General features: G+C 67.6%; 41 protein-coding genes (2 of these 41 cut by a window edge). 29 read left to right on the top strand and 12 right to left on the bottom strand.

All coding sequences use genetic code 11. From position 1 onward, the window contains the following. Positions 1 to 1,227: the 5' portion of a copper resistance CopC/CopD family protein gene (locus ACWF4Z_RS14085; protein WP_452243415.1), read on the bottom strand. It extends 372 nt beyond the left edge of the window; the window shows 1,227 of its 1,599 coding nt (coding positions 1-1,227); its start codon is at positions 1,225 to 1,227; the stop codon falls past the left edge of the window. Positions 1,228 to 1,496: 269 nt separating this feature from the next. Here ACWF4Z_RS14085 and ACWF4Z_RS14080 point away from each other — a divergent pair, with 269 nt between their 5' ends. From ACWF4Z_RS14080 to ACWF4Z_RS14060, 5 genes are read left to right on the top strand one after another with little or no spacing between them, the layout of a single operon-like run. Beyond that, positions 1,497 to 6,698, top strand: a complete 5,202-nt coding sequence (locus tag ACWF4Z_RS14080) for a hypothetical protein (RefSeq protein WP_452243414.1) — start codon at positions 1,497 to 1,499, stop codon at positions 6,696 to 6,698. Continuing rightward, positions 6,695 to 8,011, top strand: a complete 1,317-nt coding sequence (locus ACWF4Z_RS14075) for a multicopper oxidase domain-containing protein (RefSeq protein WP_452243413.1) — start codon at positions 6,695 to 6,697, stop codon at positions 8,009 to 8,011. Before ACWF4Z_RS14080 ends, ACWF4Z_RS14075 begins: the two co-directional genes overlap by 4 nt. A gap of 13 nt (positions 8,012 to 8,024) precedes the next feature. Then, positions 8,025 to 10,019, top strand: a complete 1,995-nt coding sequence (locus tag ACWF4Z_RS14070; RefSeq protein WP_452243412.1) for a multicopper oxidase domain-containing protein — start codon at positions 8,025 to 8,027, stop codon at positions 10,017 to 10,019. A 29-nt stretch (positions 10,020 to 10,048) separates the two neighbouring features. Continuing rightward, a complete protein-coding gene (locus tag ACWF4Z_RS14065) occupies positions 10,049 to 11,020 on the top strand; it encodes a multicopper oxidase domain-containing protein (RefSeq protein ID WP_452243411.1) in 972 nt (323 codons plus the stop codon). Beyond that, positions 11,017 to 11,508 (top strand): hypothetical protein, encoded by a 492-nt coding sequence (locus ACWF4Z_RS14060; RefSeq protein ID WP_452243410.1) that lies wholly within the window; start codon positions 11,017 to 11,019, stop codon positions 11,506 to 11,508. Before ACWF4Z_RS14065 ends, ACWF4Z_RS14060 begins: the two co-directional genes overlap by 4 nt. Positions 11,509 to 11,511: 3 nt before the next feature. Here the strand turns inward: ACWF4Z_RS14060 and ACWF4Z_RS14055 are convergent, their stop codons facing one another. Both ACWF4Z_RS14055 and ACWF4Z_RS14050 read right to left on the bottom strand, forming a co-directional pair. After that, positions 11,512 to 12,606, bottom strand: a complete 1,095-nt coding sequence (locus tag ACWF4Z_RS14055; protein ID WP_452243409.1) for a sensor histidine kinase — start codon at positions 12,604 to 12,606, stop codon at positions 11,512 to 11,514. Continuing rightward, positions 12,578 to 13,252 carry a response regulator transcription factor gene (locus ACWF4Z_RS14050; RefSeq protein WP_452243408.1) on the bottom strand — a complete coding sequence of 225 codons (675 nt, stop codon included), beginning with the start codon at positions 13,250 to 13,252 and terminating at the stop codon, positions 12,578 to 12,580. The genes ACWF4Z_RS14055 and ACWF4Z_RS14050 overlap by 29 nt, the downstream gene beginning before the upstream one ends. Before the next feature lie 108 nt (positions 13,253 to 13,360). On the opposite strand from ACWF4Z_RS14050, the gene ACWF4Z_RS14045 reads away from it, so the two are divergent. The 6 genes from ACWF4Z_RS14045 to ACWF4Z_RS14020 all read left to right on the top strand — a co-directional run bounded on the left by ACWF4Z_RS14045 (position 13,361) and on the right by ACWF4Z_RS14020 (position 26,613). Beyond that, on the top strand, positions 13,361 to 14,860 hold the full coding sequence (locus tag ACWF4Z_RS14045; RefSeq protein ID WP_452243407.1) for a ferredoxin reductase family protein: 1,500 nt from the start codon (positions 13,361 to 13,363) through the stop codon (positions 14,858 to 14,860). A 166-nt stretch (positions 14,861 to 15,026) separates the two neighbouring features. Then, entirely contained in the window at positions 15,027 to 20,393 is a 5,367-nt protein-coding gene (locus tag ACWF4Z_RS14040; protein WP_452243406.1) for a hypothetical protein, read from the top strand. Positions 20,394 to 20,470: 77 nt separating this feature from the next. After that, the gene (locus tag ACWF4Z_RS14035) at positions 20,471 to 21,730 is read left to right on the top strand and encodes a multicopper oxidase domain-containing protein (RefSeq protein ID WP_452243405.1); all 1,260 of its coding nucleotides are present in this window, start codon (positions 20,471 to 20,473) and stop codon (positions 21,728 to 21,730) included. 16 nt (positions 21,731 to 21,746) lie between these two features. Next, positions 21,747 to 23,036 (top strand): multicopper oxidase domain-containing protein, encoded by a 1,290-nt coding sequence (locus ACWF4Z_RS14030; protein ID WP_452243404.1) that lies wholly within the window; start codon positions 21,747 to 21,749, stop codon positions 23,034 to 23,036. Positions 23,037 to 23,047: 11 nt separating this feature from the next. Continuing rightward, positions 23,048 to 26,083: a multicopper oxidase domain-containing protein gene (locus ACWF4Z_RS14025; protein ID WP_452243403.1), complete on the top strand. Its 3,036-nt coding sequence runs from the start codon at positions 23,048 to 23,050 to the stop codon at positions 26,081 to 26,083. A 62-nt stretch (positions 26,084 to 26,145) separates the two neighbouring features. Next, positions 26,146 to 26,613, top strand: a complete 468-nt coding sequence (locus tag ACWF4Z_RS14020) for a hypothetical protein (RefSeq protein WP_452243402.1) — start codon at positions 26,146 to 26,148, stop codon at positions 26,611 to 26,613. A gap of 8 nt (positions 26,614 to 26,621) precedes the next feature. Here ACWF4Z_RS14020 and ACWF4Z_RS14015 read toward each other — a convergent pair whose 3' ends face one another. Both ACWF4Z_RS14015 and ACWF4Z_RS14010 read right to left on the bottom strand, forming a co-directional pair. Next, positions 26,622 to 27,743, bottom strand: a complete 1,122-nt coding sequence (locus ACWF4Z_RS14015; protein ID WP_452243401.1) for a sensor histidine kinase — start codon at positions 27,741 to 27,743, stop codon at positions 26,622 to 26,624. Then, positions 27,715 to 28,380, bottom strand: coding sequence for a response regulator transcription factor (locus ACWF4Z_RS14010; protein WP_452243400.1), 666 nt, complete (start codon positions 28,378 to 28,380; stop codon positions 27,715 to 27,717). The genes ACWF4Z_RS14015 and ACWF4Z_RS14010 overlap by 29 nt, the downstream gene beginning before the upstream one ends. Before the next feature lie 288 nt (positions 28,381 to 28,668). On the opposite strand from ACWF4Z_RS14010, the gene ACWF4Z_RS14005 reads away from it, so the two are divergent. Together ACWF4Z_RS14005 and ACWF4Z_RS14000 are read left to right on the top strand one after the other, a co-directional pair. Continuing rightward, positions 28,669 to 30,450: a copper resistance CopC/CopD family protein gene (locus ACWF4Z_RS14005; protein WP_452243399.1), complete on the top strand. Its 1,782-nt coding sequence runs from the start codon at positions 28,669 to 28,671 to the stop codon at positions 30,448 to 30,450. Continuing rightward, positions 30,447 to 30,839: a cupredoxin domain-containing protein gene (locus ACWF4Z_RS14000; protein ID WP_452243398.1), complete on the top strand. Its 393-nt coding sequence runs from the start codon at positions 30,447 to 30,449 to the stop codon at positions 30,837 to 30,839. Before ACWF4Z_RS14005 ends, ACWF4Z_RS14000 begins: the two co-directional genes overlap by 4 nt. 870 nt (positions 30,840 to 31,709) lie before the next feature. Here the strand turns inward: ACWF4Z_RS14000 and ACWF4Z_RS13995 are convergent. Together ACWF4Z_RS13995 and ACWF4Z_RS13990 are read right to left on the bottom strand one after the other, a co-directional pair. Further along, the gene (locus tag ACWF4Z_RS13995) at positions 31,710 to 32,390 is read right to left on the bottom strand and encodes a hypothetical protein (protein ID WP_452243397.1); all 681 of its coding nucleotides are present in this window, start codon (positions 32,388 to 32,390) and stop codon (positions 31,710 to 31,712) included. 65 nt (positions 32,391 to 32,455) lie between these two features. After that, the gene (locus ACWF4Z_RS13990) at positions 32,456 to 32,947 is read right to left on the bottom strand and encodes a group II truncated hemoglobin (protein ID WP_452243396.1); all 492 of its coding nucleotides are present in this window, start codon (positions 32,945 to 32,947) and stop codon (positions 32,456 to 32,458) included. A 351-nt stretch (positions 32,948 to 33,298) separates the two neighbouring features. On the opposite strand from ACWF4Z_RS13990, the gene ACWF4Z_RS13985 reads away from it, so the two are divergent. From ACWF4Z_RS13985 to ACWF4Z_RS13975, 3 genes are all read left to right on the top strand, one after another. Beyond that, the gene (locus ACWF4Z_RS13985) at positions 33,299 to 35,023 is read left to right on the top strand and encodes a hypothetical protein (RefSeq protein ID WP_452243395.1); all 1,725 of its coding nucleotides are present in this window, start codon (positions 33,299 to 33,301) and stop codon (positions 35,021 to 35,023) included. Positions 35,024 to 35,418: 395 nt separating this feature from the next. Next, positions 35,419 to 37,140, top strand: coding sequence for a hypothetical protein (locus ACWF4Z_RS13980; RefSeq protein WP_452243394.1), 1,722 nt, complete (start codon positions 35,419 to 35,421; stop codon positions 37,138 to 37,140). 161 nt (positions 37,141 to 37,301) lie between these two features. Then, positions 37,302 to 38,744: a hypothetical protein gene (locus ACWF4Z_RS13975; protein ID WP_452243393.1), complete on the top strand. Its 1,443-nt coding sequence runs from the start codon at positions 37,302 to 37,304 to the stop codon at positions 38,742 to 38,744. A 12-nt stretch (positions 38,745 to 38,756) separates the two neighbouring features. On the opposite strand, the gene ACWF4Z_RS13970 is transcribed toward ACWF4Z_RS13975, so the two are convergent. The 3 genes from ACWF4Z_RS13970 to ACWF4Z_RS13960 form a co-directional block, all read right to left on the bottom strand. Next, positions 38,757 to 41,546 carry a helix-turn-helix transcriptional regulator gene (locus ACWF4Z_RS13970; RefSeq protein ID WP_452243392.1) on the bottom strand — a complete coding sequence of 930 codons (2,790 nt, stop codon included), beginning with the start codon at positions 41,544 to 41,546 and terminating at the stop codon, positions 38,757 to 38,759. An 89-nt stretch (positions 41,547 to 41,635) separates the two neighbouring features. After that, positions 41,636 to 42,028, bottom strand: coding sequence for a PAAR domain-containing protein (locus ACWF4Z_RS13965; RefSeq protein WP_452243391.1), 393 nt, complete (start codon positions 42,026 to 42,028; stop codon positions 41,636 to 41,638). After that, positions 42,000 to 42,647 carry a Pvc16 family protein gene (locus ACWF4Z_RS13960; protein ID WP_452243390.1) on the bottom strand — a complete coding sequence of 216 codons (648 nt, stop codon included), beginning with the start codon at positions 42,645 to 42,647 and terminating at the stop codon, positions 42,000 to 42,002. The genes ACWF4Z_RS13965 and ACWF4Z_RS13960 overlap by 29 nt, the downstream gene beginning before the upstream one ends. Positions 42,648 to 42,752: 105 nt before the next feature. Here ACWF4Z_RS13960 and ACWF4Z_RS13955 point away from each other — a divergent pair, with 105 nt between their 5' ends. Genes ACWF4Z_RS13955 through ACWF4Z_RS13935 form a run of 5 tightly spaced genes read left to right on the top strand, consistent with a single transcriptional unit; the run spans position 42,753 to position 45,938 of the window. Further along, entirely contained in the window at positions 42,753 to 44,363 is a 1,611-nt protein-coding gene (locus ACWF4Z_RS13955; protein WP_452243389.1) for a phage tail sheath family protein, read from the top strand. After that, entirely contained in the window at positions 44,360 to 44,839 is a 480-nt protein-coding gene (locus tag ACWF4Z_RS13950; RefSeq protein WP_452243388.1) for a phage tail protein, read from the top strand. The genes ACWF4Z_RS13955 and ACWF4Z_RS13950 overlap by 4 nt, the downstream gene beginning before the upstream one ends. 27 nt (positions 44,840 to 44,866) lie before the next feature. Next, positions 44,867 to 45,346, top strand: coding sequence for a hypothetical protein (locus ACWF4Z_RS13945; protein WP_452243387.1), 480 nt, complete (start codon positions 44,867 to 44,869; stop codon positions 45,344 to 45,346). Positions 45,347 to 45,348: 2 nt separating this feature from the next. Beyond that, positions 45,349 to 45,750, top strand: coding sequence for a hypothetical protein (locus tag ACWF4Z_RS13940; protein WP_452243386.1), 402 nt, complete (start codon positions 45,349 to 45,351; stop codon positions 45,748 to 45,750). Beyond that, positions 45,747 to 45,938 carry a DUF6760 family protein gene (locus tag ACWF4Z_RS13935; RefSeq protein WP_452243604.1) on the top strand — a complete coding sequence of 64 codons (192 nt, stop codon included), beginning with the start codon at positions 45,747 to 45,749 and terminating at the stop codon, positions 45,936 to 45,938. Before ACWF4Z_RS13940 ends, ACWF4Z_RS13935 begins: the two co-directional genes overlap by 4 nt. Positions 45,939 to 47,090: 1,152 nt before the next feature. Here the strand turns inward: ACWF4Z_RS13935 and ACWF4Z_RS13930 are convergent. Next, the gene (locus tag ACWF4Z_RS13930) at positions 47,091 to 47,339 is read right to left on the bottom strand and encodes a hypothetical protein (RefSeq protein ID WP_452243385.1); all 249 of its coding nucleotides are present in this window, start codon (positions 47,337 to 47,339) and stop codon (positions 47,091 to 47,093) included. Between the two features lie 246 nt (positions 47,340 to 47,585). On the opposite strand from ACWF4Z_RS13930, the gene ACWF4Z_RS13925 reads away from it, so the two are divergent. The 8 genes from ACWF4Z_RS13925 to ACWF4Z_RS13890 are packed head-to-tail and all read left to right on the top strand — an operon-like array spanning position 47,586 to position 56,121. Then, positions 47,586 to 48,374 carry an eCIS core domain-containing protein gene (locus ACWF4Z_RS13925; protein WP_452243384.1) on the top strand — a complete coding sequence of 263 codons (789 nt, stop codon included), beginning with the start codon at positions 47,586 to 47,588 and terminating at the stop codon, positions 48,372 to 48,374. A gap of 12 nt (positions 48,375 to 48,386) precedes the next feature. Beyond that, a complete protein-coding gene (locus ACWF4Z_RS13920; protein ID WP_452243383.1) occupies positions 48,387 to 48,872 on the top strand; it encodes a phage tail protein in 486 nt (161 codons plus the stop codon). Next, a complete protein-coding gene (locus ACWF4Z_RS13915) occupies positions 48,869 to 50,047 on the top strand; it encodes a phage tail protein (protein WP_452243382.1) in 1,179 nt (392 codons plus the stop codon). The genes ACWF4Z_RS13920 and ACWF4Z_RS13915 overlap by 4 nt, the downstream gene beginning before the upstream one ends. Beyond that, the gene (locus ACWF4Z_RS13910) at positions 50,044 to 51,909 is read left to right on the top strand and encodes a VgrG-related protein (protein WP_452243381.1); all 1,866 of its coding nucleotides are present in this window, start codon (positions 50,044 to 50,046) and stop codon (positions 51,907 to 51,909) included. The genes ACWF4Z_RS13915 and ACWF4Z_RS13910 overlap by 4 nt, the downstream gene beginning before the upstream one ends. Before the next feature lie 14 nt (positions 51,910 to 51,923). Beyond that, positions 51,924 to 52,337: a GPW/gp25 family protein gene (locus ACWF4Z_RS13905; RefSeq protein ID WP_452243380.1), complete on the top strand. Its 414-nt coding sequence runs from the start codon at positions 51,924 to 51,926 to the stop codon at positions 52,335 to 52,337. Next, on the top strand, positions 52,337 to 54,283 hold the full coding sequence (locus ACWF4Z_RS13900) for a putative baseplate assembly protein (RefSeq protein ID WP_452243379.1): 1,947 nt from the start codon (positions 52,337 to 52,339) through the stop codon (positions 54,281 to 54,283). Before ACWF4Z_RS13905 ends, ACWF4Z_RS13900 begins: the two co-directional genes overlap by 1 nt. Beyond that, on the top strand, positions 54,283 to 55,578 hold the full coding sequence (locus ACWF4Z_RS13895; protein ID WP_452243378.1) for a zinc ribbon domain-containing protein: 1,296 nt from the start codon (positions 54,283 to 54,285) through the stop codon (positions 55,576 to 55,578). The genes ACWF4Z_RS13900 and ACWF4Z_RS13895 overlap by 1 nt, the downstream gene beginning before the upstream one ends. Before the next feature lie 18 nt (positions 55,579 to 55,596). Next, entirely contained in the window at positions 55,597 to 56,121 is a 525-nt protein-coding gene (locus tag ACWF4Z_RS13890) for a phage tail protein I (RefSeq protein ID WP_452243377.1), read from the top strand. A 4-nt stretch (positions 56,122 to 56,125) separates the two neighbouring features. Here ACWF4Z_RS13890 and ACWF4Z_RS13885 read toward each other — a convergent pair whose 3' ends face one another. Next, positions 56,126 to 57,671: the 3' portion of a choice-of-anchor D domain-containing protein gene (locus ACWF4Z_RS13885; protein WP_452243376.1), read on the bottom strand. The gene runs 965 nt beyond the window's last position; only the last 1,546 of its 2,511 coding nucleotides appear in the window; its start codon lies beyond the right edge, outside the window — the gene reads right to left on this strand; the stop codon is at positions 56,126 to 56,128.

Here is a 57,671-nt window from a genome sequence, read left to right as displayed (position 1 = left end):
TGTCGCCGATACCGTGACTACCAGGTCCGCCACGAAGCCGCTGCGGGTGACCTCCGGGGCGACGGCGGACGGCGTACTCACCGGAGGCGCCTGCCCGACGAGTGCGGCCACAGCCACCAGCAGGAGCGCACCGACGGCCGCCTCACCCGCGATCGTTGCTCGCGGCACAGAGCGTCTGCGCAGCCGCCAGGCATTGAGCAACCCCAGCAGACCCATCGCCACCAGCAGGCCGCTCTTCAGCAGAAGGAAGCGCCCGTACGGTGCGGCCAGGATGCTTCGAGGGGTGGCCACCTCGACACCGGCGCCGTAAAGCCCTGACACCACGACGATCAGAACGCTTCCGGCTGCCAAGACGGAGAACGGACCTCGGCAGCTCTTCACCAACTCGGCACGCGGTCCGCGCCAGAAGACGACGAGCAGCGCGGGAACCGCCCCCAGCCAGAGCAGCCCGGCGAAGGCGTGGACCGCATCGGCGATCAGCGCGAAGAGCCGACCGGACGGCAGCGCCGCCGCGTGACTGCCCAGAGCCTCGAGCCACATGAGTACGCCGAGAGGTACCAGGAGCATCGCCGCCACGACCCACTCCGCGAGCACGAGCCACACCAGGGCGCACAGCACGGCCAGGGTCAGCAGCCGGAGCCCGGAGTGATGTATGCCCATGGCAACGACTGTGCAGGCGAGCGCAGCGATCAGCAGTCGGCGGCGTGCGGCCAGTGCGGTCGGATCCGACGGCGTGCGAAGGACGAAGATCACGATCGCCAGTGGCCCGACCACGCCCGCGAGCGCAAGCAACCAGATCCACCGTTGTACCAGTCCTCCGGAACCACCGGAGGTAGCTGTCGGCAACGACATCCCGGGGCGTCCGATCGAGAAGGTGACCGTCCCGGTCGAGGTGTGCCCGTCACGAGCCGACACGGCCTCCCACAGCAGGCCGTAGGAACCACGAGCCAGGCTGGGCAGCTCCATGGCGATCACCCGCGGATCGCCGGAACCTCGCACCAGTTGGGTTTCCGGCACAGTGCCACCGTGCTCGTCGACGAGTCGCGCAGTACTGCGGGATGCCGCGATATCCCCGCTGAACCAGAGCTGGGCCAGGCCCGGAGACTCGGCGAGTACGGCCCCGTCGGCCGGATCCGCGCGCACCAGTTCGGTGTGGGCAGCGGCGACCGCCGGCAGCCCGCAGAGGATCAGCACGCCGGCGAGTGTCAGCAGACAGCGGCGCCACACGGCTCCCCCTCCTGTCGGTTGCCGGGACAGCGCACCGACATCTGACGATAGGAACCGTGGCCGGCGCCCGACCCGATTCATGACACGACGGTCATTTCATGACCGGACCGTCATCCCCCGCGCGCATGCAGATGACCGCCGGATGACCTGCGGATGACAGAGCCGTCATGCGGCCCGCCGGATCCACCGGACGGCCAGATGATCACCCACAGATGTCCAGGCACCAGGCGGTGGCCTGCCCAGGTCGTGCCGCCGGGAGGGTGGTTCCGATGTCCGCTTCGACCAGCCGTCACGGTCGCTCGTTCCGGATGGTTCACCGAACACGTGCGGTGGTGGCCAGGGTCGCAGTGCTCGGGCTGATCGCGGCCAGCCTCTCCGGGCTGGCGCTGACCCGGACCGCACCGAACGCACAAGCCGCTGCCGCATGTCCCGCGGCCGGTTGCTCGGTCACCATCGACGCGCGCGACTTCCCGACCGGCACGCCACTGGCGAACTTCAACTACATCGTCAACCTGGACAACACCAAGCTGCCGAACGATCCGAAGGCGCTGAACACCGAGAGCAACAGCCCCATCGTTCGCGAAGGCGACCAGACCCGGAACACGGTGACCCTGCCGGCCGGACGGTACCTGATCTCGGTCCGGGCCCTGGATCACAAGATGTGGGGCAAGTACATCAACCTGCCCGCCGACGCGGCGGCGGACGGCACTTTGACCGCCCGCGTCGACCTGACCGTCCAGAGCGACGCGCATCCGCTACCACTGGGCAAGATCCGGGTGTTCGTGTTCCAGGACAACGCCTGGACGAACGGTGCACCGGACACCGAGGAAGGCGGCCTGAGCGGCTTCCAGGTCGGTCTCGAGGAGCAGACGCACAGTGCCGTCACGGTCGACTACAACAACCAGCCGCTCTGTGGTGGCCTGTGCCTGACCAACGGCGACGGTTTCAACCAGATCGACAATCTCGGGCCGGCGACGTACTACATCGACGTCCATCCCCCGGACCGGCCGTGCAACAGCGACCCGAACAGCCGGTGGTACCAGACCACCACGATCGACGGTGGTCTCCAGTTGCTCGCACCGACGGAAGAAGGTGCCGATGGCACGGGGTCGCCCGGCGAGCAGTTGTGGGAGCCGCCGACGGCACGGACCGCCTACTGGTTCGGCTTCGTCTGCGCACCGCAACCGTTCGCGACCGCGGGCACGGGCGAGATCACCGGTACGGCGCGCAACTGGCAGGGCTGGGCCCCGTTCGACCAGTTGACCCTCGGCGAGCCGGTCGCGAACCCGTTCGTGGCCCTGAGCGACAGCACCACCGACACCACCGTGTACATCGGCCAGGGCGACGGTGACGGCAACTTCGACATCCAGAACGTCCCGGCCGGCAGCTACAACCTGTCCATCTGGGACGAGCAGCTGAACTACATCATGCGCATCCTGCCGATCACCGTGACCGCCGGTGGGACGGCCGTCGTCGAGGATCCTGATCCGGTGCGTCCGGACGAGCACGGTGTCGGGGTGTCCCGCTGGTTCGGATGGCTGGACGGCCATGTCTACAAGGATCTGAACGGCAACCAGGTCAGGGATCCCGGCGAGCCGGGGATCGCGAACACCGACATGGACCAGCGCTGGCGCGACGGCTCGATCAAGGAGTCCACCTTCACCGATGCCACCGGCTACTACCAGTACCCGACCGCGGAGGGCGGCCCGCTCGGCCGCTGGATCGTCAACGAGCAGGGCTTCGCGCGCTTCGGGGTCAGTGGCGCGGCCCAGCACGACGAGTGGGACTCGAGCGTGGTGACGCCGATCCCGACCGACCTGGGTGGCGCGCTGCTCACCAACCAACTGCTGACCGAGGGCCATCGCGCCACCGTCGACTGGGGCAAGACCGACTACCCGGCGGGTACGCCGGGACAGATCGTCGGCATCACCTACTTCTCCACCACCCGGAACGAGTTCGACGCCCGCTTCCAGGCGCACGAGGACTACGAGCCGGCCATCCCCGACGTCACCGTCTACCTGGAGACGCGCGGTCCGGACGGACTGCCGAACACGGCCGACGACGTGGTGGTGAACAAATACGTGACCGATCACTGGGTCCAGCCCAGTGGTACGCCGCCGCCCGCCGATCCGGCGACGTACGCGCCGGGATGTTCGGTCCGGGACGCGACCGGCGCGGACATCAGTGCCCAGCTGAATCCCGACATCGGGCCGAACTGTCTGGAGGTCCCGATCACCGGTGCACAGACCAAGGACGGTGCCTTCGACGGCGGGTATGCGTTTGCGGACTACTGCCCGAACGGTTACGACCTGACGGCCGACAACGGCACCTGCACCGGCAACACCCAGCCGGTCGCGCTGACCGCCGGTACCTACATCACCCACGTGGTGATGCCGACGGACAGCACCGACGCGCGCGCGTGCAACCCGGTCGGCGCAGCGCAGCAGGTCAGCCACGCCAAGGGTTCGCTGCCGGGCGACGGCAGCGGTTGCCTCTACCGCCCGGTCCGCGAAGAAGACGTGAACGTTGACCTCGGCAACCACTTCACCCCGGCGATCCCGCCGCCGCCGTGCACCGGTGACGACCACGTGATCGACCAGTCGACATTGGTGGTCCGGAGCAACTACTTCGGCGTACCCGGTGCGCACGCACCGCTGTGTGACAAGCGACTGGTCGTCCTGCAGAACAGCCAGAACGCCAACGCCGACTTCAACCTGATGACCAACTTCCGCACCGACCCCAACGGCGCGGACGCGACCGACACCCGCACGGGTGACGTCGCCGAGCCCGGGCGTCTGGCCGGCCAGGTCTTCAACGACATCTACTTCGAGCGTGACCCGCAATCACCGTGGTACGGCGAACCGCGGCCGATCGGCAACATCCCGGTCGGTATCTACGCCCGGGTCGACACCGCGGGCCCCGGCGGGAACGTGAACCTGCCGTACGACGCCAACAACTGGCGCCTCCTCACCACAGTCACGACCAGCCCGGACGGATCCTTCGAGGCCCTGGTCCCGTCGACCGAGACACTCAACTGCCCGATTCCGCAGGGACCGTGCCCAGGCATGTACCTGGTCAAGGTCGACGACCCGGGCTCGAAGACCGCGCCGAACCCCGGCTACAACCCGAACTTGCTGACGGCAACGACTCCGGCCGAGGCGTGGCCGGGTCTGACCACGCAGCTCGATTTGCCGCTGGACCCGATCTCGGGCACCGGCTGTGAGGACCCCGCCGTACCGGCGCGGCCCGAGCTGCTGCAGGTCGACACCCCGGTCCGGACGGCCGGTCAGGTGATGACGATCCAGGCCGATTTCATCGGCGCCCAGGGCACGGCCACCGGCGCGACCGGGGTCCGGGCGACCCTGACCGACGACCGCACCGGGACGTCCGTCACGCTGACCCGGGCGAACGGCGGAATCGTCAGCTGGACTCCAGGTACGTCGGGGACCACCGGCGTACCCGATCGGGTCCAGATCCGCATCCCGGCGTTCAGCGCACTCTTCCCACCGGGTCCCAAACAGCTGACCCTGACAACCTCGAACGCCAACGGCGCGGTGCCGACGGTGAACGGTCTCACCGTCCACGTGACGGGAACGTCCGGCGGCGTCAGCTACAACCCGAACGTCGTGAACGTCGCCGCCCCGACCCTCACCGGCCACCAGTTGCAGGCGGCCATCGACGCGGCACCCGCCCGCAGCCTGCTGGTGCTGAAGGCCGGCACCTACAACGAGAACGTCGTGGTCTGGAAGCCGCTGAAGATCCAGGGCGTCGGCCCGGGCGGCATCATCGGCGCGCACGAGTTCCAGGCCCGCGACCCGGAGGACCCGCGGTTCCACGTCCTCGGCTCGGTCGTCGACGGCCGCTACTTCCAGCAGAACGCGACCGCGTACGACGCCACCGTCGCGGCGCACGCTCCGTACGTCGACGCCGCCCACCCGGTCCTGCGGGGCGCCGATGTCACTGTGGTGGCGAAGACGGCGACGGCGTACGACCTCGCGGGGACGACGACCGCGGTCAACCAGACGCAGTTCAACCGGTCCCGGATCGACGGTGTCGCGCTGATGACCGGTGGGTCGGGCGAGGGTGCCGGCGGCATCCAGCTGCAGGCCTCGATCAACAACGAGCAGCTCACCAACAACGTGTTGGAGAACAACGCCGGTGTCGTCAGCGGCGGGATCGGAATCGGCCAGCCGTTCGACCACGCCAGCCACAACTTCGACGTGAAGGTGGCGAACAACCGGCTGCTCGGCAACGGCGGCCTGACGCAGGCCGGTGGCCTGGGAATCTTCTACGGCTCGAACAACTACGAGGTGGCCGGCAACATCGTCTGCTCGAACTTCAGCGTCAACTACGGCGCCGGCATCTCCCACATCGGCCTCAGCCCGAACGGGAACATCCACGAGAACCAGATCTACTACAACGACTCGGTCGACTCCGGCGCGGGCGTCGCGATCGAGTCCGAGTTGCCGGTCGGCGGCGGGTCGCTCGGCGACGGTACCGGTCAGGTGTCGCTGGACAAGAACCTGATCCAGAGCAACTACTCCGGTGACGACGGTGGCGGCGTCTTCGTGCTCGATGCGCTGAACGCCGTGATCAACATCCGCGACAACCAGATCGTCGACAACGGATCGGCGGACATCGGCGGCGCGATGATGCTGGACGACTCGTCCAACGTGCGCATCATCAACAACACCGTGGCGAACAACGTGTCCACCGCATCCTCGGAGAACTCCGCGATCGGCGAGCCGCACTCGGCCGGACTGGCTGCCGAGGGCAACGACCCGCTCTGGCAGAGCGATGCCCGCTACCTCGCGCAGTACCCGAATGCCGCGACCCGGCCGGACTTCGCCCGCCCGGTCGCCCAGTTCAACGACATCTTCTGGAACAACACGGCGTTCACGTTGAGCGGGTTCGGCCCGGGCGCGACGCTGGTCAACCAGGGCACGATCGACTTCGAGGTGCACGGCACCACGAACAACGCCGACACCTTCGTGCCGCGGTACTCCGATCTCACCAACGGCCAGATCCTCGGACCGAACGGCGTACAACACGCTGTGCCCGCCGGCCAGGGCAACACCATCGGCGCCGACCCGGCGTTCGTCACGCCGTTCACGCTGGAGCTGACGGTGTCGGGGTCCCGGCTCGATCCGCAGACCGCGGCCGTCACCATCACCGGCGCCGATCCGCCGGTCGGGCTGACCGGGGACTACCACCTGCTGGCCACGAGCCCCCTGCTGGACCGCGGTGTCCGGTGCTCGAACACTGCCTTCCCGACACCAGTCACGGCACTCAACCCGTGTTCCGCGGGTGCGGTGCAGGCTCCGAGCGGAATGCCCAGCCAGCTCGCGGCGGCGAACGGCCTGGGCGACTACGACAACCAGTACCGGCCACAGCTGCGCACCCTCCGAGTACTCACCCCCTGGGACCTGGGTGCGGACGAGCTGCCAGGCATCCCGGTGCCGTTGCCATGAGCACCTATCAGCCTCGGCAGGAGGACACGATGGAACCGCACCCGACCGGCGTCGGACGCCGGGACTTCCTCAAGGCCACCGGCCTGGGTGCGCTGGGCACCCTCGCTCTCGGCGGAATCGGGGCCGGCCTGGTCCGGGGGACCGACGCTGCCGCGGCGGCCACGACCACGTTCGCACTGGCCGCCACGGACGGGTACATCACCGTTCCCGGCCGCGAGGACGACCCGCTGTACATCTTCGGGTTCATCCCGGTCAGCCCGACTGCCACGGTCGACCAGCTCGTCACGCAGTACAAGGGCCATGCCCGTACGAGCGCGCCGACGCTGGACGTCAAGCAGGGCGACGACGTGAAGATCACGCTGACCAACCTCGGCCTGGTCCAGCGGCCGGACCTGGTCGATTCGCACACCGTGCACTGGCACGGCTTCGACGTACCGTCGCCGCTGAACGACGGCGTTCCCGAAGTGTCCGTCGCGGTACCGATCGGCAAGCAGCTGACGTACTTCTACCGCCCGCATCGCGAAGGTACCTACATGTACCACTGTCACTTCGAGGACGTGGAGCACGTGCAGATGGGGATGACCGGCATCGTCTTCGTCCGGCCGATCCAGGACGGCACGACGGTCGGCGGGTTCTCGCGGTTCGCCTACAACGACGGGGACGGCTCGACCGGCTATCACCGGCACTTCGCCATCCTGCTGAACGAATACTGGCGGGACTTCCACGACGGCGACCGCGACATCCAGGAGTCCATCGCCACCGACTACGAGCCGCAGTGGTTCGTCCTGAACGGCCGTTGCTATCCGCAGACCACGCTGCCGAACGACGATCCGTCGTTGCCGGCATCGTTGCGGATCGCGACGCCCAATGCGAATTACGACGATGCGCCCGACTACAGCCTGCCGAACTCCGCGCTGATCCAGGTCAATCCCGGCGACCGCGTTCTGCTCCGGCTGGCGAACCTGGGCTACCAGCAGCACGCGATGCAGCTCCCGGGGATCCCGATGCACGTGGTCGGACAGGATGCGTCGCTGCTGCGCAACGGCAGCACGGACACGTCGTACTGGACGAACACGCTGTACATCGGTCCTGGCGAGGCCAGGGACGTGCTTTTCGACGCTCCGGCCTACTCCGCGGTCAGGCCGTCCGGGACCGATGGGCGCGGCAGCTACAACGTCTACTACTTCAAGAACCGCGACTGGCGCAGGTTGTCCAGCCTCGGCGCACCCGGCCCGAGCGGAATGATGACCGAGGTACGGGTGTATCAGAGCCCGTTGCCCGCGCAGACCGTCGTGAGCCAGACCTATGTCTGAGCAGGAGGCGACGATGACACGCAGTACCTTGGCACGGATCCGCCGGTCGATGGCCGGTCTGGCGCTTGCCGCCGGCCTCCTGGTCCCGCTCGCGTCCCTCACCGCGAGTGCGCAGTCCGAAGCCGTCCCGCCGACCGGCATGATCTGTACGGCGGGCACGGTGGCCGGCTCGACCAGAACCTTCGACCTGGTCGCGTCCGCGGGCACGATCGACACCCCGGACGGCAACAGCGTCTTCATGTGGAGCTACTCGCCCGCCGGCGGGCACTTCCAGAGTCCCGGACCGGTGCTGTGCGCGACGCAGGGCCAGACCGTGGTCGTGACCCTGCACAACAACTTGCCTGAGGCAACGTCCATCGTCTTCCCGGGCCAGGACGGCACGGTGACCGCGACCGGCGGCGCCCCCGGTCTGCTGACCACCGAGGCAGCTCCGGGTGGGAATGTCAGCTACTCGTTCACCGCCGGGCAGCCCGGCACCTACCTGTACGAGAGCGGATCGGACGTCGCCAAGCAACTCGAGATGGGTCTGGCCGGCGCACTGATCGTCCGCCCGTCCGTCGGCGACGACTACGCGTACGGCGATGCGGCGACGCAGTTCGCCCCCGGCCGCGAGTACCTGCTGCTGCTCAGCGACATCGACCCGGACCTGCACCACGCGGTCGAGGTCGGCAGCACGTACGACGTGAACACCTTGCGGAACCGGTACTTCGCCATCAACGGCCGCGAGTTCCCCGACACGATCCAGGACAACGGGTCGGCCCTGCTACCGAACCAGCCGTACGGCGCCTTGGTCCGGCTCCAGCCGAACTCGCCCGCCGACAACCGTCCGGCGCTGATCCGGATGATCAACGTCGGTGCGGTCAACCACCCGTTCCACCCGCACGGAAACCACACCCGGCAGATCGCGCAGGACGGCCGGCTGGTCGCGTCCACCGAGCACTTCGGTGAGACGATCGGATCCGGCCAGACCGAGGACTTCCTGCTCCGCTGGGACGACGCGGACAACTGGAACCCGACCACGAACCCGCTGCCGGTGGCGCAACCGAACTACCGCAACCTGTTCTTCAAGGACGGCAACACCTGGTACAGCGGGTCGCCGTACCTCGGCTACAAGGGCACCCTGCCGGTCGGAACCAGCTCGCAGAACGCCTGCGGTGAGTGGTACTTCCCGCTGCACAGCCACGCACTGAACGAGTTCACCAACTTCGACCAGGGCTTCGGCGGTATGGGCACACTGCTCCGCGTCGATCCGGCCGGCGGATGCTTCGGCTCGCCGACCGCGACCTCGCTGATCGGCGGCACCCTGAAATCGGGCGCGGTCACCGCACTCGGCCAGTCCGACGGGGTCTACTACCAGATCAACCCGAAGACGACCACGCGCCCGACCGCGACCACTACCGCCCAGACGTCCATCACAGTCGCCTCGGCCGCCGGATTCCCCACCACCGGCCCGTACTTCGTCCGCATCGACAACGAAGTGCTGCAGGTGACCGGCGGCCAAGGCAGCACGACGTGGACCGTCGCGCGTGGTCAGCTCGGAACTTCCGCCGCGACCCACACCGCCGGCGCAGTGGTGACCGCCCTGGCGACGGACTGGTACGGCGCGTTCGGCGGCGTACCGGCCGGGAGCCAGAACCTCAAGGTGCTCTACCAGGGCCGCAACTGCGGTGTTACCACCGCGGCCACCTGCCCGGCGACCACGACCAACCTCCCGCAGCAGACGGTCAAGATTTGCAACTGGACGATCGCGGGCGCGGCAGGTTGCAGCACAGCCACCTCCGCCGGTTGGACGACGCTGCCGGCGCCACCCACACAGCCACTGGCTGTCGGCTCCACCGACGTCAGTTCGACCTGGACCCTGCCGGGTCCGGCCAACGCGTACATCGGCACCGGCTCGTACACGGGCCAGCTCCGGGTGCTCGTCCACACCCAGCGGTACACCGCACCCGCTCCGGCCACGTTCTCGACCTGGGGCGACCTGATGAAGATCGTGTACGACGCACCATGACCGGGCACGAGTGGCAAAGGAGAGCGGCGATGCGTACATCCGTCCACCGCGGGGCCCGGGTCCTGCTGGTGCTCCTGCTGGCCGTGTTCGGCCTGACCTGTGTGGTTGGCTCGGCCACTGCGGCGACCGTCGCGATCGAGCTCTGCGCCGTACCCGGGACGGCTCCGCTTCCCGGCGGCGGCACGGTGCCGATCTGGGGCTTCGGTACGCCCACGACCCCGGGCAACTGCGCTACTGCGGTCGCGGGCCTGCCCGGGCCGAGGCTCGAGGCGACACAAGGCGACCTGGTCACGATCACGGTCCGGAACGCCTTGCCTGCCGGGCATGTGGTGTCGTTCGAGATCCCTGGGGTGACGTTCGATCCCGGGCCGAGCGACGCCGCACCGGGTACGGCGGTGAGCAGGACCTTCACCGCACAGCCCGGAACCTACCTGTACCAGAGCGGCGGCGACGCCGGCCGACAGGAGGCTATGGGACTGTCCGGTGCCTTGCTGGTGCGCACAACCACTGCCAACCAGGCGTATGCCTCCGCGACGACGGCGTACGACGTCGAGGCCGTGCTGGTCCTGATGGCGGTCGATCCGGCCTTCAACGCCGCGCCGGAGACATTCGATCTGCAGAACTTCAGAGCGACCTACTGGCTGGTCAACGGCAACGCCTACCCGACGGTCCCGTCGATCACCGCCGCCGCGGGTCAACGGGTGCTGCTGCGGTACCTCAACGCCGGCTACGACAACACGTCGATGACTTTACTCGGTGCACACCAGCAGGTGGTCGCCCGTGACGCGAGGCTGTTGACGAACCCGTTCAGCGCCAGCACGGAGACGATCGCAGCCGGTGCGACCGAAGACACCGTTGTGGTCGTGCCTGCGGGGAGTCCGCCGAGTACCCACGGCTTCCCGATCTTCAACCGTCAACTCCACCTGACCGGCGGACCTCAGACCGGCACCTCGCCGACACCACTGACCGGTGGCGGCATGCTGGTCTTCATCCAGCCATGAGCAGAAAACCTCGCCTGACCAGGGTTTTGGGTGTTCTGACCGGTATCGCCGTGGTGGCTGGTGGGCTGACTGTCTGGCTGCTCTACAGCGCCCGGAGCGATCAGTCCGCGGCAGCGCCCGCGCCCGTCGCCCAGATCGCCTGGGGACGGACGCCGGTTGATGCGGACGGTCTCGCGCAACGCAGCGGCGTACGCATCACCCGGGTGGCGGTGACGGGGGCCGGTGGGCTGATCGACCTGCGGTTCCAGGTCCTGGATCCCAACCGGGCGAACACCCTGCACGACGCGGCGACGCCGCCGGCTATCGTCGACGAAGCCACCGGGCTCGTGGTGCGCGACCTGCTGATGAGCCATGCGCACACGGGCAAGTACACGGCGGGGGAGACCTACTACCTGGTGTTCGAGAACCCCGGCAACTGGATCAGACGTGGCGCGCAGGTCACGGTGTTGCTCGGCCAGGCGCAGGTGGAACACGTCGTCGTTCGTTGAGCGTCAGCGGGTGTGCGGAATGCTGAGGACGAACCGGGCTCCACCGTCCTGACTGGATGTGGCCAGTAGCGTGCCGCCGTGTGCCTCCGCGACGGCGCGCGCCATCGGCAGACCGAGGCCGCTGCCCATCGGTCCGTGCTCCGGCCGGCGATGCCAGAACCGGTCGAACACGAACGGCAGGTCGTCGGTCTCGATCCCCGGCCCGGAGTCCTCGACGGTGATCGCGGTGCGCGCGGGCGACGACGTACAACCGAGCCGGATCGTGTCACCGGAGGCGGTGAAGTGCACGGCGTTCTCGACGAGTGCATCGAGCGCGAGCTCGACCCAGTCCGGATCGATCCGCGCCTGTCCGGTCGGACCACAACCGACCAGCCACACCCGGTCGGTGTTCGCGGTCCAGTTCCGGCCGATCTCGGCGACCAGCGTGGCGACGTCGGTCGGCCTGCGGTCCAGCTCCTCACCGGCGTCGAGGCGGGCCAGCGCGAGCAGCCGGTTGGACAACGCCGACATCCGGTCCAGCTGCCGCAGCGACACCTCGACGTGCGGTCGGGCGACAGCGGTCGTCGGCGCGGTCCCGGCCAGCTCGAGGTGACCCCGGGCGATCGTGATCGGCGTCCGGATCGCATGCGAGCTGTCGCGGAGGAATCCGCGCTCACGTTCCAGGCTGGCCCGGCGCTGGTCGGCCATCTGTTCCACCTGCCGCAGCGCCGCGATCCGGCGTCGGGCGTGCCACACCATCGCGACGAACAGCGCCGGCATCAACGGGACCTCGGCGAGTTCGGCCCGGTCGATCACGCCGTCCACGACCCGGTCGGTCAGGATCCACCCGGTCACGCCGGTCACGGCCAGCGCCACCAGCAGCGTCGGCCACAGTGGCCAGACCCGGAACCCGTACACGATGGTGAGACTGAGGAACAGGAAGTGGTACGGAATCGTCTCCTCACCCGGCAGGCGAATCATCAGCACAAGCATGGCCAGCATGAAGACAGCCAGCAGGCTGTCGGTGATCTGCCCGCTGCTCAGCTGGACGCGGCGCGCGCCGGACCCAGCCGGCACCGCCGGCGCCTCGTCACGCTGTTTGTAGCTGATAGCCGACATTGCGCACCGTCCGGATGACATCGCTGCGAAGCCTGGATCGGAGCCGGCCGACGCACACATCGACCAGGTTCGTCGCCGGGTCGAAGTCGTAGCCCCACACCTCCGACAGCAGCTCCTGCCGGGAGCACACGGTGTCCGGGTTGCGCATGAGGTGCTGGAGCAGCAGGAACTCTCGCTGCGGCAGCTCGGCGGTCCGCTCACCGACCTGCAGCCGCCTCGTCCGGGTGTCGAGGACGATTTCACCCACGCGCAGAACCTCCGGCAACCAGGCCGCACCGGCGAGCACCGGAGACAACAGCCGCGAGCGGACCCGGGCGAGCAACTCTCGGACCACGAACGGTTTGGACAGGAAGTCGACCGCGCCCTGCTCGAGGCACGAGACCCGTACCCCTCGGTCCTCGGTCGCGGACAGCACGAGGATCCGGGTGGTCCGGTCGTGCGTCAGCAACGCGGTGAGCACCGCCTGACCGTCGAGTCCCGGCATCAGGAGATCCAGGATCACCAGATCGGGTTTGGTGGTCAGAGCGAGCCGTAGGCCCTCCGTCCCGTCCGTGGCCGTGAGGACGTGAAAACCTTCCGCTTCCAGCGCACTGCGGACGAACCCGAGCAGGTCGGGTTCGTCGTCGACAACGAGAATCCTGGTCATCGAACCCCCTCGAGGCCGTGCGGCCTACCCCCGGGACACGGCCTGCCCGGCCCCCACCGATCCGTGACCCATCGACATTGTCGGACGACCGAGTACCGGACGGAAGAGGTGAGCGCTTTCCGCCGAGCCGAGCCGCACCCCGGCCCGGCCGGGCTGCGGATGACAGTCCTGTCATACCTGCTCAGCGCTGTTCCCCGCGCCTGCGCCTCGGCGTACCTTGCCAGCGTCCCGAAGGATTGTCCCTGGTCCCGGAAGCGCCTCGCGATGCCCCGCTACCGAGTGTCAGCGCGTGTCCACGGCTTGCTGTCCCGGAGCGCCTGGTTTCTGTGGTACGTCGCTGTCCTGCTCATCCCGCTGTTCCTCACCTGGCAGGTGATCACGCCGGACACCGCCCCCGGCGAGGCGGTCACCCTCAGCGCCGGGCTGGTCGGGTACTCGGCTCTGGTGGTGGCGGTCGCGCTACCGGCCCGGTTGCCGTGGCTGATCGCGAGCTTCGGGATCGAGACCGTACTCTCGGTCCACCGGCTGATCGCGCTGGTCGCGGTCGGGCTGGTGCTGGTGCACCTGGTCGCGGTTCTGATCGTCGATCCGCGCGGCCTGTCGATCCTCGATCTCGCGCACACCACGATGGCCGCGCGGGCAGCTGTCACGGCGACGGTCGCGCTGGTGTTGGTCGTCGTACTGGCACTACGCCGTCCGGGTCGCCAGCCGCGGTACGAGGGGTGGCGACTCGTGCACAACGGGCTGGTCGCGATCGTCGTGATCACCGCGTGGCTGCACGTCTGGTGGCTGCGGCACCTCGTTTCGCACGTCCTGGTGGCGGCCTGGTTTGTTGCGACCGGCTTGTTGCTGGTCGGCCTGGCCGCGCGTCGCTGGATCTGGCTGCCGATGCGCGCCGGGAGATTCGCGTACGTCGTGAACTCGGTGCGACTCGTACCCGGCGACGGTGTGACGCTGGTGATCCAGGCCGACGGTCACCCCGGTCTGCCGTTCGAGGCGGGTCAGTTCGTCTGGCTGAAGATCGGGTCGACGCCGTTCGTGTTCGAGGAACATCCGTTCAGCATCGCGTCGTCCGCGGAGCACCCGGACCGGATGGAGTTCACGATCAAGGCGCTGGGCGACTTCACCGAGTTGCTGGGGGCGCTGCGGCCCGGGCGCCGGGTCTTTCTGGACGGGCCGTACGGCGGATTCACCATCGAGGGACTCCAGGACGTGCCCGGATTCGTGTTCATCGCGGCCGGTGTCGGCATCACGCCGCTGCTGAGCATGCTGCGCACTCTCGCGGATCGGTCCGACCGGCGCCGGGTCTGGCTGATCGTCTCCGCCCGCACCCAGCGTGACCTGATGCTGGTGCCCGAGGTGGAAGAGCTCCGGGCGCGGATGAACCTCAAGGTGATCGAGGTGGTCAGCGCCCCCGAACCAGGATGGACCGGCCAGGTCGGGCGGATCGGCCAGAATCTGCTCCGGCGCAGCCTTCCGCGCCGGCCCCATCGGCTCCACTACTTCGTCTGCGGGCCGACGGCCATGGTCACCTCGGTGAGCCACGACCTCGCCGCACTGGGCGTGCCCCACCGCCGCATTCACACCGAACGCTTCGGTGCCGTCTGACGTCGATGACGGCGAAGTGTCACCGGCGGTCCGATCCGCGGCGGGGTTCGTGAGAGCTGCATGAATCCTTTGTCATCCGCGCCGACCGATGCGTCCGGTGCCGCACTGTTGCCGCACGGCGTGACGTCTCCAGGGCGCACGCGGGTGGGCAAGTGGGGGAGGGGCTGTGACGCGTTACCAGAGATCTGTGCCGCGGCGAGGGTTGCGGATGGTGGTCGGGCTGAGTTTGATCGCGGCGCTGCTGCCGGTGGGGCAGTTGGCCAGGACCGCGGCGCCCGCGAGCGCCGCCGGTCCGGGCAGCCTGACTTTGCAGGTGGCCAGTGCCCGGTCGGTGAATACCGGCCCCGGATTCGTGCACGAGAACGATCCGGTGTTGCACTACAAGTGGCTGATCAATGTCGACGACACCGGAGACCCCGGCACGCGGGCGAACCAGTTGACCGATCGATGCCTGCCCGCGACCGCGCCTGGTGGTTCGTCCGATCCGAACTACGCGGACACCTGCCCGTGGCCGTCGACCCGGCCGACCTCCGGCTTCGCGCCGATCGTTGCCCAGGGCACCGAAGCGGATCTGAACGACAGTACGGCGCTGGGCAACCTGCCGCCCGGCAAGTACCTGATCTCCGTCACCGCGGACGGGTTCAAGATCGACGGCAGCCACTTCACCATCACGTCCGGAGCGACCACGCACGCGGTGGTCCGGATGAATCCGACCCCATTGCCGCTCACCACGCTGCGGCTGCAGGTCTTCAACGACAACGTCCCGGTCGACGCGACGTACGAGGCCGACGCCGAGCAGGGCCTGGCCGGCTTCACCGCCACCCTGTCCGATGTCATGGGCCTCGTCAGTACCGACTACTACGGCAACGCGCTGTGCACGGTCTACCAGCACGCGAACGCCAACGGCAGCGGTCCAATGCTGTTCGACGCAGACAACAAGCCGATCGTCGACACCGCCCGGACGACCGGCAAGTGCGTCAGCGACGCCACTGGTCAGATCGTGATTCCGAACCTCGGGCCGAACCGCTATGCCGCGACGGTCGCGCCACCCGCGGGACAGACCAGCCAGTGGGTCCAGACGACAACGCTGGAAGGCGGTCACGACCACGACATCTGGCAGCAGGAGGGTGAGACCGGCTTCGACACCGAGCAGTTGCGCGGCGCGGAGCTGGTGTCCGCGGTCCAGTTCGGCTTCGTCCGGACGCAGGCCCTCACCCCGCCGGCGGGTACGCCGCCGACCGGCGAGATCAAGGGTGTTGTGATCGCCGGTCTGTCGTATGTGGGTGGCCAGAACGGCCAGGTCGCCGAACCGGGCGGGTTCGCCGGCGCGAAGTCCGACGGCCCGATCCCGTATGCCTGGCTGGCGTTGTCCGACCTCGACGCCGGTGACGTTTCCGTGTATGTCGGTCGCGCCGCGGCCGACGGCAGTTTCGACATCAAGAACGTGCCCGACGGCACCTACCAGCTGAGCATGTGGGACGACGCCCAGGACTACATCCTGTGGAGTTTCAACGTCGAGGTGCACAACGGTGACGTGACCGATGTCGGCAACAAGATGCTGGTCGGCTGGTTCACGCACGTCACCGGCTCGGTGTTCGTCGATGCCAACGGCAACGGCAAGCGGGACACCGGTGAGCGTGCGGTGCCGGGATTCGGTCTGACCGTTCGGGAGCGGGACAACTCGCTGATGGACCAGGCCACCAACACCACCACGACCGATGCCAGCGGCAACTACGACGTCCGGGAGACCTACCCGATGGGCAAGTGGCTCATCCTGGAAGGGTTCAACACCCGGTACAAGACCACCGGCATCACCTACCAGGCGGCCAACGAGCCCAAGGCAACGACCCAGCTGGGCAGCCTGGTCGACATCAACTTCCTGCCGATCATCGGTCTCCGCGGCCGGATCGACTGGGGTGTGCAGCCCTACGATCCCGGCACCAACGGCGGCATCGTCGGCACGGTCACGTACGACACCACCCGCAACGAACTCGACCCGGCCAAGGCCGCGACCGAGCCGTACCAGCCAGGCATCCCGGGGATTCCGGTGCGGCTGTACGTACCGAAGGCGTGTACCGACACCACCCCGACCGAGCTCTGCCGGCAGGGCTACGAGACTGAGCCCAAGCAGATTTCCGACGGCAACGGTGGCCTGGTCGACAATCCGCAGTACGGCGCGTTCGTGAAGGGGCCTGAGGTCCAGGACGCCTACACGTCGGAGGAGTGGGCGCCGCCGCGCGGTTGCACGGCGCGGATGTACAACGGTCAGCTATTGACCGACCAGCAGGCTCTGCCGGCCTTCGGTACGGCGGAGAACCGGCTGTGTGTCGAATCACCCATGCTGGGTGTCGCGGTCGGCGCGAACGACAGCGCCGGCGGCAGCCAGACGGTCAACGGCAACTACGGCTTCACCACCTCGAAGATCAACCTGTATCCGCCGACGGACACGGTGCACAACCCCGACGGGCTCGCGCTGTACGCACCGCTGCCGTCCGGCCAGGAACAGGACCTGCCCGCGCGCGACTACATCGTCTCGGTCGATATCCCGAACGACCCGGTCGACGGCAAGCCGATGTACAAGGTGACGCGGGAAGAGGACGTCAACGTCTTCGACGGTGACTCCTACCTGCCGCAGGAGAACTACCCGCCGGCCACGCCTGCGCAGGCGACCGACCCGGCGGGACCGCCCGACCCGGAGCCGACGCCTCCGGACCAGCCGCCGTCGCAGCAGGCCGGCATCATCTCGCCCTGCGCGGGACCACTGCACACGGTCGACGTGACCAATGAGGCCTTCAACGCCGGCGGCGGCAGCCCGTTCCAGGGCTACGAACGACCGCTGTGCAACGACAAGCTCGTCGGCCTGCGGGCGAACCAAGCGACCGCGCCGAACTTCAACCTGTTCACAGATGTCCCGATCCCCACGCACTTCTGGGGCATCACGCTGAACGACCTCGGGCTGACTCTGGACAAGCGCAGCGTCAACTACGGCGAGGCGCAGGGCCTGCCGTTCGTCCCGGTCGGTCTCTACGACTGGGCCGGCCGTCTGGTCGACACGGTGCACACCGACTTCAACGGCCTGTACGAGGCACTCGAACCGTCGACAAGTACGTACAACTGCCCACTGCCCGCGGGTCCCTGCCCGAACATGTACCGCTTCGTCGGCAACGATCCAGGTCAGCCGGGTGCGCTGAACCCGGACTACAACTCCAGATTCAGGACGATCGCGACCAACTTCCAGGCCTGGCCAGGGCTCTTCACCGTGACCGACGAGGCGCCGACCCAGGTTGCCGCGACGGTACTGGCGCCGGATACGACCACGGTCAACCCGACGATCTGTGATCTCGGATCCACCGTGCCGCAGCTGCTGTCGGTCAGTCGGCCGTACATCCGCCGCGGTGACGCGAACCGGTCCATCACGGTGACCGGCTTCGGCTTCGGTGCCGCCGGCGCCCCCGACCGGGTGACACTCAACGGTACGACGATGACCGTGACGAGCTGGACCGACAAGAGCATCACGTTCACCGTGCCGGTGCTGTTCCCACTCGGTGCGGCCGCCCTCAAGATCACCGGACACAACGGCAAGACGAGCGTGAACGGACTGACTCTGCAGGTGCTCGGGGTCAACATTCCACTGCTCGCCGGAATGAGCGCCAACGATCCGTTGATCGCGGAGGTCGGGCCGACGAAGCCCTACAAGACCGTCCAGGCAGCCCTCGAGGCGGCGACGCCGACGCGGCTGCGCCCGTACTGGCTGGTCGTGGTCTGGCCGAACACCCAGACCAATGCGAACCCGCACGGTGACTACAACGAGAACGTCATCGTGCACCACCAGGTCCGCATCCAAGGCGTCGGCCCGGGCGGCTTCGATTCGGCCGGCACGTGGGTGCCAGGTTCGATCCTGGACGGCTCCGGCTTCAACCTCGACAACCCGAACGGCACTGCCTGGGTGAACCTGCTGAGCAGCTTGACCTACTCGGGCAACCCGGCCGTACCCGACTCGGCTGTGGTCACTGTGCTGGACGATCCGGCCCGCGCCGGGTTCACTCCGGCGACCTGGCCGGTCACGCTCGACGGCCTCAGCATCACCGGTGGCGCGCAGGCCGATATCACCGGCAACGTCAATGTGCTGACCGGAGCGGTGACCACGCCGTACGGCGCGGCAGGTGCTCTGATCACGCAAGGCGGCGGTGTCTACGTGCACTCCAACGTCCGCGGCGTGCAGGTGACCGACAACGTCATCCACGGCAACGGTGGGTCGTACGGTGGCGCCGTCCGGATCGGTACGCCGTACGTCGGTGACAACCGCAACTACGACCCGGTGATCGCGCGGAACCAGATCCGCGACAACGGTGGCACCAACCTGGCCGGCGGCATCGGCCTGTTCACCGGCAGCGACGGGTACCGGGTCGCGGACAACGCACTCTGCGGGAACTTCTCCGCCGAGTACGGCGGCGCGCTCACGGCGTTCGGCTACATGGCCAACCCCGGTGGCAGTACCGGCGGATCGATCACCGGCAACCGGGTCTGGTTCAACGCCTCGTACGACGAGGGCGGCGGCATCATGATCGCGGGCGAGCTGCCGGCCACCCCGACGGCGCTCTCACCGGGCTCCGGTCCGGTCACGATCGACAGCAACATCATCCAGGCCAACCTCGCCAACGACGACGGCGGCGGGATCCGGCTGCTGCAGGTCAGTGGATCGCACATCTCCCGGTCCGATCCGCAGACCATCGCGATCACGAACAACACGATCGCGGACAACATCTCGGCGCACGAGGGCGGCGGTCTCGCGCTGGACGACGCGGTCTTCGTGAACATCGTGAACAACACGATCACGAAGAACCTGACCACGGCCTCGGCCGTGACCAGCAACGGTCAGCCGGCTCCGGCCGGGCTGTCCACCGCGGCCAACAGCGATCCCTTGCAGGCGCGGTTGCGCAACACGACTCTGTTCTCCGGCTCGCAGACTCTGGCGGCCACGGAGTTCAGCAAGCCGACGCTGCTCAACGACGTCTTCTGGGACAACCGGGCCGGCACCTTCAGCGGTGGCTACGTCTACGGCATCGGCGGTCAGCTTCCTGACGGTACGGCGAACTCCGTCGACACCTGGGACATGGGCGCGGCCGATGTGCCGGGGGCGCTGCTGACGCCGACTCACACCGTGTTGCAGGACGTGACCGGGACCGCCCCGGACGCGTCGAACTCCACGGTCGATCCAGGGTTCGTGTCGCCGTACGAGGTGTCGGTGAACATCCTGGCGGTCCGGACGTATCCGGCCTTCCGGGAAGCCGTCGTGGTGGCACAGCTGCTGCCACCGGACCTGATGGGCGACTTCCACCTGGCCACGGCCACGCCGGCCTCGTCGGCGCGCGGACGGGGCGCGGCGAACACCGTGGTCCGGTGGGGAACCACCGCCACCGGGTTCAGTTACACGGTGACCGCGCCGACCCCGGACATCGACGGTCAGCCCCGGCCGACCGTTGTCGGCCTCCTGCGTCGGTACGACGCGGGGTCCGACCAGATGACGCCGTGAGCCGTGCGGCCTGCCGCGCCCCCTCCGCGGCGGGCCGCACATTCTGCCCACATCGCAACAGCAACGGGAGAACTCCAGTGACTGATATTTCCCTGTCGCGTGGATTGACGCGGCGTTCCTTTCTCACCACGGCGGGTGCCGTCGGCGGCGCGGTGCTCGGTGGGCGGCTGCTCACCGGCGGCGCCGTACTGGCCGCACCCGACCGGTCGGCGGCAGCGGCCGCGCACCCGGTCAAGCAGGTCCACCTGGTCGGTACCGACGGCTGGGTGGCGATGCCGGGCGACGCGCCGCCGGATCCGCCGTTCTTCCCCGATCCGCTCGCGCCGAGCCCGTTCAACACCTACGTCTTCGGCTTCCGGGACGTGACCGGGATGAGCTCGAACCTGGTCGCGGCCCAACGGGGCAAGGCACAGGTCAGTGCGCCGATGATGGCGTTCGACGAGGAAGACGACGTCTATCTCACCCTGACCAACCTCGGGCTGGCGCAGCGGCCGGACCTGTTCGACGGGCACACGCTGCACTGGCACGGGTTCGTCAACGCGATCCCGCTGTTCGACGGCGTACCGGAGCTCTCGCTCGCCGTGCCGATCGGGCGCGACCTGACCTACTTCTACCGGCCGCACGACGCCGGCACCTACATGTACCACTGTCACTTCGAAGACGTGGAGCACGTCCAGATGGGGATGACCGGGATGGTGTTCGTCCGGCCGGCCCAGAACCGGACACCGCTGCATCCGGGGGAGCGGTACGCCTACAACGACGGCGACGGGTCGACGGCGTATGACCGTGAGTTCGCGTTCATGGTGACCGAACTGTGGTCGGCGGCGCACTACCGGGACGCGCACATCCAGGTGAACGACTGGACCGACTACGACCCGAGCTTCTGGTTGCTCAACGGTCGTGCGTATCCGGACACGATCGCCGCGAACGGCGATCCGCTGAGTACCGCGGCCGGCCGGCTGCAGTACCAGCCGATCTCGTCCCTGATCCGCTGCAACGCCGGGGACAGGGTGCTGCTGCGGTTCTCGAACCTCGGTTACCAGAACCACGCGATGACGGTCGACAACCTCGACCTGACCGTGATCGCGAAGGATGCCAGCCTGTTGAAGGGCCGCGACGGTACGACGAACTACCTGACCACGAACATGGTCGAGATCGGGCCGGGCGAGAGCCGCGATGCGCTGTTCGTCGCGCCCGGTCCCGGCGAGTACCTGCTCTACGACCGCAAGTACTCGTACCTGGACAACGGTGGCGGCGCCGGGTACGGCGGGATGATGACGAAGATCGTCGTCGGCCCGCCCGGTACCTATCCCGCACAGACCGCGGCGAACGCGTGACGGGGGCGATGATCCGATGAAGAGACTCTTGATCCAACGGGCGCTCGCCGTGACAGCGGCCGTAGTACTGGTCACGACACCGCTCGTGGTCCGCACCCAGGCCTCGGCCGCGGAGATGTCCGAAGGACTGCTCTGCGACACCGACGCCAACCAGACGTTCTCGCTGACGGCGAGTGACGGCTATGTGTCGACGCCGGACGGCAACTCGATCTACATGTGGAGCTACGGCAACAGCAAGCGCGGCTTCCAGCTGCCCGGTCCGACGCTGTGCGTCGAGTCCGGCCGGCCGGTCACCGTCGTCCTGCACAACAAGTTGCCGGAGGCAACTTCGATCGTCTTCCCCGGCCAGCAATCGGTGAAGGCGAACGGGAACCCGGCCCAACCGCAGTTCGACTCCGGTGGCTCACTGACCTCCCTGGTCCAGTCCGCCGACGCGGCGAACGGATCGGTCACGTACACGTTCACCGCGGGCAGCCCGGGGACCTACCTCTACGAGACCGGCACGGACGTCGACAAGCAACTCCAGATGGGGCTGTACGGCGCTCTGGTCGTCCGGCCCGCCGGTCACCCGAACCAGGTGAACGATCGCGCCGACTCAGCCTTTGCCAACGGCAAGGAGTACGTCTACCTGCTGTCCGAGATCGACCCCGATGTCCACCTTGCGGTCGAGCGGAACCAGCCGGTCGACGTCAACGCCTCGAAGTCGCGGTACTTCACGATCAACGGCCGCAGCATGCCCGACACCCTGGCGCCGAACAACGCGCCCTGGCTGCCGGGCCAGCCGTACGGCGCGCTCGTCCACATCAAACCGTACGACGCGGCAACCAATCCGCTGCCTGCGACGATCCGGTATCTCAACGCCGGCAGCGTCAACTACCCGTTCCATCCGCACGGCAGCGACGAACGCGTCGTCAACCGCGACGGTCATGCCCTGCAGGGTCCCTCCGGAGAGGACCTCTCGTACCAGAAGTACGACCTCGACGTCGGTCCCGGGCAGACCCTCGACGTGCTGATGGACTGGCGCGACGTCGAGCACTGGAACGCGACGACCAATCCGATCCCGACGCAGCTGCCGGCGATCACCGACCAGTTGCTGGTCGGGCCGGACACCTGGTTCTCGGAGAGCGGCTACCTCGGCACCAAGAACCCGGTGCCGTCGAACCTGACCCAGAACAACGAATGCGGCGAGTACTACCACATCGCGCACAGCCACGCGCTGGAGCAGGCGACCAACTACGGGGCAGCCTTCGGCGGCATGATGACGGTCTTCCGCATCGATCCGCCCGCCGGCTGTGCGAGCCAGTGAGGACACCGACGATGACGAACAGACTTCGGGTCGCAGCCGTAGGCGTGGCGACCACCGCGCTCGCCGCCGCCATGCTCTCACCGGTCTCCGTGGCCGCGGCACCGACGGCCCAGCAGGCACCTTCGCGGGCATCGGTTGCCGTCGGCAAGCTCACCCCGCGCGGATGCAGCTTCGCCGCCGGTACCGCCGCCTGTGATCTCTACGCGATGGCCGGAACCGCGACCGTCCTCGGAACCGCCGTACCGATCTGGGGTTTCTCCGGCACGGGTACCGCGGGCTCCGCGACCGCTCCGGGGCCGGCACTCGTCGTACACCAAGGCGATCAGGTCACGGTCACGCTGCACAATCAGTTGGCCGGGCAGACCGTTTCACTGGCGTTCCCGGGGCAGGCCACACCCACCGGTGGCGAGGACACCGCGGGAATCGCCTCGGGCACCCGGACGTACACGTTCACCGCCACCCGGGCCGGGACCTTCCTGTACGAGGCCGGACACACCTCCGGTGGTGCTCGGCAGGTAGCGATGGGCCTGGCCGGCGCGTTCGTCGTCCTGCCGTCCGACGGCTCGGCGTACGGGACGCAACCGGCCGGCTATCCGGCGAGCCAGTACGACGACGACGCGCTCGTCGTCCTGAGTGAGATCGACCCGGCATTCAACGCGAATCCTTCGGGCTTCGACCTGCGGAAGTTCAGCCCGAAGTACCGGCTGATCAACGGCAAGCCGTTCCCGGCCAGCGATCCCGTCGCCACGGACCAGGGACACAAGGTCCTGCTCCGCTACGTGAACGTGGGATCGCTGACCCACCCGATGACGGTGCTCGGCGGTCTGCAGACGGAGATCGCCCAAGGCGGTCACCCGCTGCACTACAGCGCCACGGTCGCGGCCGAAAGCGTCGATCCGGGCCAGACGATGGACGCGCTGGTGACCATGCCGACCGGGCCGGAGGCCAAGCTGGCGCTGTACGAGACCGCGCGCCATCTGGACAACAACGCGCAGCACACGGCCGATCCGGCCCAGTTCGCCTTCGGCGGCATGCTGACGTTCCTCGACACCAATGCGCCGCCTCCGAGCACGGACGGCGTCGGACCGGTGTCGACGCATCTCAGCCTGAGTCCGAACCCGTCCACCGGCCAGGTGCCGGTCACGGTCACCGCGGACGTCAGCGACGCGACCACCGGTGGGTCGGTGGTGAGCCAGGCCGAGTTCGTGATCGACGACGCGGTCACCGTCGGCCCCGGATTCGGTACGCCGATGTCCCTGCCCGCCAGCGGAGTCAGCGTCGTGGGCGCCACCGGAACCATCACCACCGCGGTGCTGGCGGCGCTCGACGCGGGCCGTCATACCGTGTTCGTCCGGGGATTGGATGCCGCCGGCAACTGGGGCGTCGTCGGCTCGGTCATCCTCAACCTGCCGAAGACCGGTCCGCAGACGACCAACGGCTCCATCGCCGACGTACCCGCCAACGCCACTGTCGCGGTCAGCGTGTCCGCGACCGGTGACGATTCCGACGCCGGCGGTCTGATCACCGCAGCCGAGTACTTCCTCGACACCGTCGGAACCGACGGCACCGGGACCCCGCTCACGCTGAACCGCAGCGCGACCGTCGTCTCGGAGGATGTCGACCTGACGCCGGCGGTGCTGCAGACCCTCACCGAGGGCATGCATCACGTGCTGGTCCACAGCAAGGACTCGCTCGGTCTGTGGGGTCCGACGTTGGACATCCCGTTGCCGATCGACGTCACTGGCCCGGCGGTCGACGCGGCCGCCGTCGGCCCGAACCCGACGAACGGCGTGCTGGCCGACAAGAGTCATCCAGGCAACCTGCTGGTGTCGGCCGAGATCACCGACAAGGACGCAGGCGGTGCGGCCCAGAGTTTGCTGGTCGACGCCGAGGCGTTCCTCGACCCGACCGTTCCGAACCCGCCAGGTGGGTCCGGTCTGCAACTGCTCCCGATCGACGGGAAGCTCGACTCGACCGGTGAGGCGTTCTACGGGCTGATCCCGCTCACCCAGGTCAGGTCACTGACCGACGGCACCCATCACGTCTACGTCCGTGGTCAGGACGCGGCCGGCAACTGGGGCCCGCTGTTCGCGGTCAACCTGATGGTCGACAAGACGGCGCCGGTGCTGGGGGCCTTGACCGCCACACCTAACCCGACCGGTGGAGCGGCCGTCCTCACCCTGACTGCTCCGGTGACCGATGCCTCGCTGATCGCGAAGGCGGAGTACTGGCTGGGTAGCACCGATCCGGGCGTCGGCAAGGGCATCTCGGTTCCGGTGAGCGTGGTGGCCGGCAAGGTCCAGGTCACGGTCCCGCTGGCATCGGTTGTCCCAGGCAACCAGGTGTTCAACCTGCGGGTGCAGGATCTGGCCGGCAACTGGAGCAAGGCGGTCAACACCACCGTCTCGGTCCAACGGCCGAACGGGATCTTCTCGGACGGCTTCGAGTCGGGCGGCTTCGGCTTCTGGAGCTCGAGCACCGGGGGAGTGGCGAACACGACCACTTCCGCTCTGCCCGGACCGCTGGAGCCGGGCAGCCTGCGCGGGTTGCAGGCGACGCTGCCGGGCGCGGCGTACCTGAGCGACAACACTCCCGCGGCGGAGACGTCGTACCACGCGAGGTTCGTGTTCAACCGGAACACGCTCACCTCGGGAACGACCGCGACCACCGCTCTGAGTCTGTTCCAGACGCGGACCGGTGCGAACGGGCAGGTGTTCGCGCTGGAGTACCGGGTCACCGCCGGCTCGGCGCAGGTCCGGACCCTGATGGACCGCAGTGGGGCAGGGACGCTGACGGGAGCGTGGTTCACGCTCACGCCGGGGACTCACACGCTGCAGGTGGATTGGACCTCCGGGCCGGCCACCGGTGCGACAGCAGGGTCGCTGCGGCTGCTGGTGGACGGCGTGAGCCGCTCGCTACAGACCGGGAACACCAGCACCTTGCGGATCGAAACCGCGTGGCTGGGGGTGTCGGCCGGGATGAGCGCCAGTTCGTCCGGGCAGGCGTACTTCGACACCTTCAACTCGACCAGGTTCACGATGCCGTAGCAGTTCGGCGGCGGAGGCCTCGATGACTCGAGGCCTCCGCCCGTTCAGGGGAGGGGACAGACATGCTGGAGACAAGAGTTCGTCGTACGGGCGTCAATCGCCTGGTCGTCTTGGCGGCGGTGCTCGCGGTGGCGCTCGTGGTAGGAATTCTGGTCGGGATCCGGCTCTGGTCGTCGGCCGATGCGGCCGGGACGTTTCCGCAGAGCGCGGCGATCGAGCAGCAGTACGGCGTACGTTTCAGCCGGGTCGCCGTGGTCGGCGACGGCGGCCTGATCACCTTGACCTATGTGGTCCTCGACAGTGAGAAGGCCACCCGGTTCCAGTCCGACGTCGGGCACCCGCCCGAGCTACGGAGTGAGGCCCGTGACGGCGGGACCAAGCGCGTGTCGATCATGAAACAAGGGCACACCCTGCGCGCCGGGCAGACGTACTACCTCGTGTACCAGAACACCAAGGGAGCACTCCGGCACGGCGAGAAGACGTCCATCCAGGTCGGCACCCTGGTCCTGCCGCATGCACCGGTCTTGTGAGGCGTGAATCAACTTTCTGGGACAGTCGCGCCGGGCCGGATCGGTAGCAGGATCTCGAACAGCGCACCACCCTCGGGAGCCTTCGACGCGATGATCCGGCCGCCGTGCGCACGGACCGCGGCCATGGCCATCGGCAGCCCGAGCCCACTGCCCATCGGGGCCACCGAAGGCGGTGGACGGTGCCAGAAACGCTCGAACACGTGCGGCAGATCGACGGCTCGGATCCCGGGCCCGGAGTCCGCAACACTGATCACGTACCAGGGACCGGAGATCTTCCCGGAGAGCCGGATCCGGCTGCCTTGCGCGGTGAAATGGACGGCGTTCTCGATCAGCGCGTCGATCGCGAGCTCGAGCCAGTCGCCGTCGGCCGTGATCGTGGCGGTGGCCGGCTCGTCGAGCTGCCAGTCGCGGTCGGCGCTTTCCGACCAGTTGGTGCCGATGCCGGCGAGCAGGTCGCCGAGGTCGAGCTCGAGGTGCCGGAGCGCGCGGCCGGAATCCAGCTTCGCCAACGCGAGGAGCCGGGTCGACAACGCCGACAACCGATTCATCTGCCGGACGACGACCGCGTAGTCGACCGCCGACTCCGGATCGTCGGTGAGGATCGGTTCGAGCAACTCCAGATGGCCGACGGCGATGGTCACCGGTGTCCGCATGGCGTGCGAGGCATCGCGGAAGAACTCGCGTTCGCGCTCGAAGACCGCGAGCCGTTCCTCGGCCATCAGCTCGACCTGCTGCTGCGCGGCGACCCGGCGGCGGGCATGCCAGACCATGGCCAGGAAGAGCAACGGCATGAGGGGGATCTCGGCCCACTCGGCCCGGCTGGAGCCGTCCCGCAGCTGGTGGCTGACGAGGATCCAGCCGGTCAGCACGGTCACCAGGAAGGTGATCAGCAGGGTCGGCTTCAGCGGCCAGACGCGAAAGCCGTAGACGAGCGTGAGGCCGAGGAACAGCAGGTGATACGGGATCACCTCGCGCTCGATCATCACCTGCATCAACGCGAGCATCGCGAGAATGTAGACGGCGAGCAGGCCGTCGATCACGCGGTACCAGTCCGACGTCAGCTTGCCGGTCCGGAGCCGGCCCAGCCAGGCCCCTCCGCTCTCACGCGCTCTGAAGCTGATAACCGACATTGCGCACCGTCTGGATCACGTCGCGGGTCATCTTGCCGCGCAGCCGCCGTACGTAGACGTCCACGACGTTGGTCGCGGGATCGAAGTCGTACCCCCACACCGCCGAGAGCAGCTCGCTCCGGGAGCAGACTTTGTCCGGTTTGCGCATCAAGTGCTGCATGAGCAGGAACTCGCGCTCCGACAGGGCCGCCTCGCTGCCGTCGATCCGCAGCTTGCGCGTCCGGATGTCGAGCAGGATCCGGCCGACCCGCAGGACGAGGTCCTCGGACTCCCGGCCGGCCGCGTCCCGGAGCCCGAATCGCACCCTGGCCAGCAGCTCGCGGATCGTGAACGGCTTCGGCAGGATGTCGACTCCTTGCTCCAGGCAACGAATCCGGGCCTCCGCGTCGGCGACCGCCGAGAGCACCAGGATCCGGGTCTCCGGGCTGCTCACCAGGACGGCCGCGATCACGGCTTCGCCGTCGACCTCGGGCATCCGCAGGTCGACCACCATCAGCTCGGGCTTCTTGGTCAGCGCCGTCCGCAGCCCGTCGCCACCGTCCGTCGCGGTCAGCACCCGGTACCCCTCGGCCTCGAGCCCGCGCCGGACGAATCGCACCACTTCCGGTTCGTCGTCAATCACCAGAATCGTTGTCATGTTTCTCCCCCAATGGCGGGTCGCGCGGCACCGCGCTCCCGCCATCCCAGTCCGCCCCCGAACCCAAGGACATACTGACTCAGGGTGACGCCGGAAGGAAGCCCACGGCCCGGCAGTTCTCCCGATCCGGCATGACAGTCGGATGAGAACCTCGTCATTTCCGCGCTCGTCGAGCCTCCGGCGATGGATCCTGTCGAACACCACTGTTCGTGTCCGAGGGGGGAGACCATGGGCGCGGTCACACTGGGTAGACAGGGCTGTCGGCGTCGTCGGTGGGTGACCGCGGCGATGCTCCTCGTGGTGACCGCCGTGCTGTGGGTGGCCTCGGGCGGGGTCGCCGCGGCGCATCCCGTGCTGCTCCGGTCTACTCCGGAAGACGGCCAGACAGTGCAGACCTCACCCCGGCAGCTCGACCTGTGGTTCTCCGAGCCGCCGACCGAGGCCGGTATCGAGATCTCGTTGTCCGATCGCGACGGCAAGGCCATTCCGCTGGGTGCCACCCGGATCGCGGACCGGGGGATTCACCTGATCGTGTCTGGGTTCCCGGTCTTGCCACGCTCGGTGTACGAGCTGCGCTGGAGCGTCGTCTCCAAGTACGACTTGCACCGGCTCCAGGGCACTCTGGTGTTCGGGGTTGGTCTGGCGGCGACGTCGACCGGTGCTCCGGCTCGTACGGTCACCGGGCCTGCGGCCACGGCTTTGGACGTTGTACTCGGCTGGTTGGATCTCGCCGGCACCGCAGTCCTGTGTGGCTGGGCGTTCCTCGCGGTGATGTTGGCCAGGCGCCCTCGGCCGGCACTGCCCGAGCCGGTGGTGGCGACCATGCTCGGGCTGGCGGTCGCGTTCGGGTTCCTGTCGCTGTTCACCTCGCTGGTCCGCAGTGGCAGGCAGTTGTCGGAGGCAAAGAGTTCGGAGTCGGGGCTGGCCATCCTCATCGATTCGGGTCAGTTGACGCGCTGGACGTTGCGCGAGCTGGCCCTGCTCGGAGTGCTGGCCGTGCTGATCAGGCGCGTCCGGGGCGCACCGGCAGGAGCTGCCGGTACGACGTTGCTCGTCGTTCTCCTGTTTGCCGACATCGTGCTGCGGTCGGCGAGTAGCCACGCCCAGAGCGGCCCGGTGTCGCTCGTGGTGCTGTCCGTCCATGAAGCTGCGGCGCTTGCCTGGATCGGCGGACTCGGTGTCCTCGCCGTCCTGACCGGCCAACTGGGGGAGCGCCGAGGACAAGCGTTCCGGCTCTGGAAGGCATTCGGGCCGCTGGCGGCGAGTTGCGTTGCCGTCCTCACTGTGACCGGTCTCCTGTTGGCAGGGCGTCAGGTCGCGACCGTCGATGCGGCGCTCGGAACGCTGTACGGGCGAGCGCTGCTGGTGAAACTCGCTGTCGTGGCGGCGGTGATGGCGTTAGGTCTCCGGCACGCCCGTCGGCTGCATCCGTGGCTGACGCGCCAGCCGGGTCGTGAGCCTCGGACGCCGACGGCGCGCGGTCAGGTAGTGACGGCGTTGCTGGGTCTCGGCGTGCTGTTGTTCGCGATGGTGTTGGCGGTGAGCCCGCCGGCGCGTGGTCCACAGTTCGCCAAGCCGACTGCGGCGACGACGAGGACGACGTACCAGGTGGACGATCTGCTGATCACGGTGGCGCTCACGCCGAACGTGCCCGGCCGCAGTCTCCTGTTGGTGGACGCGGTCAGCAGCAGGCGGCCCGTGCCGGGACCGATTACGGCGGTGACGGCCGACCTCGGGACGAACACCGGCATCGTGCTTCGTCGTACGCAGGGCGCGGCCGGGGGCGACTCACGGTGGCAGGCCGCGGTGGATGTCGACGCAACCGGCGACTTCCCGCTTCGGATCGTTGCTCTACGCAACCACCCCGGGCCTGCCGTCGTTGCGGGAACCTGGGCGGTGCCGAGCGGGCTGAAGCCGCGCGCTGTCGTCGTCTCGGACAGCCCGTTGACACCGTGGACGAACGCTGGGGCGGCGGCGATCGCCGTACTGGCGCTGGTTGTTGCGGCCGCGTTGATCCACCGCCACCTGCTCGTCGCGTCGACCCCTGATCTGGAGGCTTCGGAGTCATGACCTCGCCGTACCTGCGCAGCCTTGCGATCGCGCTGCTTCCGCTGGGTCTGCTCACAGCCGGCTGTAGCTCGTCGGTGGCTCCCTCGGCCGCCACGACCACGGCGGCGCCGTCATCGGTCCCGCGGGCCGACGTCACCATCAACGTGGTGGTGTCGGAGGGAGTGGTGACGCCGAGCGGCGCCACCATCGCGGTCACCGTCGGCCAATCGGTAGCGGTGGAGGCGATCAGTGACGTCGAGGAGGAGGTGCACGTCCACGGGTACGACAAGGAACTCCAACTCGCACCCGGCAAGCCGGCGTCGGTGGTGTTCATTGCGGACGTGAAGGGCACGTTCGAGGTGGAGACACACAAGAGTGGGAAGCTCGTCGCCAAACTCGTCGTGTCGTGACCGCTGCAGAGCCTAGTGCCGCGCCAACAAACGTTGGGGTCGTAACGATGGAGTGACCCGGTGGTCGGGGCCGTCGCGACGAATCCCCCGGCCCGGCCAGCTCCGGCTCCGGCTCCTGCTCCGGCGGAGAAGATTTCATGGGGCGGCCATGGAAATCGGGGGATCCACACCCGCATCCAGGCTCAGCAACCCCCTATTTCATGGGCCCACCCACCACGTCGGTCCGGTCGGCGTCGAGTCGTGCGTATGGGTTCGGGCCGGGATCGTCGAGTCGTGAGTCCGGATGAGATGGTGCGGCGTGTCGCCAACCCCGATCCACGACTCGATGCCCACACCCGGCACCGGTCTCGGGATATGGCCGAGTGAGTGGAAGTCGCGGTACACCCAAAGGGGTTTGGGGAGCATTTAGCAACCTGAAACGACAGGCGACACTCCCCAGTCCCGGTAAAGCGGGCCAGCACGGGCCAGCGCGGGCCGGTGGACCGGCAGGTGGATGGATCTGTCCAGGCAGTGAGATCCCCGGCCGGAAACCGACACGTGCCAGGGGCCTTGAACAGGTTGTGGTGCGTGGACACACGGTATTTCCTGTTCAAACCCACCACAAGGTGTTCACACCCCGCCACACCCGCACGCGCCAGACCGCGAACGGCCATCCCACCCAGACCCCACACCAACCACCCGACGCCCTGACCCCCCGCCGCCCCGCCGCCCCGCCGCGCCGCCCCGGCCGAAGGCGGCAACAGGCCCAACCACCGCGAAGCAGTGTCCGATCAACCCACCATCAGGCAGGAGGCCCCTATTTCAGGGGTCTACCCATGAAATAGGGGCAGCAACGGCGCAATGACAACCACAACCTTTCTTGCCGAAGCACTAGGTCGGTCGGGAGAGCTGACGAGTGCGGTTGCGTCGTTCGTCCCGGAGGAGCAGGACGACCACGCCGACCAACAGGGCTACGCAGACGGCGGCGAATGCGACCAACGACGTCGGGCTGCTGCCTGGGTGCCAGCTCAAGGTCCCGTTGATCGTGACCAGCGTGCCATCGACCAGCAACTCGATCGCCCAGGTCCTGATCAGGTGAAGCTTGTTCGGAGCTTGGTCGACGACGGCCGGGCGACCGGGTCCGGTCCAGCGGATCCGGTCGTCGGGGAACTGCGCGGTGCTCGAAGTCGAGATCTCTTCCCACTCAGGTGCCGCGTTGGCGTTCGCGTCCGCCGGGACGGCGTGGCCCTCGTTGCGATAGGAGGTCGGCGAGTGCACGTTGCGGGCGACGCCGTGAGCGGTGATCCGAAGGTACTGGTCCTGGTCGTAGCCCAAGACGATGACAGTTCTGCGCGTCGGGTTGGTGATCCGCAGGTAGCGTCCGTCCGTTGCGACGGAGATGTGCATGCCGGGGACCGCAGGCTCGACGCTGGTGATCGCGCTGGCGAAGTGCGGCAGGCCGCCATGCGCCGCGGCAGTGCCGGCGCTGGACGCCCACAGCAGTACGCCGACCAATGCCAGGGCGGCTAGACGCCGCCTCCACACCCGCCCCGATGAGCCCTGCACAGCCATTTCCCCCGTCCCCTTGCCGCGATTATGCGCCGGTAGCCGGGTGTTGCGTAGTACTCAGTGGTCAGCTAGGCCGGACGGTCGTCGCCTTCCCAGGTCCAGTGGGGGACTTCGCGGAGTGGGTGAAGCTCGCTGTCGGTGGTGGCGTTCGAGTTCTGCATCGCGACGTGCGTACCGAACTCGACGTGCTCGCGAACGGCTTCGCGGAACGGTTCGTCAGCCGGCATCCCGGCTGCATCGAGCGCTGCCAGGTAAAGCTCGACAAACCGCTGGCGCTGTTCTTCGGTGATATGGAGATTGCGATGGACCGCGATCAGCCCTTCGAACCCGCCAAGCTCGCGAGTGAACCGATCCGGCCCCCCGAACGACTCAGCGGTAAACGCCGTCAGGTGATCGACATGCTGAGGTTTCCCCGCACCAAACAACGGCTGCAGCACCGGATCAGCCAAAACGCTGCTGTAAAAGGTGTCCTCGAGCCGATGCAGCCCGTCCTCCCCACCCGCATGCTCAAAAAGAGACGGCATACGGCCACCGTAACCCGCCAACACGTCGCGAATCACGCGATCCCCAAACATCGCCGCTGGTTCGTCGTGCGTCGAGTTCCCGCCACCACCAGGCGTCCGTACAGTGAGACGGCACCCAAATGTCTACTAAATCAGTAGACTTTCCGATGTGGCCCGCTCGTACCCGCGGGCCACACCAAAGGTTGCCCTCGGCCCCGTTCACCAGGCGGGACCGCGGGTACACGGCGGCCGGCGAGGCGGAAACCGGCCGCCCCGGTTCTCCCGGGCAGCGGGTACGACAGAGCTGCCCGGGAGAACCCCGCGTCGACAGCGGCTTGCCCGAAGGGGTCGTGCGGGGATGCCCAAATGCTTAGACCATGGACTCACCAGGCTCGCCTCGCTCGCCTGATGCTGGAGCAACTCCTTGCCCAGTTGTCGACGAGCGAAGGTGATCGGATGTACGACGAGGACATCGAACGGGCCATGACCGCAGTAACGCTCGTACGCGACTCGCAGTTCGAGCCGTGGTTCAACGCAATCTGCGCCGCCTACGCCAACGCCCCCTCAGACTGGGACGCACTGAAGGCCGAGCTCAGAACAACAGCACCACAATTCGACTCAAGCTTCGACAACACGTTGATCGAGTCGTTCATCACGGCCGCCGAGCGCCTGAGCAGCCCGCTGCAGACCATCGCAAAGCTGGAGGCCATCGGCGTCTCCGAGCTCGCCCTCAACTACCCCAAGCTGCTCGCACAATCTCGCCCGGGTGCAGGCCCGTCCGCCTCTGATGCTGAGTCGCTGTCATGGGTCACGGATGCCCAGCGCGAGAAGCTCGAGAGGAGCCTCGGCCTGGACTCGTGGCGCGATGTAGTCCTGAAGACGCTGGAGAGCAAGTACCCAGGCTGGCGTTCCGCCGGACCAGCAAACCTGGTCAAGTTCCTCGACGGCTGGTCCGACCAGATCATCGCCGAACACATCCCGCCCGCGCCGCCCCCTCCGTCCGACGCCGAAAACCTCTCCTGGGTGACAAAACCCCAGCAGGAGAAACTCGAGCGTGGCCTCGGCCCCGACTCGTGGCGCGACGTCGTCCTCAAGGCCCTGGAAACCAAGTACCCAGGCTGGCGTTCCGCCGGATCAGCCAATCTAGTGACGTTCTTGGACGGCTGGTCCGACCAAATCATCGCCGAACACGTTCCGCCGGCGCCCCCTCCTTCCGACGCCGAGACCGTCTCCTGGGTGACGAAGCCCCAGCAGGAGAAACTCGAGCGGAGCCTCGGCCTCGACTCGTGGCGCGACGTAGTCCTGAAGGCACTGGAAACCAAGTACCCAGGCTGGCGTTCCGCCGGACCAGGAAACCTGGTCAAGTTCCTCGACGGCTGGTCCGACCAAATCATCGCCGAACACATCCCACCCGCCCCACCACCACCCGCCGCGGCGTCACCCCAGTGGCTCGCCTTCCTCCAACAGAACATCACCCGCTTCAAGGGCGAATCCTCCTGGGTCTTCTACCGAGGCTGGCTCCTCCCAGAAGCCACCACCCAAGGCTTCGCCGCGGAAGCCAAAGCCTTCATAACCCGAGCAGAATCCCTCAAAACCAAATCCGCAGCCTTCACCGAACTAGGCATAAACCTCCAGGCCACCCCAGCCGCCACCGCCGATCCCACCGCCCGACCCGCCCCACCAGTACCCACTCCCACCCCGCCACCGGCTGCCCCAGCGCCCGCCCCACCCCCGGCAACCCCTCCGCCCGCGGCACCCACCTCGAGACCACCGGTCGGGACGACACCGGCGACCACTCCTCCCGGAGCGCCCGCATCCACATCACCAGCCGCGACCACGCCGGCAACCGCTCCCTCCGGAGCACCCACCCAACAGCCCGAGCCGTCCGCCACCACATCCACCCCCGCAGCGACGGCAACCCCGAATGCTCCCGAGGACGCGGCGACGGCCACCGCGGCCGAGCCGACGACGCCCGGCGCGGAGGCTACGGAAGCCCCCGTCGAGATCGACCTCGCCATGCTCCGGTCGATCGCCGACAAACTCGAGAGTCAATCCGACCTCTCGCCCGCCGAGGCAGACGCCTTCGAGGAGTTGGCCCTGCTCGCCGGATTGCGCTTCGAGGACGTCGACTAGTGCCGCGCCAAGACACGTCGGGGTTGTAACGATGGAGTGGCACGGTGGCCGGGACTGTCACGACGAACCAGTCGGCCCAGCCAGGCCCGTCGGAGCCGATTTCATGGGTAGACCCATGAAATCGGGGGATCCACACCCACATCCAGGGTCAGCAACCCCCAGTTTTATGGGTCTACCCATGAAATAGGGCAGCTCGGCACGGGGCCGGGTCACCACGGTGCACCTCGTGAGCTCCACCTCCTGACCACCACCTCCCACCCACCCATCACCGGACCGGTCAGCCCGACACAGTGACAACCCCAACCCTTCTTGCCGAAGCAATGGCCATCGTGCGTCGGCGATGAGTCGTCGCACGCTGGCGACTGCTTTTCTCTCCATACAGAACGGAGCAAGTCGTGGTCGATCCATTCTCGGTAGGCATCGGCGGCGCGGGAGCGATCGTCGCCGCCGCCGGCGCGATAGTCCAGGTCGTCAACTTCGCCGTCGGCACGAGTGGTTCCGTGGCGACAACGTTCAATTCCGCGGCCTCGACGCTCGACGACGACCATGTGAAACGACTCCAGGCCCGCTCCGGCGGACAACTGAAGATCGTGCACCTCCAGCGTCACCACCTGCCTTTCACGTTCTATCGCAAGTCGGTTCTGAAGGAGCACGTGGACCGAGCGACCATCTTCCCGCGGATAATCAGTCTGATTTCCTACGGCGACGACGAGGCCGGCGCCAGGAAGAGGCTTGACGAGATGGTGAGAAATCTCGAGCAATCAGAGGTTCGAGTGCAAATACCCTTGCAGCTGGAATGTGAAATCGTCGGATTCCAGTATCGACAGGATGGAAAATTCAAGAAAGAATTTCATGTCCGCTCGGCTGTGGTGAAGGCGTGGCATGACGACGGGTATCCGTACCTCAACTACTTTCAAGAGAGGGCCAGTCTCCAGTTCAGTGCGCACGGCAATCTCGTCGACGGCGTGAACGCGTCGTACGTGGTCTTCTCCTGGCACTTTCGAAGCGAGGGCCGGCGGTTCCGCGCGAGTGGCGGGGAGATGCAGGGTGATCTCAGGCTGAGCCTGGGGAGCGGCGGTCAAGCGATCCTCGATCCGATTTCGGTCAACAACATCAAGATTCTCGACGGCCTGGGCGGCTATCCGGAATCGCTCCCGATCGATTCGACGATCACCCTGAAGACCGCGAAGCCCGCCAAGGAGGCAGCGCCGAAAGATGCGGCGAAGGACACGGCCGCAAAGGACGGCGCGGCGAAGGACGATTCCGGGAAGGACGGGTCGATCCCGATCCGCGATACCGCGACCGGGATGACGTCCGACAAGGTGCGGCGTTATGCCGAAGAGGCGGCCGGCTACCGTGGAGTCGAAAACGATGCAGACGGTCGGCCCGTGCCCAAGGAGGAATGGGTCCTCAGTGAACTCGGTACCAAAGAGGCGGTTCGGCGGTACGTCAAGGATCGATATGGAGTGCCGATCTCTTACGCGCCGGCGCAACTTCGACTGGAGAACCTGCTCGAACGGTACGAGTCGTCGCAATGGATACTGTTTCTCGCGCACCACACCGGGGATCTGTACGGTCCGGAACGCTCACCGCTGCTGGCGAGGATCGAGGCCGGCGGTGTGTATCGAAGCGATGAAGAGGTAGCGGAACTTGTCCGCCGGGTGGATGGCGACCTCGAGCGAGAGTTCGCGTCATTCGTCGCCGACCGGATGAAGGCGACTGCCGGCACCGGGACAGATCGTGCGAAGAATGCTGAGCAGATACTCGACGACTATCGAGAGTTTCTGGCGGGTCTGATTGTCCAGCTTCCCGCGCCAGGGACCGATCGTGAGGTGGCCCGAAGGCTCACGGATGCGGTGGCGCCAAAGATCGTGCGCGCGTGCAGCTCGGGAATCGTGGAGATTGCGCGCGTGCTCGGCCTCGATCCGGAGCTCGAACGGGACCGCGTCGAGCGCCGGTTCGCCGACATCGACGCGTTGCCGGACTCCGATCGCCGAATTTCGGGCGCGGTGGAACAGCTGGCGTCATTTGCATCCGAGCAGGGCCTCAATCCTGCTGGGATTCCCCCGCTGATCGCCGGTCGTGTGGGTGGAGACGAAGGGGAGAAGGTGTCATGAGCCAACCAGATCCGTTCTCGCAGGCCCAGAACGTGATGAGTACGTTCGGGGTCCGCGCCCAGGCAGGAACGAGTGTGCTCTCGTTCGCGATGGGATCTGACGGGAGCGGGCAGCTCGCCCCTACCTTCGGTCCGGACGCGACGACGCTGACCGATGCACGCGTGGCGACCCTGAAGAAGTATCTCGGCGCTTCTCTGCGGGTCGACAGCAGGAAGCGGTACGGCTTCCCGTGCTTGTTGAGCGTCAAGTCGCTCTCCTCGGACGGGTTCAAGGCGCTCAAAGTCGTACTCGCGGGCATGAACTCCGCCGGTCGAGCAGGGAAAACCGCGTTCAATACCGGTCGGGCCATTGCCGGTCCAGATCGCGGCGCGGAGTACAACAAGGCGATCCAGAAGGAATGGGATCGCGTCGGGAAGGCGCTGACGCAGACCAGTTCGAGGTTCGCGATCCCGTTCTTGATCGAATGCGAGGTCATCGGCAGCAAGTTTCAGCGCCGCGGCGAGGAAGAATCCGAATGGGATGTTCGTGCGCGTGTCGTTCCCTATCAGGGGGAGGGTGCGGAATTCCGGAACGCCTTCTGTGAGGCCGCAACATTCTCTCTCAAGGGATCGGCGTACGCCCGCGGAGGTGGCTCTCTCTATTGCGAGTTCGAGTGGACCTTCTATATGAATGGAAAGCGTTTGCTCTCGATGGCCGACGAGTATCAGGGTGTGGTCCGGATCGACATCGTGAAGGGAGAGGTGCAGCCGCCGGTCATGAGCGGTACCAAAGGCCTGGTCAGTGTGGTCGGAAGTAGGCGCGAGGAGTCGTTGCCGATCGACCTCGCGGCCGGGAGTGCCCTGACCGGTGAGGCGACGAGGTTCGCAACGCAGTCTGCGGTCCCCGCTCCCGGCCGGCGAGGCGACGGAGCCGGGGGAAAGTGGAAGCCCGACAGCGTGAAGGTGCGAGAAGCGTTGCGGAACTACGTGGCCGACCGGTATTCGCTGCCACTCACCGATCCCCGGGGACAAGCGTGGCTGAACGAGGTCTATACGGCCCAAAGCCCGGCGCGGTGGCTGTTGTTCATCGCTCACCAGACGGGTCAGCTGTACGGGTCCGACGGCGAGGCCATCAATCTCAGAGACGGACTCGTGCAAGCGACTGTGTACCGCAGCGATGAGCAGGCGAGTGCCTTGGCCGAGAATCTCAAGAAGGTTCTTGATACCGCATTCCAGGCTTTCTTGGTGGAGCGTGCGAAGACTGGTCGCGGACTGCCGGATCAACGCCGCCCCGAGGCTGAGAAGCTGTTTCGGCGATACGATCTGCAACTCCGCCAGCTCGACAAGCAACTCGGTGCCGGTGTCGGCCGACTCGACGCTCGCGCGTTGGAGGCCCGGCAGGCCCTGCGGCAGCGGATCCGTGACACCGCCGAGTCGGCCCTCGCCGACGTCATCCGCGTTGAGCAGGGGCTCGCCGGGTCAGATCGGGCGCGTCGCGAAGCCAGGAACGCCCCTGGAGACAATTCTTTGGAGAAGTTCGCCAACTACGGAATCGCAAATCTAGGTGCCGGGTCGGGAATGAAGAACGAAAGGCCGTACAACGCCCGGTGGGCCTCCGGCGGCTGAGCCGGTCGGGCGTCAGTGGAGCTGGCGGCGGGAGGTTATGTTTAGTTTGGTGAAGATGTTTCTTAGGTGGTATTCGATTGTTTTGGGGGTTACGTAGAGGCGGGCGGCTATTTCTCGGTTGGTTAGGTTTTGGCGGACTAGGGCCACTACCTCCTGTTCCTTTGCGGTGAGGTTGGGACGTTGTGGTGGGTTGTCCGGGGTGGTTAGGGCGGCCAGGTCGGTGGCTGCTCGGCGGTGGTAGGGGGTGGCTTGTAGGGCGGTGAAGCAGCGGTCGGCGGTGGTCAGCCAGTGGGTGGCGCCGGAGAGGTCGCCGATGGTTTGGAGGCGGCGGCCGTGGGCGTGGAAGAGTTGGCCGTCGGCCAGGCGAGGGCGGAGCTCGATGAGGGTGCTGAGGCATTCTTCGGTCAGGTCCAGGGCCGACTGGAGGTTGCCTTCGAGTTCGGCTTGGTGGGCGGCCAGGCGTACGACGGTGCTCGTCATCACCGCGATTCCTTCGGTGCGCTCGTGCAGGGCCGCGAGTTGGGAGGCGGCTTCGGTGACCTGGCCGGTGTGCTGTAGTGCGTCGATCAGCAACGGGCCCCACCAGGTGCTCCACCATTCGTGCGGGCCTCTTGATCCGGAGCGGAGACCGGGGACGGCACTCAGGGCGGCGAGGATGCCGCGGTGGTCGTTGCGGGCTTGGTAGAGCAGCGCGGTGGCGATAGCGGCGTACTTGAGGTCCTGTGGACCACCGACCCTGCGCGCGGTGGCGTCGGCGGCGCGGACGTGGCGCTCGGCGGTCTTCCAGTCGCCTCGCGCCGACGGGACCAGAGAGGCGGCGAGGCGTCGAATGACTTCGTTCATGGCCGCCTGATCCTCGTCGGCCAGCATCGCGGCCCTGCGCATCGTCAGGATGCTCGAGTCCCATTCGCCGAGCTGATACTGAACGGCGGCCAGGTAGCAGTAAGGCTGGACACCGGACAGCATCTGTGCACCCGACTCCTGCCGGCGGACGACCTCCGAGAGATCCCCCCGGGCCTCCTCGGAATGCCCGATCAGCGCGTGCAGCGCCCCGCGGCAGCCCAGCGATTCGAGATCTTGGTTGGAAATGTCCGACGGGTGCGGTGACAGGGACCGGAGCTTTTCGAGGCCGGCCGGGAGGCCGTCCCGCCTGCTCGCGGCGACCGCCTGCAGACACACGACATAGTCCCGCAGAGTCTTGGGTACGCCGGTTGCCGCCAGCGCCACCTCCGCGAACTCGATCGCCTGGTCGATGTCACCACGCCAGACACTGATGCCGGTCAGGCCACTCGCGGCGGCGCCACGAACCCACGAGCGCGAAGTGGTCGCCGAGAAACTCGAGTAGGCCTGAGTGAGGTGCCGCTCAGCCTCCTTGCGCCGTCCTCTGACCAACAGCTCACACAGACCGAGCGCGAGGGACCGGAGCGGACTCGGCGCACAGCGGGTCGCGCGCTCGTACAGCTGCCGGCTGCGGCCACGGTCAGAGCTGAACAACAGGTGGACCATCGACGTCAGCAGAAGCTGCTCGCTATGCGGTCCCCAAGGGCTGACGTCCGCAGCCCAGCTCAGAAATGTCGCCGCCGTACCGTGGTCTCCCTGATCGGCCTCCGTCGCCGCGGCCTTCTCGAGCTGTCCGGCCAGTACGGCGTCCGTCGAGCTGACTGCTGCCACCCGGTGTTGCCAGGCCAGGAAGGTCTCAACCGTCGTCGCGGCGCGCCGGTGCAGTTCGCCGCGGCGGGCCGGCGACAGCGCGGAGTAGATCGCCTCCCGCTGCAGGTCGTGCGTGATGGCGACGGAACTGACGAGATCAGCGCGAAACCAGGTCGCCAGCCCGACATCGATCGCCGGCCGCAACGCCTGATGCGCGTCCTCGACCTGAGCGACCTCAGCGACCTGGGTCAGCGACGGTCGACCGCCGAGAACCGACAGTGCCTCTAGCAACGATCTGGAGTCGTCGGGAAGTCCTCGGAACGTACGGCGGGTTGCCGCCGCGACCGAGGGTGGGACGGCCAGTCGCCAGTCCATCGAACTGAGACGCTGCGACGAGACCTCGTTGAGCACTGTGCGGAGCAACAGCGGATGACCGCTGGTGTAGGAGTGGAAGCGTCGCGCGGCGCCGATCGGCAGGCGCCGGCCGACCAGAACCTGCGCCAGCTCGCTCACGTCCAGCAGATCCAGGCCGGTCAGGCGGAGATGGAGATCGGCGGGGATGCCATGGATCAGCCGCTCCAGCGCGGAGTCCGCCGAATCGGAGACAGAGCGCGCGCCCGAGAAGGACAAGGGTTCGGCGGCGGGGTCGGATCTGGTGACCAGGATCATCAGGAGTTGCTCGGACCACATCCTGCGGAGCAGGAATCGCAGCGCCTGCAATGAGCCGCTGTCGGCCCATTGGATGTCGTCGATCACCAGCGCCACCGGCGCGCGGCGCTGCAGCTCTCCGAAGAGCTCGAGCAACTGGCTTCCGACGGCCGCGGGGTTGGCCGCCGCGGGTGTCGCCGAGGCGAGCGAAAGCGTCCTGGCCCGGAGCTCCGGGGGTGCCTGGGCGAGGAGCTGGTCGATGACGCCCATCTCGAGGAGCGACTCGGCCGGGTCGCAGGTCGCGGACAGGATCGTGAAGTCGGTCAGCCGGCCGAGAAAGGAGCGGATCAGCCAGGACTTGCCGATCCCCGGCGGTCCCTGGATCACCGCCGTCTGATGTTCACCGGCGCGGACCTTGTCGGCCAGTTCGGCCAAGCGCACCAGCTCGACGCTGCGTCCGACGAAATCGTCGTCTGCGGGCCGGTGCACAGGGCCAGGGGGCATGGCGCCTCACTCCAGGACGTGGCGATGGGAAGGCATCGCCGAGCTCCCGTCCATGGTATGTCAATCGTTTCACTTACTGGAGTTTTGGTCTAGCCGACGAGGACCTGTCCGGTCGCGAGAACGGTCCCCGTCGGCGCCGGTGCTGGGTCGTTGCAGGTGAGCACCTTGTCACCGGCCTTGGCCAGCGGTTTGCCGTTCACCAGGACCAGGGGACCGATCGCGATCACCGGGCCGCGGTTCTCCGGCGGCTTCTGGAAGGTTCCGCCGGTGGGGACATGCGGCGGCAGGTTGAGCGCAACGCTGCCGTGGATCGCCGCGGGCTTTCCCTCGATGAGTACGTCGGTACTGCAGCCAGTCATGATGCGGCCCGAGAACGGGCAGGACCTCGGGGTCGGGACCGGTCCGCCCGCGCTGGGCACCATCACGATGTGGATGTCGGTGCCGATGACCTGATCACCCAGCTTGGCTGCGGGCTTGCCCATCGAGCGCTCCTTCCGTGATCCGCGCGGCCGGCCGTCGCTGGGTGCCGCTCGGACGGGGATTCGCCGTATTGCCTGGGGCCGCGACACCCAGGTCGATGGTGTCCGGCGGAGGAGCGACGTCGGCCTCGACGTCCGACGGCACCGGCGCGGTCACCACGAGGTCGAGACAGGCCCGCGCCGGCAGACCCAGGGCCGACCAGATCTCCGGCTGCACCGACCGCGAACCGGGCCGCCCGATCGACAGCGTCACCGGGCCGCGCGCCCGCGCCAGCGATCCCGTCAGCTGATCCTCCGCAATGAGCGGCGCATGGGCGACTGAACGCAGAATGTTGCCCAGGAGGCCGAACTCCAGCTCGACGCTCCCGGCCCAGGCAGTCACCAGGAAGCAGAAGTCGTAACGCCTTTCGGGTGCCGTGCGGCTGACGACGCGGCCGTCGGCATCGCGTTCTTCGGTCCAGAGTCCGGCCGACGCAGCGTCCTGGTTTTCCAGCACCTGGTAGAGGAACAGGCTGACCCGGTCTTTCCAGGTCTGATCCGGGGGCTCGAGCGAGACCGTCGTACCGCTGGGCAGCACCTCGCCGAGACGCGAGCCGATGGCGGTGCCCAGTTCGTCCAGCATGACCACCACTGTCCGGGTGCCCAGGGCAACCAAGCAGGAACCTGCGGACAGCAGTCCGGGCGCCTCGAACAGCCCGATGAGGCAACCGTCCGTGCACCGTCTCTTATGGCGCGGCGGTCCCGGTCCGCCGGAGAGTTACGGCAGGCCGATTCGTCGGAACAGCTGCTCAGCCAGGAGGTCCGGATGCCGTCGTACCTGTCGCCAGGTGTCTACGTAGAGGAAGTCTCCTCCGGCTCGAAACCGATCGAGGGCGTGGGCACTGCGGTCGCTGCGTTCGTCGGGTTCGCCGAAAAGGGACCCTTGAACGAAGCCGTCCTCGTCACGAACTGGACCCAGTTCGTCGAGACCTTCGGGCAGTTCGTCGACGGGGCGATGCTCGCGCACTCGGTGTACGGCTACTTCCTGAACGGTGGCGGTACGGCGTACGTCGTACGCGTCAGCGGGGGTTCGGGCCAGGTGCCCAACCAGCTCGAGGGCTCGGCCACCAGCCGTGCGGAACTGCCGAGCCGTGGAGATGGCAGGCCGCTGGTCGTTCGTGCGCTGGACAGCGCGCCGGCCGGCCAGCCGCTGACCGTCGAGGTGCACGACCCTTCCGAGCCGGGTGAGGACGTCTTCAAGCTGGTGGTCAAGGCGGGGTCGGAGGAAGAGGTCTTCGACAACGTGACCACCCGGCGCGGAGCGGCGAACGTCGTGAGCGCGCTGCGAAAGTCCAAGTGGGTCGCGGCGGAAGACGTCAAGGGCGCTGCTCTCGCCGTACCGCAGCCTGGAGTCTCGACGACGTTGGCAAAGGCCGAGCCGGAGCAACGTCCCGCGACCGTCGACGACTACGTCGGTGATGCCGAAGAGCGCAGCGGGTTCTCCGGATTCGAAGCTGTCGATGACATCACGATGTTGTGCGTCCCCGACCTGATGACAGCGTACCAGGAGGGGTCGATCGATCTGGACGGCGTCAAGGCGGTCCAGTTGGCGATGATCGCGCACTGCGAACTGATGTCCGACCGCGTGGCGATCCTGGATGCGCCGCCCGGGATGAGGCCGCAGCAGGTCAAGGACTGGCGGCAGAACGTCGCCGGCTTCGACTCGAAGTACGCCGCGCTGTACTGGCCCTGGGTCAAGGTCGCCGATCCGCGCAGCGGCAAGCCGATCGTCATCCCGCCCAGCGGTCACGTCGCCGGGGTCTGGGCGCGGAACGACGACACCCGCGGCGTGCACAAGGCGCCCGCCAACGAGGTCGTCCGTGGCGTGCTCGACCTGCAGTCGTCCCTGACCCGCGGCGAGCACGACCAGCTCAATCCGATCGGGGTCAACTGCCTGAGATTCTTCCCGGGCCAGGGCATCCGGATCTGGGGAGCACGCACGCTGTCCAGCGATCCGGAATGGCGCTACCTCAACGTTCGCAGGCTCTTCAACTACTTGGAGAAGTCGATCATCGGCGGCACCCAGTGGGTGGTCTTCGAGCCGAACGATCCGTTCCTGTGGTCGTCGGTCGAACGGACGATCGGTATGTTCCTGCGCCGGGTCTGGCGCACCGGGGCGTTGTTCGGCCAGACGCCCGAAGAGGCGTTCTACGTCAAGTGCGACGCCGAGAACAATCCACCCGAGAATCGGGATGCCGGCATTCTGACCGTCGATATCGGTGTCGCTCCGGTGAAGCCTGCCGAGTTCGTCGTGTTCCGGCTGGCGCAGTTCGGTGAGGGGACGGAGCTGCAGGAATGATCGGCTCGATCGCGATGCCGGCCACGGCGCAGCGGGTGCTGGATCCAGCGCCCGTCACGGCGGCGCGATTCGTCGTGATGTGCGAGGGCTGGGCGGCCGGCATCGGATTCTCCAAGCTGGCCGGTTTCACCTCCGAGGTGGAATTCCAGGAGTACTCGTACAACGCGCGGCTGGGCAATGTGCACACCAAGCAATTCGGTCGGACGAAGGCGCCCTCGATCGTGCTGGAGCGCGCGCTGGACCGCAATGGCTTCGCTCAGCTCTACGGCTGGCACGTATTGGCGAGGATGAACAACCCGCTGGCGAAGTTGCCGGCGTCCTTCGACATCTTGACCAAGGGCGGCGATCCGGTGATCGCCTGCATGCTCGAGAACGCCTGGTGCGCGAAGCTCGAACTCGACGCCGCCCAGGCAGGCGCCGGGGCGACGCTGATGATGCGCGCCACGATCATCTGCGACGGAATCACTCAGCTGTGACCTCGCTGCGACGAAAGGACGGACGAGATGGCGAGCAATGACCCGGGCGGCGGGATCATCAGTGCGGCGAGATTCGTGATCGACCTTCCCGGCACGATCGTCGGGCGGATGGATTTCTCCGAACTGAGCGGGATCAACTCCAAAGTAGGCTCGTCGGAGTACATGTTCAGCGCTGCCGACGGCACCCTCATGCACAAGAAGCTGTACGGCAAGACCGAGCCGCCGACCATCAGCCTGAAACGTGCCGTCGACAAAGCGGGAACCAACAAACTCCTGCTCTGGCACAACATGGCCCGCGACGGCAAAGAGGACGCCCGGTGCGACGGCTCACTCAGCGTCTTCCCGGCCGGGACCGGGAGCGCCAACCCGAACGACGCGACGGCGGTCTACTTCATTTTCGGTGCGTGGCTGACGGAGCTGACCATCGGCAGCATGAAGGCAGGTACGTCCGACGTCCCGATGATCGACTGCAAGATCACCTGCGAAAGCATCACGGGCAAGCAATGACGATGACCGGGATGATGGCTGCGGCCGGTACCGGGATGCGGACGGAGTACCCGTTCGTACTGCCCAGGGGGTTCGTCGACGAGCAGGGGACTGTGCACCGTGAGGGCGTGATGCGGCTCGCGACCGCGCGGGACGAGATCACTACCCAGACCGACGCCAGGGTCCGGCAGAATCCGGCGTACCTGACGGTCCTGTTGCTCGAGCGGACGCTGGTGCGGCTCGGGGCCTTGCCGACCGTGGACGCGCTGGTGGTCGAGTGCTTGTTCGCCTCCGATCTCGCCTTCCTGCAGGACCTCTACCGCCGGATCAACCAGAGCGGGCACACCGAGGTCGAGGTCACCTGCCCGGCGTGCAACCACGACTACGCGGTCGACATCGCCGGTGATCTGCCGGGGGAAGCCTGACGACGTACCCGGCCGAACGCCTCTGGGACGAGGTCGTGTACGTCGCCTACTACCTGCACTGGTCGCACGCCGAGATCCTCGACCTCGAGCACGCCACCCGGGCGAAGGTCATCGAAGGCATCGGCAGGATCCACACGCAACTCGACGACAGCGAACCGGTGAGAGCGCCGGAACAGATCTGGAGGTGACCGATGCGCTGGCCGTTCAGCCGCAGGTCCTCCCGCACGCCCGCCGACCCGCCCGCCGCCGAAGCTGCGGTCGAGGCGTCGGACAACCTCACGTCGTACGACGGTGAGTCGGACAGTGCCGTGTCGTACGGCGGTGGCCGGCGGAGGGCTCGGGTGTGGGCCAAGGGGCCTGTGTTGGCGCCGGTGGCGAGCTTGCGGCCGCCGCTTCTGAATCCGTTCCTGACGATGCCCGAGGTGGCTGGGACGCGTGAGCTGCTGGAACGGGCGGACGAGCCAGTCGTGCGCGTCCGCGGGACACTCGGGATTGAGTTGCTCAGGGGATCGCTTCCTCGTGACGGCGGGACGGATTGGTCGCGGCCGTCGCCGGACTTGCCGCTCAGGCGGCGGCGCGGAGTCGGAACTGAGCGTTTAGACACAGACGGCACTGGCAGGTCTGGCGGGGCAATGCCCGACAGCCTGCTGTTGGAGGTGAATCACGCCCTGGATCAGGACGGCGATGGCCGCCTGCCTGGTGTTGATGAGCCCACGGCGCTCGCCGAGGCCGACCTTCCTGTGGTCGCAGATTCGGGTGCGGAGGCCGGTTCGCCTGCGCCTGTTGAGGTTCTTGGGCTTCCTGATTCGCCGCGACGGCGCGTGCCGGTGGTTGAGCGTCGGCGGGAGGAGCGTCGGCTCACGGCGGTGACGGAGGATGCGGTTGGGAGTCCGCGAGAGCCTGCTGAGCCCTTCCGGAGCATCGGGCCGTTCGAGCGGATGCTCGCCGAGCTCGAGGAGAACGACGGTGCGGGGTTGGCCATGCTCACGGGGTTCTCGTCGGTGGCCTCGCCGCCGCCAGCCGCTCCGCCCGAGGCGCCGGTTCCGGTGGCGCGCTCGGTCCAACGCCCGAGTCTTGCGCAGAGCCGAAAGAGAGGGCTCAAGGCAACTACCGCAAGGTCTGCTGTTGACGATCAGCCGACGGAGCCGGACCAACCGGTTGCTGCGGTCGGCGATGCTGATGAGGGTGGGGCTCACGAGCAGGACGATCCGCCCGGCACGGAAGTCGAGCAGAATGGTCGGCTTCTGGGACGCCCGCCAGAGGCCGTCGCGACCGAGCAGTCGGACCAGTCGTCGTACGAGTCGACGAACGCCCCGACCAACCAGCTGCCGTACGAGATGTCATACGAGCCGCCTGAGCCACCGGCGGGTATCGACGACATTGCTGAAGTAGACCACGCGTTCGGGACGCCGGCGCTGACTCACCCCGTTGGTTCCCAGCACCGTGCCGTGCCGGGCCAATCCGGTGCGGCGTCGGAACGCCCGGAGCCGCAGCAAGCCGATCGGGTTTCGCAGCGCGGGGAGCCGTCGCCACCTGATCAGGTGTCGGAACGCGATCAGCCCGCGCGGGCTGATGAGGTGTCGCAACACGCCGGGGACCCGCGGCCTGGTGTGAGCAGTGAGCGCGATGACGCCTTGCGACCTGGTGTGAGCAGTGAGCGCGATGAGGCCTTGCGACCTGGTGTGACCTCTGGAGTCGATGGGACCTTCTCGGGGGATGGCGGCCTGCGGTTACCGGAGCCTCAGGTTCCTGGTCGCGGGGTCGTCGGCGGCTCGGGACCTGCACGTAGCGGGGTGGAACCGGCTGGTCCGCTTCGCCAGCGGAGGGTGGTATCGGTGCCTGAGGCAACTAGCCGGCGCGACGTGGTGCCTGGGCGAGTGGCTGCGTTGGTTGGGGATCGTTGGGGGGTTGAACTGGATGACGTGCCGGTGGTGCGGGGGCGGGCGGCTGGGGCTCGGGCTGCGGAGTTGTCGGCGCGGGCTTTTACGGTGGGTGGTGCTGTTCATCTTCCGGACGATGCGGGCGAGCTCAGCGACCCGGCCGTTCAAGCTCTGCTGGCTCACGAACTGACTCATGTCGCTCAGCAGCAGGCGTTCGGTGCTGATCTGCCTGCCGCGGAGTCTGAGGACGGCCGGCGGCTCGAAGAGGCGGCGACCAGCGCCGAACAGTGGTTCCGGTCGGGTGCGCCATTGGTGCATCGGCCGATCGCACGCCAGTACATCGCAACGACCGACACCGATCGGGTCCAAGCAGCACCGGTCAGTACGGCGATGTCCTGGTCGTTGCCCGAGGCCCCGATCGCGCAAGGTGAATCCGCGGCTGAGGCGTCGCCGATCGAGCAGGACGTGGACGGCGAGTTCGCATGGCCGAGCGAACTGGACTGGCCGGAGCCGACGGTGCGGCCCGATCCGAACGTGCACGAGCGGTTGGAGCTCCTGGAGGAATCGGTGCAGGAACTCCAGGACCGGCCGGCTGCCTCGCCGGACGACCTAGTGATCCAGCTGGACGATCCCGGGGTTCTCACCCGGCTGGCGGAGCGGCTCTACACCAACTTCCGGCATCGGTTGCGGGCCGAACTACTCATCGACCGCGAGCGCCGTGGCGCTCTCGCCGACCTGCGATAGGAGCCGAGACAGTTGATACCGTCACCCAAATCCGCCGGTAAGGGCCTGGAGCTCCTCACCGGGCAGGTCGGCATGTCCCACCGGTACGTGATCGACATCGACAAGTCCGCGTATCAGCTCGGCTCGTGGAGCAAGGCGGCCGGACTCGCTGTGAAGTGGGCGAAGTACAGCTACCGGCCCGGCGGGGCGACGCACGAAACGCTTGTGCCGGGCAACGTCAGCTACACCGACATCACGTTGTCCCGCGCGGCCGGTGCCGAGTCCGGCCGGGTGCAGGAATGGCTCGTGACCGTGACCCGCGCCCGCCGGCCGCTGAGCGGAGCGATCTACCTGGTGGACTTCCTCGGACTGCCGATCGTGACCTGGGAACTGAAGGAGTTCTTTCCGATCGGCTGGCGAATCTCGGAATTCGACTCGGGTGGTTCGAAGCCGGCTATCGAAACTCTCGAGCTCGCCCATTCCGGTTTCCTCAAGGCCGAATCCAGGTCCGGACTATGAGTATTCCTGGTCTGTCCACCGCGGGATCGGCGGTCCGGATCGGCGGCAGCGCTCTTGCCAAGGATGCGGAGGTCGGGGTCGCGTCGCCGTACGGAATGACGATGTGGTTCGACGTCACGGTCTCGAAGCTGGACGGCGGGACCAGATCGCTCGGTCTGTGGTCGGGGTGTGCGGGGCTGGATGTCCAACTGGCTCCGGAAGGCCCGCTCGACGAAGGCGGGAACTACACGCGCCCGCGGTATCTCCCGGGCAAGCTCACCTACGGCAAGATCACGCTGGACCGGGCAATGACCAAGACCGGGTCGACGGCCGTCAAGAACTGGTTGGAGGAGCAGAGCGCCGCCTGGGTCGAAGGGCAGGATGCGCAAGCCTCACAACCCTGGTCGACGACGGTGGTGATCCGGCTTCACAGCGGACTCGGCTATGGCGACAGAGTTATCCAGCAATGGACACTGCAGGACGCGACGGCCGTGGGCTGGACGGTCCCGCCCTTCTCGACCAGTGGCGGCGGAATCGCTATCGAGAAACTCACACTGGTCCACGGCGGTTTCCTCAAGCCGGGCAAGCTGGTCAGCCAGTTGCAGCTGGTCGAGAACGACCAGTTCAAACTCAGCTTCCTGTGCAACCCGGCCAAGATCGCTTTGAAGAAGCAGCGCCGAGTGGATACCGGGAAGGCGACGGTCGACGCCGGCGTGGAGGTGGTCGACCCCGACGCCATCGGCGTGACCCTCGGTGACCTGCGGCTCGAAGGGGTGCAGGCGGTCGCGGATGCACTGCCCATCCTCGACAGATGGCTGGAGCTCGAGAAACCCGCCGCCAAGCCGTCGGCCGTACCGACGCCGGCCGAGGGAACCCCTCCGAAGACCTGCTCGCTGTGCGATCAGGTCCTGCCGTCGCCGGCCGATCCCAACGCCGGCGGAGAACCGCACGTGCTGCGACCCGTCTGGGGTGGGGGCCGCGGTGGCTTGCCGGCCGAGTTGGTCCTGAAGAGCTTCGACCTCACCTACACCCGGTTCACCCCGGACGGCGTACCGAGCAGGGCCTCGGTCTCGCTCACGCTGCAGGAGCGCACCGGGAAAGGGAAGTCGGCGACACCGAAGCGGACGGGCGGAGCTCCGTCGGCCCGGGCCCGCGTCGGTGGGCGCCGGTCATCGAGTAACGGGGCATCGACATGACGATCGTGGCGGACTGGCGATCGGAGGGTAAGGCGGCGGTCCACGCCGGCGTGTACGTCGGACCCGCGCGACGCCCGCTCGCCGAGCGGCTGGCGGACTCGATCATCGCGGTCGTGGTGGACCAGAGCCACCGGCTGCCCGACATGTTCGAGCTCGTGTTCGACGACCGCGACGTCGCCGGCCAGTTGCTGACGGAGCTCGCGATCGGCACCGAGGTCGGGGTCGCGGCGGCCTCGCCGCTGCGCGCGGGCGATCCGAAGATGCTGATGACGGGAGAGGTCACGGCGATCGAGGCCGAGTACGGCGAGACAGCGTCGATCACGGTACGCGGCTATACCCAGGACCACCGGCTGCAGCGGATCCGTCGCAGTCGCACGTTCGTGAACATGTCCGATGCGGACATCGCCCGTAAGGTCGCCCGGGATGCGGGCCTGATGATCGGCCAGGTCACGCCCTGCCGGACCGTCTACGAACATGTCGGTCAGGTGAATCAGACCGACTGGGAGTTCCTGGCCGGTCGTGCGGCCGCGATCGGCTTCGACTTCGGCGTCTCGCATGGCAAGTTCTTCTTCGGCCACCGTGAGGTCGGTGCTCCGGTCCCGCTGCGACTGCTGTCCAATCTGGTCAGCTTCGCGCCGCGAGTCACGGTCGGCAACCTGGCCGGCGAGGCCGAGGTGCGGGTCTGGGACCCGATGGCTGCCAAGGTTGTCAGCGGCCGGGCGCCGGTGTCCTCGGGCGACGGCGGCTTCGCTGACCAGGTCACGCAGCTGGTTGCCAACGGCAATGGGCGTACGACGCCGACGGCCGGCTCGACGGTCTCAGGTGAGCACGGCCCCCGGCCCTCCGAGAACGCCACGGTGATCAGCGACGATCCGGGCGCCGTCACCGCCACGCTCGGGCCTGCAGCTCAGGCTCGCGCCGAAGGGCTGGCCGGGCGGTTGGCGGATACGTTCGCCGAAGCGGTCGGCGAAAGCATCGGCGATCCTTGGCTGTCCACCGGCCGTGAGATCGAGGTCTCCGGCGTTGCAGCGCCGTTCGCCGGTCGGTGGACTGTCACTCGGGCTCGCCATGAACTGCGCGACGGCCGGTACCGCACGAGGTTCGAGGTGGCCGGGGGTCAGGACCGTACCCTGCTGGGCCTGGCGACTGGCACCCGTACCTCCGGAGACCAGATCCCTGGGGTCGTCTGCGGCATCGTGACCAACAACTTCGATCCGTTGGCCAAGGGGCGGGTGAAGGTCAGCCTGCCCTGGCTGTCGCCCGACTACGAGACGGGCTGGGCGAGCGTCGTACAGGCTGGTGCGGGGGAGCGTAGCGGCGCGATGTTCCTGCCGGAGACCGGCGACGAGGTGATGGTCGGGTTCGAGTTCGGGGATCTGCAGCGACCGTACGTGCTGGGCGGAATCGTCAACAATCGCAGTACTTATGGCCTCGGATCGCCGCCGGTACGGGCCCAGGGCAACAGTGCGGCCGTGCAGTGGCGGGGGATGGTCGCGCCGTCTGGATCTCGCCTTGCCTTCCACGACGAAGTACTGGGCCAGAACCGGGTCGACCAGGCCGAGATCCTGCTCGGCAGCGGCGACGGGAACCTGACCCTGCGCATCGATCAGGTGGCCGGCGTCGTCGCGCTCAAGAGCGTTCCGGGCCAGCTGACCAAGCCTGGCGAGAAGGGTCGGCTGGTCATCGAGTGTGGTCCGGGCGGCGCGATCGACATCGTGGCCGGCGCCGGTGGCGCGGTCAGCATCGACGGTGGCGCGTCGTTGAACCTCAAGGCCCAGCGGGTCAACCTCGAAGGCGCTCAGGTCACCGTCAACGGCACCGGACCGGTCGAGGTCAAGGGCAAGCCGATCAAGCTGAATTGATCCGAGGAGATGTCATGACGATGCAGGCTGTGGCCGGGCTCCGGTTTCCGCTCGACTGTTCGACCACCGGGAGTTTCGGCCTCGCGCGCGGGACCGACAAGCTCGAGCAGTGCATCCGGCTCGTGCTGCTCACGTATCCGGGCGAGCGGGTGATGCGGCCGGAGTTCGGCAGCCGCTTGCGTGATTTCGTCTTCGAATCGGCGACGCCGGCGACCATGGTCCGGCTTGCGGACGAGGTGCACCAGGCGATCGACGCCTGCGAGCCACGCGTTCAGGTGTGCCGGGTCGACGTCGCTCCGGACGCGTCCGTCGATGGTCTGCTGCACATCACGATCAACTATCAACCGCGCGGAACCGATGAGATTCTGTCGGCCGTGGTCGACTTCGCCACCGATCGCGGTCCGGGCGCCGACGAGGCGGTGGCCTGATGGTGCTGCCCGCCCCCAACCTCGACGATCGGCGGTACGACGATCTCGTCGCCGACTCGCTCGAGGTTGTCCGCCGGTCCTGCCCCGAGTGGACCGACGTGAGCCCGGCCGATGCGGGGATGACGTTGATCGAGGCTTCGGCGTACCTGATCGACGGGCTTTTCCAGCGGCTCAACCAGGTACCGGACCGGCTGCATCTCAAGTTCCTCGACCTGATCGGGCTGCGCCTGGTGCCGCCGACGCCGGCCACAGTGCCGGTCACGTTCTGGCTCTCGGCTCCGGCGAAGTCGCCGCTGGTGGTTGCCCGCGGCACCGAAACCGGCACGGTCCGGACCGAGTCCGAGCCGTCGATCGTGTTCTCGTCGACCCGCGAACTGACGATCCCGCCGTGCTCGGTGATCGCCGTGATGACCCGGACCGAGGAGTCGCCCGACCCGGTCGAGCACGAGCTCGCGGCAGCACCCGCGGCGGCCTTCGCCGCGGCGCCGCGGCCGGGCGACGAATTCCTGATCGGCCTCGACGTCGCCGTACCTTCGGTAGCCGTCCGGCTCGAGTACGACGGACAGACAGAAGGGCTCGGCATCGACCCGGATCATCCGCCGCTGGTCTGGGAGGCGTGGACCGGTTCGGCCTGGAGTCCGTGCGAGGTCGACGAGGACGAGACCGGCGGCCTGAACCAGTCTGGTTCGCTGGTTCTCCATGTTCCTGGCGGACATCAGTCCAGCGTGGTCGGCGGACGGCCCGCGGGCTGGCTCCGCGCCCGGGTCGTTGCCCCCGACGACGATCAGGCCGCGTACACGGCCTCGCCGCTGGTACGACGGATGGACGCGGTCAGCGTGGGTGGGACAGTGGAGTCTGTTCACGCGGAGCTGGTCGTCGACGAGATCCTCGGCGAGTCTGACGGCGTACCCGGGCAGGTGTTCGCCGTCAGTTCGGCGCCGGTGCTCGCCGGGCTCGGCAGCCCGGTGATCGAGGTTAGCTCGGAGGACGGGTGGGTCGAGTGGACCGAGGTCGACGACTTCGCTGCGAGTGGTTCAGCCGATCGGCATTTCCGGCTGGACGCTGTACCTGGTGAGGTTTCGTTCGGGCCGGCGGTGCGGCTTGCGGATGGCAGGTTGCGGCAGCATGGCGGCGTACCGGCGAAGGGCGAGACTGTCCGGGTCCGTGGGTATGCCACCGGCGGAGGGCTGCGCGGGAACGTTCCGCGGGCGGCGATTGCCAGTCTGAAGTCCTCGATTCCGTTCGTGTCGGCCGTTGAGAATCGCGTCGCGGCACAGGGCGGAACGGATGGGGAGAGCCTGGCCGAGGCGCGGGATCGGGCACCTATTTTGCTTCGCACTCGCGGGCGGGCTGTGACTGCCGAGGACTACGAGGCGCTGGCGCGTGAGGCAGTTCCCGAGGCGGCGCGGATTCGCTGTATTACCGCGGGCGGGGACGCGATCGCAGCGGGGACGGTGAAGGTCTTGGTGGTGCCTGCGGTGGCGCAGCAAAGTGGTGCGATCACCTTTGCCGACCTCGTGCCCCCGCAGGCGTTGCTGGAGAAGTTGACCGAGCGGTTGGAGCAGGTGCGGCTGATCGGGACGCGGGTGTCCGTCGAGCCGCCGCGGTATCGAGGTGTCACGGTCGTTGCGCGGCTCGTCGCCAGGCCACGCGTCGACCGCGATCGGGTCCGGGGCGACGCGTTGGAGGTGCTGTACCGGTTCCTCAATCCCTTGCCTGGTGGGGGACCCGACGGGTCGGGCTGGGAGTTCGGACGGTCGGTTCGCTCCGGTGACGTCTATACGGCGTTGCAGGCGGTCCGCGGGGTTCAGGCCGTCGAGGACATCCGGTTGTTCAGCGCGAATCCGGTGACCGGTGAACGCGGCGCGGAGCAGAACCGGATCGATCTCGAACGCAACAGCCTGGTCTATTCGTTCGATCATCTGGTCAAGGTGGAGGACCACTGATGCTGATCTGTGGTGAATGCGGGCATCGCAACGCCGAACGGGACACGTTCTGTGGCTCCTGCGGCCAGTTCCTGGAATGGAACGCCCAACGGGTCGTCCAGGAGACTCCGGTGGCGCCGGTCGAGGCCCTGGAGCCGCTGCCGCCGAAAGCCGGCCTGCTCACCCGCATCTCCCGAGCCGCCAACGAACTCGTCGGCGGCCCCCCAATCCTGGAAGCGCCCGCAGCCGTCCGCGGCGATCAGCCCCCACGTGACGGCACACCACCACCTCCACCACCCCCGCCGGGCGGCGCACCGCCCCCGCCCCCACCACCTCCGCCGCCGCCCGGAGGCCCACCACCGCCACCACCTCCGCCTGCTCCCGCGGTGATGCCTGCCGTGGATTCGGACAAGGACTCGGTGGCGGCCAGGTTGGTTGCGCCGATCGTCGAGGACCAACCGAAGGATGAGCCAGAGGAGGTCGTACCGCAGGCGGTGAAGGCGCGGCCGGCGCCCGTACGACGGGCTGCGCCGGCCAGCCGGCCGCGTCCCGGCGAACTGATCTGTGGCAACTGTGGCGAGGGCAACGATCCGGCCCGCAAGTTCTGCCGGCGCTGCGGGGACTCGCTGGCCGAGGCCGAGGTCGTCAAGATCCGTTGGTGGCGGCGGATCCGGCTGCGCCGCAAGCCGCGCGTTCTCGCCGCGGGCACCCGGCCGGCGCGCCCGGGCGACAGCAAGAAGCGGCACGCGTTCCAGTCGACGATGCGCAGGGTCCGGGCCGCGATCGGGATGGCGATCCTGGTGTTCGGTCTGCTGGCCGGCTTCTATCCGCCGCTCCGCACGGTGGTCACCCAGCAGTTCGACAACGTCAAGCAGAAGGTCCGCGGCGCCGCGGACACAACCTTGGTCCCGATCCGGCCGGTCTCCGTCCTAGGCACCAAAGGCCCCGCCGATCACCCGCCCAAGGCCGCGTTCGACACGTTCAAGAACACGTCCTGGATCGCGGCCTGGAACGAGAAGAAGCCTCCGGACCTGACCGTCCAGCTGGATCATCCGGTGGCGCTGCGCAAGACCGTCGTCTCCACCGGCGATACGAAGAACTTCGCCGGCTATATCCGGCCTGCCGTCCTCGAGTTCACCTACAACAACGAGAAGTCGGACCTGATTCAGCTCACCGACACCCCTGGCCCGCAGGAGTTCGCGCTGCGCAACGCGGTCGGAGTCAGCAAGATCACGGTGAAGGTCGTCACCGTCTATCCGGCCCAGGATGCCAAAAGTCTCGCGCTGACGGAGATCGAACTGTTCGGCATCGGCTGACCCCGGAGGAGAACGACCATGCGCGGAACCACCCCAGAGCTCGGTACGCCGTACCCGTTGGGACCGTTGCTGCCCGCGGTGTTGCAGGAGGATCCGCTGCTGATGCGGTTCACCGAGGCGATCGACGCAGTACTCGCTCCCGTCATCAGCACGCTGGACTGTCTCGAGGCGTACGTCGATCCGGCCTTGGCGCCCCCGGACTACCTCGGCTGGCTGGCCGGTTGGGTCGGCATCGAACTCGACGAGACCTGGCCGGTCGATCAGCAACGTGCAGAGATCGCGAGTGCGGTCGAGCTGCATCGCGGCCGTGGCACGGTGGACGGGCTTCGCCGGCAGCTCGAGCTGGTGACCGGCGGTGAGGTCGAGGTGGTCGACACCGGCGGGACGTCGTGGTCCGTCGAGCCGGTCGATGAATCTGATGCGCACTTCGTACCGAAGGTGACCGTGGTAGTCCGGGGGAGCCGAGTCAGCATGTCCGCGGTGGAAGCCGCTGTCGACGCAGCGAAGCCGGCTCACGTCGTCCACGACGTACGGATCGACTAACCGCTCATCGGCGCGAGGTGAACCCCGGCGGTTGGTAGCTCCCCGGTACTACCAGGACCGGCGCCTGGGCCTGGACCAACGTGCCGGTGACGGAGGCGATCACCGGCCAGGTACCGGCACTGGTCTGCGGGAAGATCACCAGAGCTGCAGTGACCTTGCCGTCCGCCGTGGTGACAGTCTTCAGCAGCAGCTTGCTTCCTGGGGTGGTCAGCGTGATCGTGACCGCCTTTGAGGGCGGGAAGTTCTGGCCGGTTACCGTAGCCACCCGGTTCATCCGGACGACCCCAGGATTCACCTGCACGACAGGCAACGCGGCCTGACTCCGCAAGACGATCAGCCTGCTGTAGTTGGGATCCGCGGTCGTGATCGTCAGTACGCCGTTGCGTACCCCGCCGTTCTGCGGGGTCGAACTGACCTCGATCGAACAGGACGCGCCGGGCGCGAGAGTCACGCCGGTACAGGTGTTCTTGCCGACCGCGAAGTCGCCGACCGTGAACCGCGGCCCGGTCAGGATGCCGACGGCAGTGATCGTGATCGGCACCCCGGCCGTGTTGCGAACCTGCACGACCTGCGGCCCGATCCGCACCAGCGCCGGTTGGCTACCACCGAAGTCGACCGGGTCAGGCGTGACCACCAACTGCCCGGCAGCGGCCGCCGGCGGTCCCGATGGTGGTGGCAACGGTTCGCCGCCGGGCGGCGGTTCGGTGCCGTCAGCAACCAAGTTCACATCGTCGCTAGTGCCGTCGGGCTGGCTCACGTGCAGGACGGCCTGGAGCGGACCCGTAGCAGTCGGCTCGACCAGCACGCCGACGCTGCAGGTCTCGGTCGGGTTGAGCGTCGCCCCCGTGCAGTTCTCCGCACCGGTCAAGATGAACCTCGCCGCATCCGGCCCGGACAGACTCACGCCACTCACGACCAGCGGCCCGTAACCGCTGTGGTGTACGACGACCGTCCGCGACAGCGACCCGCCTACCACGACCGAACCGAAGTCAGTGGTCGTGGCCTCGATCCGAGGATGCAGGATGCGGACGAACACGGCGCCACCGCAGCATGAGTCCGGCAGCAGGTCGTTGCCCGCCGACGTGAAGGCAACAACCGATCCGTTGGCGGCCAACCGAGGCGAACCACTCGGGCCGGACGCAGGACAGGTCGTACCGGGCGCTGTGTCGCAATTCAGCTCAGCGGCGGGCGACGCGAGTTCGCCCCGAAGTCGTGGCAGACCGGACGTCTCCCGTGTCGCGTCGAGCGTGATGTCGCGCAGGATGATCGCCTCGCGGTCGGTGCCCTGGGCATCGTTGTGCAGCTTGTCCGCCGAACTCTGGAAGGCCAGGTAGCGGCCGTCGGCCGACAGCGCCGGAGTACGGCCCTCTTGTGGCTGACCGTCGGTATCGCGCGAGGCGATCGACGCCGAGATCCGTACGCCGCCCGCTGGGCCAAGCCGGCCCGTGCCCGCCGGGTCACGGTTCACGAGCACGGTCACCACCGGCCCGCCAATGCCGGTCTGATGCTCGTAGGCGACCAGCTTGCCCGTGCCCGAGATGGACGGGCGG

It is taken from the genome of Kribbella sp. NPDC055071 (genome assembly GCF_053608045.1).
The sequence above is the reverse complement of the archived record's forward strand: the minus strand, read 5'-3'. Positions and strand labels throughout refer to the sequence as shown.

Coding starts and splice junctions, on each gene's coding strand:
- ACWF4Z_RS14080 (WP_452243414.1), top strand. CDS start 1,497: ATGTCCGCTTCGACCAGCCGTCACGGTCGCTCGTTCCGGATGGTTCAC.
- ACWF4Z_RS14075 (WP_452243413.1), top strand. CDS start 6,695: ATGAGCACCTATCAGCCTCGGCAGGAGGACACGATGGAACCGCACCCG.
- ACWF4Z_RS14070 (WP_452243412.1), top strand. CDS start 8,025: ATGACACGCAGTACCTTGGCACGGATCCGCCGGTCGATGGCCGGTCTG.
- ACWF4Z_RS14065 (WP_452243411.1), top strand. CDS start 10,049: ATGCGTACATCCGTCCACCGCGGGGCCCGGGTCCTGCTGGTGCTCCTG.
- ACWF4Z_RS14060 (WP_452243410.1), top strand. CDS start 11,017: ATGAGCAGAAAACCTCGCCTGACCAGGGTTTTGGGTGTTCTGACCGGT.
- ACWF4Z_RS14055 (WP_452243409.1), bottom strand. CDS start 12,606: ATGTCGGCTATCAGCTACAAACAGCGTGACGAGGCGCCGGCGGTGCCG.
- ACWF4Z_RS14050 (WP_452243408.1), bottom strand. CDS start 13,252: ATGACCAGGATTCTCGTTGTCGACGACGAACCCGACCTGCTCGGGTTC.
- ACWF4Z_RS14030 (WP_452243404.1), top strand. CDS start 21,747: ATGAAGAGACTCTTGATCCAACGGGCGCTCGCCGTGACAGCGGCCGTA.
- ACWF4Z_RS14025 (WP_452243403.1), top strand. CDS start 23,048: ATGACGAACAGACTTCGGGTCGCAGCCGTAGGCGTGGCGACCACCGCG.
- ACWF4Z_RS14020 (WP_452243402.1), top strand. CDS start 26,146: ATGCTGGAGACAAGAGTTCGTCGTACGGGCGTCAATCGCCTGGTCGTC.
- ACWF4Z_RS14015 (WP_452243401.1), bottom strand. CDS start 27,743: ATGTCGGTTATCAGCTTCAGAGCGCGTGAGAGCGGAGGGGCCTGGCTG.
- ACWF4Z_RS14010 (WP_452243400.1), bottom strand. CDS start 28,380: ATGACAACGATTCTGGTGATTGACGACGAACCGGAAGTGGTGCGATTC.
- ACWF4Z_RS14005 (WP_452243399.1), top strand. CDS start 28,669: ATGCTCCTCGTGGTGACCGCCGTGCTGTGGGTGGCCTCGGGCGGGGTC.
- ACWF4Z_RS14000 (WP_452243398.1), top strand. CDS start 30,447: ATGACCTCGCCGTACCTGCGCAGCCTTGCGATCGCGCTGCTTCCGCTG.
- ACWF4Z_RS13995 (WP_452243397.1), bottom strand. CDS start 32,390: ATGGCTGTGCAGGGCTCATCGGGGCGGGTGTGGAGGCGGCGTCTAGCC.
- ACWF4Z_RS13985 (WP_452243395.1), top strand. CDS start 33,299: ATGCTGGAGCAACTCCTTGCCCAGTTGTCGACGAGCGAAGGTGATCGG.
- ACWF4Z_RS13970 (WP_452243392.1), bottom strand. CDS start 41,546: ATGCCCCCTGGCCCTGTGCACCGGCCCGCAGACGACGATTTCGTCGGA.
- ACWF4Z_RS13965 (WP_452243391.1), bottom strand. CDS start 42,028: ATGGGCAAGCCCGCAGCCAAGCTGGGTGATCAGGTCATCGGCACCGAC.
- ACWF4Z_RS13960 (WP_452243390.1), bottom strand. CDS start 42,647: ATGCTGGACGAACTGGGCACCGCCATCGGCTCGCGTCTCGGCGAGGTG.
- ACWF4Z_RS13955 (WP_452243389.1), top strand. CDS start 42,753: ATGGCGCGGCGGTCCCGGTCCGCCGGAGAGTTACGGCAGGCCGATTCG.
- ACWF4Z_RS13950 (WP_452243388.1), top strand. CDS start 44,360: ATGATCGGCTCGATCGCGATGCCGGCCACGGCGCAGCGGGTGCTGGAT.
- ACWF4Z_RS13945 (WP_452243387.1), top strand. CDS start 44,867: ATGGCGAGCAATGACCCGGGCGGCGGGATCATCAGTGCGGCGAGATTC.
- ACWF4Z_RS13940 (WP_452243386.1), top strand. CDS start 45,349: ATGACCGGGATGATGGCTGCGGCCGGTACCGGGATGCGGACGGAGTAC.
- ACWF4Z_RS13915 (WP_452243382.1), top strand. CDS start 48,869: ATGAGTATTCCTGGTCTGTCCACCGCGGGATCGGCGGTCCGGATCGGC.
- ACWF4Z_RS13910 (WP_452243381.1), top strand. CDS start 50,044: ATGACGATCGTGGCGGACTGGCGATCGGAGGGTAAGGCGGCGGTCCAC.
- ACWF4Z_RS13905 (WP_452243380.1), top strand. CDS start 51,924: ATGACGATGCAGGCTGTGGCCGGGCTCCGGTTTCCGCTCGACTGTTCG.
- ACWF4Z_RS13900 (WP_452243379.1), top strand. CDS start 52,337: ATGGTGCTGCCCGCCCCCAACCTCGACGATCGGCGGTACGACGATCTC.
- ACWF4Z_RS13895 (WP_452243378.1), top strand. CDS start 54,283: ATGCTGATCTGTGGTGAATGCGGGCATCGCAACGCCGAACGGGACACG.
- ACWF4Z_RS13890 (WP_452243377.1), top strand. CDS start 55,597: ATGCGCGGAACCACCCCAGAGCTCGGTACGCCGTACCCGTTGGGACCG.